This window comes from Variovorax sp. dw_308, from assembly GCF_019207085.1.
GTDB lineage: Bacteria > Pseudomonadota > Gammaproteobacteria > Burkholderiales > Burkholderiaceae_C > Variovorax.
In genome coordinates this window covers 342,308-398,900 of record NZ_JAATOM010000002.1, presented here as the reverse complement: position 1 = coordinate 398,900, position 56,593 = coordinate 342,308, and the positions used below count along the sequence as shown (strand labels likewise).

General features: G+C 66.7%; 50 protein-coding genes (2 of these 50 cut by a window edge). 22 read left to right on the top strand and 28 right to left on the bottom strand.

The genetic code is table 11. The features are described from left to right. The 10 genes from mch to HCU76_RS37155 all read left to right on the top strand — a co-directional run. Window positions 1–788 carry the 3' portion of a methenyltetrahydromethanopterin cyclohydrolase gene (gene mch, locus HCU76_RS05075; protein ID WP_218508611.1) on the top strand. The gene continues 214 nt to the left of window position 1, outside the view, so 788 of the gene's 1,002 nt are visible here — the last part of the coding sequence; its start codon lies beyond the left edge, outside the window; it ends in the stop codon at window positions 786–788. After that, the gene (locus HCU76_RS05070) at window positions 788–1,756 is read left to right on the top strand and encodes a RimK family alpha-L-glutamate ligase (protein ID WP_218508610.1); all 969 of its coding nucleotides are present in this window, start codon (window positions 788–790) and stop codon (window positions 1,754–1,756) included. The genes mch and HCU76_RS05070 overlap by 1 nt, the downstream gene beginning before the upstream one ends. Then, a complete protein-coding gene (locus HCU76_RS05065; protein WP_218508609.1) occupies window positions 1,753–2,652 on the top strand; it encodes a triphosphoribosyl-dephospho-CoA synthase in 900 nt (299 codons plus the stop codon). The genes HCU76_RS05070 and HCU76_RS05065 overlap by 4 nt, the downstream gene beginning before the upstream one ends. Before the next feature lie 150 nt (window positions 2,653–2,802). Further along, window positions 2,803–3,312, top strand: coding sequence for a formaldehyde-activating enzyme (fae, locus tag HCU76_RS05060; RefSeq protein ID WP_213954799.1), 510 nt, complete (start codon window positions 2,803–2,805; stop codon window positions 3,310–3,312). A 90-nt stretch (window positions 3,313–3,402) separates the two neighbouring features. Beyond that, the gene (locus HCU76_RS05055) at window positions 3,403–4,017 is read left to right on the top strand and encodes a flavoprotein (RefSeq protein WP_371319769.1); all 615 of its coding nucleotides are present in this window, start codon (window positions 3,403–3,405) and stop codon (window positions 4,015–4,017) included. Further along, the gene (locus tag HCU76_RS05050; protein WP_218508608.1) at window positions 3,996–5,471 is read left to right on the top strand and encodes a DUF6513 domain-containing protein; all 1,476 of its coding nucleotides are present in this window, start codon (window positions 3,996–3,998) and stop codon (window positions 5,469–5,471) included. Before HCU76_RS05055 ends, HCU76_RS05050 begins: the two co-directional genes overlap by 22 nt. Beyond that, window positions 5,468–6,085 carry a DUF447 domain-containing protein gene (locus tag HCU76_RS05045; protein WP_218508607.1) on the top strand — a complete coding sequence of 206 codons (618 nt, stop codon included), beginning with the start codon at window positions 5,468–5,470 and terminating at the stop codon, window positions 6,083–6,085. The genes HCU76_RS05050 and HCU76_RS05045 overlap by 4 nt, the downstream gene beginning before the upstream one ends. After that, window positions 6,082–6,783 carry a (5-formylfuran-3-yl)methyl phosphate synthase gene (locus HCU76_RS05040; protein ID WP_218508606.1) on the top strand — a complete coding sequence of 234 codons (702 nt, stop codon included), beginning with the start codon at window positions 6,082–6,084 and terminating at the stop codon, window positions 6,781–6,783. Before HCU76_RS05045 ends, HCU76_RS05040 begins: the two co-directional genes overlap by 4 nt. 77 nt (window positions 6,784–6,860) lie before the next feature. Beyond that, window positions 6,861–7,346 (top strand): DUF4188 domain-containing protein, encoded by a 486-nt coding sequence (locus HCU76_RS05035; RefSeq protein WP_218508605.1) that lies wholly within the window; start codon window positions 6,861–6,863, stop codon window positions 7,344–7,346. 339 nt (window positions 7,347–7,685) lie between these two features. Then, entirely contained in the window at window positions 7,686–7,802 is a 117-nt protein-coding gene (locus HCU76_RS37155; protein ID WP_256734909.1) for a DinB family protein, read from the top strand. Between the two features lie 50 nt (window positions 7,803–7,852). Here HCU76_RS37155 and HCU76_RS05025 read toward each other — a convergent pair whose 3' ends face one another. The 5 genes from HCU76_RS05025 to HCU76_RS05005 all read right to left on the bottom strand — a co-directional run bounded on the left by HCU76_RS05025 (window position 7,853) and on the right by HCU76_RS05005 (window position 16,651). Further along, the gene (locus tag HCU76_RS05025; RefSeq protein WP_218508604.1) at window positions 7,853–9,373 is read right to left on the bottom strand and encodes a wax ester/triacylglycerol synthase domain-containing protein; all 1,521 of its coding nucleotides are present in this window, start codon (window positions 9,371–9,373) and stop codon (window positions 7,853–7,855) included. Window positions 9,374–9,417: 44 nt separating this feature from the next. Then, the gene (locus tag HCU76_RS05020; RefSeq protein WP_213954805.1) at window positions 9,418–11,055 is read right to left on the bottom strand and encodes an AMP-binding protein; all 1,638 of its coding nucleotides are present in this window, start codon (window positions 11,053–11,055) and stop codon (window positions 9,418–9,420) included. A gap of 42 nt (window positions 11,056–11,097) precedes the next feature. Further along, the gene (locus tag HCU76_RS05015) at window positions 11,098–13,056 is read right to left on the bottom strand and encodes an alkyl/aryl-sulfatase (RefSeq protein ID WP_213954806.1); all 1,959 of its coding nucleotides are present in this window, start codon (window positions 13,054–13,056) and stop codon (window positions 11,098–11,100) included. Between the two features lie 57 nt (window positions 13,057–13,113). Next, on the bottom strand, window positions 13,114–14,727 hold the full coding sequence (locus HCU76_RS05010; RefSeq protein ID WP_213954807.1) for a GMC family oxidoreductase: 1,614 nt from the start codon (window positions 14,725–14,727) through the stop codon (window positions 13,114–13,116). A gap of 412 nt (window positions 14,728–15,139) precedes the next feature. Next, window positions 15,140–16,651, bottom strand: a complete 1,512-nt coding sequence (locus HCU76_RS05005; protein ID WP_213954808.1) for a coniferyl aldehyde dehydrogenase — start codon at window positions 16,649–16,651, stop codon at window positions 15,140–15,142. A gap of 137 nt (window positions 16,652–16,788) precedes the next feature. Between HCU76_RS05005 and HCU76_RS05000 the strand changes: the two genes are divergently transcribed. Further along, window positions 16,789–17,862 (top strand): AraC family transcriptional regulator, encoded by a 1,074-nt coding sequence (locus HCU76_RS05000; RefSeq protein WP_213954809.1) that lies wholly within the window; start codon window positions 16,789–16,791, stop codon window positions 17,860–17,862. Between the two features lie 17 nt (window positions 17,863–17,879). On the opposite strand, the gene HCU76_RS04995 is transcribed toward HCU76_RS05000, so the two are convergent. The 3 genes from HCU76_RS04995 to HCU76_RS04985 are packed head-to-tail and all read right to left on the bottom strand — an operon-like array spanning window position 17,880 to window position 20,582. After that, window positions 17,880–18,479, bottom strand: coding sequence for an aspartate kinase (locus tag HCU76_RS04995; protein ID WP_213954810.1), 600 nt, complete (start codon window positions 18,477–18,479; stop codon window positions 17,880–17,882). A gap of 2 nt (window positions 18,480–18,481) precedes the next feature. After that, on the bottom strand, window positions 18,482–19,600 hold the full coding sequence (locus HCU76_RS04990) for a hydantoinase/oxoprolinase family protein (RefSeq protein WP_213954811.1): 1,119 nt from the start codon (window positions 19,598–19,600) through the stop codon (window positions 18,482–18,484). Next, window positions 19,593–20,582 (bottom strand): ATP-grasp domain-containing protein, encoded by a 990-nt coding sequence (locus HCU76_RS04985; RefSeq protein WP_213954812.1) that lies wholly within the window; start codon window positions 20,580–20,582, stop codon window positions 19,593–19,595. The genes HCU76_RS04990 and HCU76_RS04985 overlap by 8 nt, the downstream gene beginning before the upstream one ends. 36 nt (window positions 20,583–20,618) lie before the next feature. Between HCU76_RS04985 and HCU76_RS04980 the strand changes: the two genes are divergently transcribed. The 7 genes from HCU76_RS04980 to HCU76_RS04950 all read left to right on the top strand — a co-directional run bounded on the left by HCU76_RS04980 (window position 20,619) and on the right by HCU76_RS04950 (window position 28,877). Beyond that, entirely contained in the window at window positions 20,619–21,329 is a 711-nt protein-coding gene (locus tag HCU76_RS04980) for a HisA/HisF-related TIM barrel protein (RefSeq protein ID WP_213954813.1), read from the top strand. Between the two features lie 300 nt (window positions 21,330–21,629). Further along, window positions 21,630–22,868: a formylmethanofuran dehydrogenase gene (locus tag HCU76_RS04975; RefSeq protein ID WP_256353995.1), complete on the top strand. Its 1,239-nt coding sequence runs from the start codon at window positions 21,630–21,632 to the stop codon at window positions 22,866–22,868. Beyond that, window positions 22,865–24,556: a formylmethanofuran dehydrogenase subunit A gene (locus tag HCU76_RS04970; protein WP_213954815.1), complete on the top strand. Its 1,692-nt coding sequence runs from the start codon at window positions 22,865–22,867 to the stop codon at window positions 24,554–24,556. Before HCU76_RS04975 ends, HCU76_RS04970 begins: the two co-directional genes overlap by 4 nt. Window positions 24,557–24,638: 82 nt before the next feature. Beyond that, window positions 24,639–25,571 carry a formylmethanofuran--tetrahydromethanopterin N-formyltransferase gene (gene fhcD, locus HCU76_RS04965; RefSeq protein ID WP_213954816.1) on the top strand — a complete coding sequence of 311 codons (933 nt, stop codon included), beginning with the start codon at window positions 24,639–24,641 and terminating at the stop codon, window positions 25,569–25,571. Then, the gene (locus HCU76_RS04960; RefSeq protein ID WP_213954817.1) at window positions 25,568–26,386 is read left to right on the top strand and encodes a formylmethanofuran dehydrogenase subunit C; all 819 of its coding nucleotides are present in this window, start codon (window positions 25,568–25,570) and stop codon (window positions 26,384–26,386) included. The genes fhcD and HCU76_RS04960 overlap by 4 nt, the downstream gene beginning before the upstream one ends. A gap of 5 nt (window positions 26,387–26,391) precedes the next feature. After that, on the top strand, window positions 26,392–28,317 hold the full coding sequence (locus tag HCU76_RS04955; protein WP_213954818.1) for a chorismate-binding protein: 1,926 nt from the start codon (window positions 26,392–26,394) through the stop codon (window positions 28,315–28,317). Further along, a complete protein-coding gene (locus HCU76_RS04950) occupies window positions 28,314–28,877 on the top strand; it encodes an NADPH-dependent FMN reductase (RefSeq protein ID WP_256353994.1) in 564 nt (187 codons plus the stop codon). The genes HCU76_RS04955 and HCU76_RS04950 overlap by 4 nt, the downstream gene beginning before the upstream one ends. A 105-nt stretch (window positions 28,878–28,982) precedes the next feature. On the opposite strand, the gene HCU76_RS04945 is transcribed toward HCU76_RS04950, so the two are convergent. Genes HCU76_RS04945 through HCU76_RS04915 form a run of 7 tightly spaced genes read right to left on the bottom strand, consistent with a single transcriptional unit; the run spans window position 28,983 to window position 35,361 of the window. Beyond that, window positions 28,983–29,672, bottom strand: coding sequence for an HAD-IA family hydrolase (locus tag HCU76_RS04945; RefSeq protein ID WP_213954819.1), 690 nt, complete (start codon window positions 29,670–29,672; stop codon window positions 28,983–28,985). Then, the gene (locus HCU76_RS04940; protein WP_213954820.1) at window positions 29,672–30,556 is read right to left on the bottom strand and encodes a phosphoribulokinase; all 885 of its coding nucleotides are present in this window, start codon (window positions 30,554–30,556) and stop codon (window positions 29,672–29,674) included. Before HCU76_RS04940 ends, HCU76_RS04945 begins: the two co-directional genes overlap by 1 nt. A gap of 22 nt (window positions 30,557–30,578) precedes the next feature. Then, a complete protein-coding gene (locus tag HCU76_RS04935) occupies window positions 30,579–31,652 on the bottom strand; it encodes a class 1 fructose-bisphosphatase (protein WP_213954821.1) in 1,074 nt (357 codons plus the stop codon). 18 nt (window positions 31,653–31,670) lie between these two features. Next, window positions 31,671–32,402: an HAD-IA family hydrolase gene (locus HCU76_RS04930; protein WP_213954822.1), complete on the bottom strand. Its 732-nt coding sequence runs from the start codon at window positions 32,400–32,402 to the stop codon at window positions 31,671–31,673. Beyond that, entirely contained in the window at window positions 32,399–33,403 is a 1,005-nt protein-coding gene (gene cbbX / locus HCU76_RS04925; RefSeq protein ID WP_213954823.1) for a CbbX protein, read from the bottom strand. The genes HCU76_RS04930 and cbbX overlap by 4 nt, the downstream gene beginning before the upstream one ends. Before the next feature lie 19 nt (window positions 33,404–33,422). Next, a complete protein-coding gene (locus HCU76_RS04920; protein WP_213954824.1) occupies window positions 33,423–33,863 on the bottom strand; it encodes a ribulose bisphosphate carboxylase small subunit in 441 nt (146 codons plus the stop codon). 13 nt (window positions 33,864–33,876) lie between these two features. Continuing rightward, on the bottom strand, window positions 33,877–35,361 hold the full coding sequence (locus tag HCU76_RS04915) for a ribulose-bisphosphate carboxylase large subunit (protein ID WP_213954825.1): 1,485 nt from the start codon (window positions 35,359–35,361) through the stop codon (window positions 33,877–33,879). Window positions 35,362–35,467: 106 nt separating this feature from the next. Between HCU76_RS04915 and HCU76_RS04910 the strand changes: the two genes are divergently transcribed. Then, window positions 35,468–36,397 (top strand): LysR substrate-binding domain-containing protein, encoded by a 930-nt coding sequence (locus tag HCU76_RS04910; protein WP_213954826.1) that lies wholly within the window; start codon window positions 35,468–35,470, stop codon window positions 36,395–36,397. Between the two features lie 15 nt (window positions 36,398–36,412). On the opposite strand, the gene HCU76_RS04905 is transcribed toward HCU76_RS04910, so the two are convergent. After that, window positions 36,413–37,918: a DASS family sodium-coupled anion symporter gene (locus HCU76_RS04905; RefSeq protein WP_213954827.1), complete on the bottom strand. Its 1,506-nt coding sequence runs from the start codon at window positions 37,916–37,918 to the stop codon at window positions 36,413–36,415. A 209-nt stretch (window positions 37,919–38,127) separates the two neighbouring features. Between HCU76_RS04905 and HCU76_RS04900 the strand changes: the two genes are divergently transcribed. Continuing rightward, window positions 38,128–40,668, top strand: coding sequence for a TonB-dependent receptor (locus HCU76_RS04900; protein ID WP_213954828.1), 2,541 nt, complete (start codon window positions 38,128–38,130; stop codon window positions 40,666–40,668). Between the two features lie 115 nt (window positions 40,669–40,783). On the opposite strand, the gene HCU76_RS04895 is transcribed toward HCU76_RS04900, so the two are convergent. From HCU76_RS04895 to HCU76_RS04885, 3 genes are all read right to left on the bottom strand, one after another. Continuing rightward, window positions 40,784–42,460 (bottom strand): wax ester/triacylglycerol synthase domain-containing protein, encoded by a 1,677-nt coding sequence (locus HCU76_RS04895; RefSeq protein ID WP_213954829.1) that lies wholly within the window; start codon window positions 42,458–42,460, stop codon window positions 40,784–40,786. A 306-nt stretch (window positions 42,461–42,766) separates the two neighbouring features. Further along, window positions 42,767–43,867: a Zn-dependent alcohol dehydrogenase gene (locus tag HCU76_RS04890; RefSeq protein WP_256353993.1), complete on the bottom strand. Its 1,101-nt coding sequence runs from the start codon at window positions 43,865–43,867 to the stop codon at window positions 42,767–42,769. Window positions 43,868–43,906: 39 nt separating this feature from the next. Further along, complete coding sequence (locus tag HCU76_RS04885; RefSeq protein ID WP_213954831.1) at window positions 43,907–45,343, bottom strand: aldehyde dehydrogenase family protein; 1,437 nt, start codon at window positions 45,341–45,343, stop codon at window positions 43,907–43,909. 169 nt (window positions 45,344–45,512) lie between these two features. On the opposite strand from HCU76_RS04885, the gene HCU76_RS04880 reads away from it, so the two are divergent. After that, a complete protein-coding gene (locus HCU76_RS04880) occupies window positions 45,513–45,821 on the top strand; it encodes a peptidoglycan-binding protein (protein ID WP_213954832.1) in 309 nt (102 codons plus the stop codon). A gap of 14 nt (window positions 45,822–45,835) precedes the next feature. Beyond that, window positions 45,836–46,342 (top strand): hypothetical protein, encoded by a 507-nt coding sequence (locus HCU76_RS04875; protein WP_213954833.1) that lies wholly within the window; start codon window positions 45,836–45,838, stop codon window positions 46,340–46,342. Between the two features lie 139 nt (window positions 46,343–46,481). Here the strand turns inward: HCU76_RS04875 and HCU76_RS04870 are convergent, their stop codons facing one another. The 9 genes from HCU76_RS04870 to prmB form a co-directional block, all read right to left on the bottom strand. After that, window positions 46,482–46,727 carry a hypothetical protein gene (locus HCU76_RS04870; protein WP_213954834.1) on the bottom strand — a complete coding sequence of 82 codons (246 nt, stop codon included), beginning with the start codon at window positions 46,725–46,727 and terminating at the stop codon, window positions 46,482–46,484. Window positions 46,728–46,915: 188 nt separating this feature from the next. Next, entirely contained in the window at window positions 46,916–47,422 is a 507-nt protein-coding gene (locus HCU76_RS04865; protein WP_213954835.1) for a hypothetical protein, read from the bottom strand. A gap of 15 nt (window positions 47,423–47,437) precedes the next feature. Further along, window positions 47,438–49,450 (bottom strand): ABC-F family ATP-binding cassette domain-containing protein, encoded by a 2,013-nt coding sequence (locus HCU76_RS04860; protein WP_213954836.1) that lies wholly within the window; start codon window positions 49,448–49,450, stop codon window positions 47,438–47,440. Beyond that, window positions 49,447–51,198, bottom strand: coding sequence for a M14 family zinc carboxypeptidase (locus HCU76_RS04855; RefSeq protein WP_213954837.1), 1,752 nt, complete (start codon window positions 51,196–51,198; stop codon window positions 49,447–49,449). Before HCU76_RS04855 ends, HCU76_RS04860 begins: the two co-directional genes overlap by 4 nt. 60 nt (window positions 51,199–51,258) lie before the next feature. Next, complete coding sequence (locus HCU76_RS04850) at window positions 51,259–52,131, bottom strand: ABC transporter permease (RefSeq protein WP_213954838.1); 873 nt, start codon at window positions 52,129–52,131, stop codon at window positions 51,259–51,261. Window positions 52,132–52,138: 7 nt separating this feature from the next. Further along, complete coding sequence (locus tag HCU76_RS04845) at window positions 52,139–53,062, bottom strand: ABC transporter permease (RefSeq protein ID WP_213954839.1); 924 nt, start codon at window positions 53,060–53,062, stop codon at window positions 52,139–52,141. Between the two features lie 46 nt (window positions 53,063–53,108). Further along, entirely contained in the window at window positions 53,109–54,638 is a 1,530-nt protein-coding gene (locus tag HCU76_RS04840) for an ABC transporter substrate-binding protein (RefSeq protein WP_213954840.1), read from the bottom strand. 31 nt (window positions 54,639–54,669) lie between these two features. Further along, complete coding sequence (locus HCU76_RS04835; protein WP_213954841.1) at window positions 54,670–56,538, bottom strand: ABC transporter ATP-binding protein; 1,869 nt, start codon at window positions 56,536–56,538, stop codon at window positions 54,670–54,672. Window positions 56,539–56,554: 16 nt separating this feature from the next. Further along, on the bottom strand, window positions 56,555–56,593 hold the 3' end of the coding sequence (prmB, locus tag HCU76_RS04830) for a 50S ribosomal protein L3 N(5)-glutamine methyltransferase (protein WP_218508603.1). It continues 828 nt past the right edge of the window; only the last 39 of its 867 coding nucleotides appear in the window; its start codon lies beyond the right edge, outside the window; the stop codon is at window positions 56,555–56,557.

Genomic DNA, 56,593 nt, shown 5'->3' with positions numbered 1-56,593 from the left:
AGGCGCACCTGGCCACGGGCGGGCTGGAAGGCTGGCCGACCTGGATCGAGGTGCGAAGCGCGCAGCCGGTGCTGGCCTGCATGGGCAGCCAGTACGCGGGCTGGAGCCTGGCGGCGAGCAAGGAGGAGACGGGCGGCAAGAAGTTCTTCGCGCTCGGTTCCGGCCCGGCGCGCGCGCTTGCGGCCAAGGAGACGCTGTTCGAGGAGATCGGCTACCGGGACGGCGCGGACACAGGCGTGCTGGTCATGGAAGTCGACCGTGCGCCGCCCCGCGTGATCATCGACAAGCTGCTGCGCGACTGCCGCCTGAGTGCGGATGCGTTGACGCTGATCCTCACGCCGACCAGCAGCCTAGCCGGCACCACGCAGGTGGTGGCGCGGGTGCTGGAGACGGCGCTGCACAAGGCGCACCAGCTGGGCTTCGCGGCCGGCGACATCGTGGGCGGCTCGGGCGCCGCGCCGTTGCCCGCGCCCAGCCCCGACGGCGTGGAAGCCATGGGCCGGACCAACGACGCGATCCTGTATGGCGGGCGCGTGCACCTCACCGTGCGCGGCGACGACGGGGCGGCGCGCGCGCTCGCCCGGAACCTGCCCTCGCGCAACTCCGCCGATCACGGCCGTTCCTTCGCCGACATCTTCAAGGCCGCCGACTACGACTTCTACAAGATCGACGGCGCGCTGTTCGCGCCGGCCGAGGTCTGGGTCAGCAACCTCGACAGCGGCAACACCTGGCATGCAGGCGGGCTGGACATGCAACTGTTGCTCGGCTTGTGGGGCAAGGAAGCCTGATGGGCCTGGCGGTCGCCATCATGACCGACGAGATCGGCTGGCACACCCGCCAGCTGCAGGCGGCGCTGCGTGCGCGAGGCTGCGTCGGACGGTGCATCGACCTGGCGGACTGCAGGATCGACACGACGGCTGCCTGGCACGGGCTGGTCATCCCCGGCTTCGGGCGGGAACTGCCCGACGCGGTGCTGGTGCGCGGCATCGCGGGCGGCAGCTTCGAACAGGTCACCAAGCGGCTCGGCGTGCTGCATGCGCTGCGTGAACTCGGCGTGCCCGTCTACAACGACGCGCGGGCCATCGAACGCAGCGTCGACAAGTCGATGACCAGCCTGCTGCTGCATGCCGCGCGCATCCCCACGCCGCCGACCTGGGCCACCGAATCGCTGGCGCAGGCGCAGCGCATCGCGATCCGCGAGGGCGCGGCCGGCCATGCACTGGTGCTCAAGCCGCTGTTCGGTTCGCAGGGCAAGGGGCTGCGCCTGGTGGGCGAAGTGGCGGGGGTTCACCATGCCTTGCCCGATATCGGCGCGGCCTATGGCGGGCTGGCCTACCTGCAGCGCTTCCTGCCGGCACAGACGAGCCCGGGCTTCGACTGGCGGGTGCTGGTGATCGGCGGGCGCGCCGTCACCGCGATGCGGCGGGTCAGCGCGCACTGGATCCACAACGTCGCGCAAGGCGCACGCTGCGAGCCGGCGGACTTGACGGCCGAACTCGCGCAGCTGGCCGAAGGCGCCGCACAGGCCCTGGGCATGGACTACGCCGGTGTCGACCTGATGCCGTCGCCGCCGCGCACGGGTGCGAAGGCCAGGGGCGGCATCCAGGTGATCGAAGTCAATGGCGTCGCCGCCTGGCAGGGTTTGCAGCGCGTGACCGGCTTCAACATCGCCGCCGCGCTGGTCGACGACCTGCTGGGGCGCAGGCTCGCGCCCGCAGACGGTGTCGTTCGCTCGCAAGTGCCGCGTCGGGCATGAATGGCATCGCTGCCCTCGCGCGCGAAACGCAGCATGCCAGGGACTGCTTCCTGAGGGCCTGCGAACTCGACGTGGCCGTGCGCAAGCCGGGCAATGTGAGCTTCGCATCGCCGGGCCACCGCATGACGGCCGAACTCTTCATTGCCAGCGCGCAGGCCGCGGCCAGGCCGCTGTTCAAGCCCGGTGCCACGGTGGGCGAGCGGATCGAGGGCGCGGTCGAGGCCACCTGGGCAGTGGCCGGCTGCAACACCAACCTGGGCATCCTGCTGCTGTGCGCGCCAATCGCCCGCGCGGTCGAACTGGCGCCCGATGCCATCGGGTCCGCCGCCCGCCTGCAGGCCGCCGTCGAGGAGGTGCTGCAGGCGCTCGACCTGTGCGATGCGCAAGCCGCCTATCGCGCCATTGCGCGCGCCCATCCCGGCGGCCTGGGTTCGGCGCCAGAGCAGGATGTGCGGCAGCCGCCGAGCATCGGCCTGCGCGAGGCGATGGCGCTGGCGGCCGACCGGGACACCATCGCGCGCCTGTACCGGGACGGCTATGGCGCGCTCCTTGACCTGGCAACGGACTCGCTTGGCGCAGCGTTCTCGCTCTTGCCGATGGCGCAGGGGGATGCGGCCGGCGCCCGCACGACCGCTGCGGTGCAGCGCCTCTACCTCGCGCTGCTCGGCGGCATTCCGGATTCACACATTGTTCGGATTCATGGCGAGGCCGTGGCACACAGTGTCATGGCTGCGGCGCAGGGCTGGCAGGCCAGCGCGGGCGGCGCAGCCAGCCTGGATGCCGATCCCGATTTCGCGGCTTGGGACGATGCGCTCAAGGCCCGCCGCATCAACCCCGGCACCACGGCCGACCTGACGGTGGCGGCGCTCCTCCTGGCCGGGCTGGTACGACCCTGAAGCGAGGCCCGCGACGCCGCGCCGCGGAAGCGCGCGACCGCGGTGACGCCCTCGCGGCGCGGGTGGCACGGAAAGTGATATCCGATGTCTCGCACGGGCCAATGGGGCCGGTGTATTTCTGGCCAAAACGCATCCTGGAGACAAACAGCCATGGCAAAAATCGATCGCATGATGGTGGGTGAATCGCTCGTCGGCGAGGGCAACGAAGTGGCCCACATCGACCTGATCATCGGACCGCGCGGCAGCCCCGCGGAAACCGCGTTCGCAAACGCGCTGACCAACCAGAAAGACGGCTTCACCACGCTGCTGGCAGTAGTCGCACCCAACCTGCTGGCCAAGCCTGCCACCGTGATGTTCAACAAGGTCACGATCAAGGGCGCCAAGCAGGCCGTCCAGATGTTCGGCCCGGCGCAGCGCGCGGTGGCCATGGCCGTGGCCGACTGCGTCGAAGACGGCACCATCCCCGCGGACGAGGCCGACAACCTGTTCGTCTGCGTCGGCGTGTTCATCCACTGGCAGGCCGACGACGACAAGAAGATCCAGCAGTTCAACTACGAAGCCACCAAGGAATCGATCAAGCGCGCGGTCGCCGGCTCGCCGACGGCAGCGGAAGTGGTTGCCAAGAAGGGCACCGTGAGCCATCCTTTCGCGGCGAACTAGTCCTCCGTCACAGCTCGCTCCGGCCCGGGACTTCGGCGCCATTCGACACCGAGGTCTCCCATCCAGAGCAGCCACCGCGAAACCACAGAGATCAGCGACGTTGCCGGGCCCGCGCCCGGCGATGGTTCGCTGGGCGAGCATTCGAAGCCGCGTTCGCGCTTCGCCTGGTGCATCACCGGCTCCGGGCATTTCCTGGACGAGTCGATGGCCCTGGCCGCGCGCCTGCCCAATGTCGACCTGTTCCTCTCCGCAGCCGGTGAGGAAGTGCTGGAGATCTACAAGCTGCACGTCGACGAACTGAAGCCGCGCTTCCGCGTCTTCCGCGACAAGACCGCCAGCGGCGTGCCGGTCGGCATGCTGTACGACGACGTCTATCACACGGTCGTCGTCGCGCCGGCCACCAGCAATACGGTCGCCAAGTGCGCCTTCGGCATCAGCGACACGCTGCCGAGCAACATGTTCGCGCAGGCCGGCAAGCTCGGCATCCCGGGCATCGTGTTCGCATGCGATACCGAGCCGGTGGTCGTCACCAAGTCGCCGCACAAATGGGTCACGCTGCGACCGAGGCGCATCGAACTGGACAACGTGGACAGATTGCGGCAGATCGACTTCTGCCAGGTCGTCGCCTCGCCCGCAGAACTGGAGGCGGCGCTCGACGCCCGGCTGCAGGAACTCGCGCTCGCATGGAACACATCCTCTTCCTGACCGGGCACCTCGCGCGGCCGAGCCTGGAGCGGGTGCTGGCGCAGATTGCGCTTGCGCCCTTCACCTGGGAAGCACGCGACCTGGGCTTGCAGGTTGCGGGGCTCATGACTGCAGACATGGTCCGCCGCCGGGTGCCGCTGCCTATTGCTGGCATCGATCGCATCGTCGTGCCGGGTCGCTGCCGCGGCGACATGGACGCGCTGTCGCAGCACTTCGGCGTCCCGGTGCAGCGCGGCCCCGAGGAACTGAAGGACCTGCCGCTGTTCTTCAACCGCGTCGCCCATCCGATCGCGCTGGACGAATTCGAGGTCGCGATCTTTGCCGAGATCGTCGATGCGCCGCGAGTTGGCGTGGCCGACATCCTTGCGCGCGCGGCCAGCCTGCGCGCCGATGGCGCCGATGTCATCGACCTGGGTTGCCTGCCGGAGACGCGCTTCGGCCACCTCGCAGAAAGCATCCAGGCCTTGAAGGCGGAGGGCTTTCGGGTGAGCGTCGATTCGGTCGATGCGGACGAGTTGCTGCGCGGCGGTCGTGCCGGCGCCGACTACCTGCTGAGCCTGAACCTGGACACGCTCTGGGTGGCCGACGAGGTGGCCTCCGTGCCCGTGCTGATCCCTCGCACACCGGCCGATGAAGCTTCGTTGCATGAAGCCATCGAACGCATGCAGCGGCAGGGCCGTGAGTTCCTGGCCGACCCGATCCTGGAGCCGATCCCCTTCGGCTTTGCGACCTCCATCGTGCGCTACCACCGGCTGCGCGAGCGTTTTCCCGAGGCGCCGATCATGATGGGCGTGGGCAACCTGACCGAGCTGACAGAGGCGGACACGAGCGGCATCAACGCATTGCTGTTCGGCATCTGCGCAGAACTCGACGTGGCCGCCGTGCTCACCACGCAGGTCAGCAACCATGCCCGGCGCGCCGTGAAGGAAGCCGATTGGGCGCGGCGCATCATGCATGCCGCGCGCCGCCACCAGACCCTGCCCAAGGGCATGAGCGATGCGCTGATGACCGTGCATGCCAAGCGCCCGTTCCTGGACACGCCCGAAGAGATCGAAGCGACTGCCGCGCAGGTGCGCGACCCCAATTTCCGCGTGCAGGTGTCCGCCCGCGGCCTGCATGTCTACAACCGCGACGGCCTGCGGACGGGGCAGGGCGCCTTCGAGTTGTGGCCGCGGCTCGGGCTCGAGGACGATGCGGCCCATGCCTTCTACATGGGGGTGGAGCTGGCGCATGCCGAGATCGCGCATAAGCTCGGCAAGCGTTATGTGCAGGACCAGCCGCTGGACTGGGGCTGCGCCGTCGAACACGCCCCCGAGGATGCGAGTGCCTGGTGCGCCCCGGGCACGACCCTGGCGACGCGACGCAAGACCACCGAGGCGCCCATGAATCCACAGACCGCAACGGAAGGCTCGGAGCCTTCCTCCGACAGGTCGCATGGAGATTGCAAGAAATGAACGACGTGATCTTCGAAACCGTGGTGACGACGCTCGCGCCTGACGGCCGCAAGCACGTTGCGCCGATGGGTGTGCGCTACCGCGGCGAGCATGTCGTGCTGATGCCGTTCCGACCCTCGACCACCTTCGACAACATCATCGCGACGCGCTGCGCGGTGCTCAACATCGTGACCGATACGCGCGTCTTCGCTGGCTGCGTGACAGGCCGCCGCGATTGGTCGACCCGGCCGGCCGAGCGGATCGCAGGGGTGCGCCTCGACTGCGCCCTGAGCCATGTGGAACTGCAACTGTACGATATGCGCGACGATGCACAACGCCCTGTGCTGAACATGGCACGCGTCCACGAGGCTGTGCATGCCAGCTTCATCGGCTTCAACCGTGCGCAGGCCGCCGTGCTCGAAGGCGCGGTGCTCATCAGCCGGCTGCACATGCTGCCGCCGCAGAAGATCGATAGCGAGATGGCCTACCTGCAGATTGCCATCGACAAGGCCGCGGGCCCGAAGGAGCACGAGGCTTGGGGCTGGCTCGTCGAGGCGGTGCGTCTGCACCGCGAGAAAGCTGCTGCCACCACCGCCGCTGCTGCCGCCGAAATCACCGGGAGACCGTCGTCATGAAAATGCTCGTCAGTGTTCGAAGCGTCGAGGAAGCCTTGCTGGCCGCGGACGGCGGCGCCGACTTCATCGACCTGAAGGAGCCCGGCGCGGGTGCGCTGGGCGGCCTGCCGGTGAACACCATCCGCGAGATCGTCGTCGCGCTGCGACGCCATCGCAGCGGCTTGCTCGTGAGCGCCACCATCGGTGATGTGCCGATGCACGAGGCGCAACGCATCGCGGCGCGCGTCGATGCTGTGGGTGGCTGCGGCGTTGACTACGTGAAGGTCGGCATCGAGCGCGACTCGCATGCGCCGGCGGTGCTGGATGCGCTGGCGGCGAGCGGCTGGCCCATCGTTCCGGTGTTCATTGCAGACCGCGGGTTGGACATGGCGCACGTGGCCCACGCCTGCGCGCTGCGCTTCCCCGGCGTGATGGCCGACACCTTCGACAAGCGGGCCGGGAGCTTGTTCGATGTGCTGCCGATGCAGGTGCTGCGGGAGTTCGTCGACGCGGTGCGCGGGGAGGGAGCGATGGTCGGGCTGGCAGGTGCGTTGCGCGCCACGCACGCGCCCTTGCTGCAAGAACTGGCGCCCGACTTCGCTGGTTTCAGGACGGCAGTCTGCGTGGGGGACCGGAGCACCGCACTCGACCCGCAACGGTTGCGGGCGCTGGGCGTGTTGATGCGCGGGCGTGCCGCGGAAGCTGTTGTGGATTCGTGAGGCTCGATGCGGCGCGTGGCGGTGCAGCCGAGATTTTTTAGGTTTGCCTCTAAAGAACGCACGAGGGAGTTCATTCCATGATCACGCGCAATGAACGACTTGCCGCATCCCTCGACGAACCGTTCGTTGTGTTCATGATCGGCATGCGCATAAACAGCCTCGTCATGGTTCACAAGTGGTTGCCGGTCGCGACGGCGATGCCGCGCATGATCAAGGAACTCTACGAGAAACCCGAATCGGGATTTCTCCACGCCGAATCCTGGTTTGGTCGTACCACGATCATGGTTCAATACTGGCGCACCCTTGACCAGTTGCTGGCCTATGCACGAAACAAGGAAGCTGTGCACCTGCCCGCGTGGCGCGCGTTCAACAAGGCCGTCGGAACCAACGGCTCCGTAGGCATCTGGCATGAAACCTATGTCGCGTCGCCTGGGACCTACGAGAACATCTATGTCAACATGCCTCCGTTCGGCTTGGGTAAGGTGGGCTCGGTTTACCCCGCAATGGCCGGCAAGCAAACGGCAGCCTCTCGCATGGGTGTGCGCGGCGGCAGTGCGCTGTAACCCTTTCTTCAAGCTGACCTGCCGACTGCGGTCCGCTCAAGTCAAACGTTAGCAGGCATGTCATGGCGATTGCTCAGAAGATCCAGATGCTGGCGCGGTATAACGCCTGGGGAAAATCAGAGGCTGTTCGCTTTCCTCGACACGCTGCCGAGCGACGTACCAACTCGAACGCTTCCAACGGGATTTCGCAGCATCATTGGAACGCGTGAATCACGCCAACATCGTTGATCAGATCTGGAAAGCTCATCTCGAAGGCGTTCCACATGGATTCACATCGCGGACGAGCGATTCGGTGCCAGCGCTTAGCAGTCTTTGCGAGTCTCAGTTGGCGATAGATCAATGGTCAACCACAAGACTTATCACCGCGGGTATGTTGCGGACCTGCTGTATCAGGTTGGATTGAAGCTGCCTGTGATGGACCTTCCAGTCTATTTGCGCGATGGAGTGCAGAGATAGGCTCAGTCAGTCGCGGCCACCCCCGCAGCCGTGCGAGGGTGGTCGGTCCGTCAGCTCGTGGCCGGCTGCTTGGCGGGTCGACGCGCCCGCGGACGTGCCGCCTTCTTCGCCGCCACGACACGGCCTTCGGGCGCCTTGCGCGGCGCCCTCGGGCGCTTGGGCGCTGCTTCTGCGGCTGGCGCTTCTTGTGCCTGTTCTTTGACTGCGGGCTTCGCAATGTCTCTGACCAGATCGTCGAACGCTTCCGAGGTGTAGCGCGCCAGCTTTTCAATGTCCGGAACAGCCTCCGGCATCGCGAGAAAGCCGATCTGCAGGCGTTCGCCCAGGGACACGGCGGTGACGTTCAGCAACTGCCCTGCAGGCACCACCGAAATCGGCAGCACCATCTCGACCGGTGCTCCCATGAGGTAGCGCTTCTCCGGGAAGCCAAAGGGGTTCGACACCATCAGGTTGCTGACCGACAAGCCACGTTTCAGGCCTGCTTTTTCGACCAGCGCCGGCAGGCCGTGCACGAGCGTCGTGTAGAGCATCACCGTGTCGTTCGTCGACTTGTTGATGACGCTCTTGATGGTTTCGGTCTCCGCATGGATCGCGTCGAGCCGCTCCCGGGCGCTCAGCTCAGGCGCGCCCAGCGGGAACTGCAGGACCGCGATCTGATTGCCCCCATCCGCATTGGCGAGGGCAATGGGCATCGCCGTCACCAGTGCCTTGCCAGGCTTTTGACCCTGATCGCGCAGGTAGCGCGCGAGGGCAATATCCAGGCACACGAGCAAGAGGTCATTCAGTGTTGCGCCGTGGGCCTTGCCGAATGCCTTCATGTCGCGAATGGGCAGCGTCGTAAACGCGAACGAGCGTTTGGACGAAGCCCGACCACGGAGCGCTCGGGGAATGCCCGTGAAAGGCAAGGACATTCCCTTCGCGCCCAGTCCGAGCGCCTTCAGCCATTGCTGTCCGAGCATGCCGTACACCCCGACGGCCGACGATGCCGTGCCTTTCACCCCGCCCAGCAGCTTGGTCAAGCGCTGGCCGACGGAGGCTCGAACACCGTCTTCCCTGGCTCGCGTCGGTAGGGCCTCCCACATCGCACGCACCGACCGATCCGTGTCCGACAGCGCCAGCCAGTTCGAGATCGCCTGCACAAAGCCGCGGCCATCGATGATGCCGTGGTGGGTCTTGCCGTACAGCGCGACCTTGCCCCCTTCGAGGCCATCGATCACGTACAGGTCCCACAGCAGCCGCGAGCGGTCAAGGCGCATCTCGTGCAACTCGCATACCTTTGCGGACAGCTGGTCGAAATTGCCCGGCGCCGCAAGCGTGATGCGGTGCACGTGCGATGCGATGTCGGGATCCGCGTCGATCTCAAGCGACGGCATGCCAAGCATCGGCACGCGAAGCTTGTAGTTGAACGGGACGCCAGGCGGTCGCTTGAGCATCCCGGCCACCAGGCGATCGGCAAAGGTTGCGCGTCCGCGCGCTGGCGGATCGAGCAGGATCAACGGACCGATGTTGAAGGGACGTTCGGGCGTTTCGAGCACGAACATCGCAAGGTCGATGATGGACAGGGCGGGCACGGCTTGTCTCCTATGCACTTTTGTGGTTGTTGCCGGCGCGACCTTCAGGCTACGCCGCGCAACTCGCGCCGGAGGATCTTGCCGACCGTCGACTTGGGCAGCGCCTCGATGATGCGAACCACCTTGGGCACCTTGTAGCCCGTCAGCGCGGTGCGGCAATGCGCGATCACATCTGCTTCCGTGAGGGTCGCGCCGGGGCTCGCCACCACGAAGAGCTGGATCGCTTCGCCCGTCTTCGCGTCAGGCGCGCCGATGCATGCGCACTCGGCCACGCCGGGGCATGAGGTGGCGACGGCCTCGATCTCGTTCGGGTACACGTTGAAGCCCGACACGATGATCATGTCCTTGATGCGGTCCACGATCTTCAGGTTGCCGCGCTCGTCGAACACGCCGACGTCGCCGGTGCGGAAGTAGCCGTCCTCCGTGAAGGCCGCGGCGTTGACTTCAGGCTTTTCCCAGTACCCGCTCATGACCTGCGGACCCTTGGCGCAGATCTCGCCGGATTCGCCCAGCGCCGCTTCGTTGCCGTCGGCGTTGATCAGCTTGATGTGCGTCGAGGGGAAGGGCAGGCCCGTGGTGCCGGAGAACTCCTTGATGAAAGGCACGTTCAGCGACAGCACCGGGCTGGTCTCCGACAGGCCATAGCCTTCCAGGATCAGCTTGCCCGTGACTTCCTGCCAGCGCTTGGAAGTGGCCGGGATCACGGCGGAGCCGCCGCCCACCGACAGGCGCAGGTGCGACCAGTCGACTTCCTTGAGCTTGGGATGTGCAGCCAGGCCCGCATACAGCGTGTTCACGCCGGCGAAGACCGAAATCTTCGAATCCTTGAAGGTCTGGATCAGGCCGTCGATGTCGCGCGGGTTGGCCACCAGCCAGTTCTCCGCACCGAGCGAGAAGTAGGTGATCAGGTTCACCATCAGCGCGAAGATGTGATACAGCGGCAGCGCCGTGACGATGACGTCTTCACCGGGGCGCAGCGTCTCCTGCATGAAGGCCTTGTACTGCTCGGTGTTGGCGACCAGGTTGCGGTGCGAGAGGCATGCGCCCTTCGACAGGCCCGTGGTGCCGCCGGTGTACTGCAGGAACAGCAGGTCGTCGCCGGTGAGTGTGGGTGCGACGTAGTCGGTCGGCTTGCCTTCGCTCAGGATGGTGCCCAGCGCGACAGTACCGGTGAGGCGCGCATCGATGGCAGGCGCCGGCAGCGCGCTGTTCGGCAGGCCGTCGCCAGGGCCGGCGGTGATGATGGTCGTGACCGGCGTGTCCTTGACGATCTCGGCCAGCGTGGCCGTCGAGCCGTTGAAGATGACGACGGTCTTGACGCCCGCATCGTTGAGCTGGTGACCCAGTTCGCGCGGCGTGTAGAGCGGGTTCACGTTCACCTGCACGGCGCCGGCGCGCACGATGCCGAAGAACACGATGGGGAAGGCGGCCAGGTTGGGCATCATGACCGCGATGCGGTCACCCTTCTTCACGCCAAGTTCCCGCTGCAGGTAGCTCGCGAACTGAGCCGACAAGCGGTCCACATCGGCAAAGCTCAGTCGCTGGCCGAAGGAAACGAAGGCCGTTTTGTCGGCGTACTGCTTCATCGCCTGCTCGAGCATCTGGACGACCGAGCTGTAGGCGTCGGGGTTGATGTCGTGGGGAACCTTGCCGTAGGAAGCGAGCCAGTGTCGTTGTGCCATTTTTGTTGTCTCCGAATAGTCTTGAGTCTTGAAGCGCGTGAATCAGGGCGTCACGATGTTGAAGAACTTGTCGAAGGTCTCGACGTTCGCGAACACGTTGGCCAGCACTTGCGGGTTGCCTTCGACGGTGACCATCTTGGCTTCCACCAGTTCAGGCAGCTTCTTGCCCTGCAGCAGCATGGCGAGGAATGCAGGGCGGGTCAGCGTGAGCTTGACGTCCGGATTCTTCAGCACGCGACCCTTGGTGTTGTTCAGCACCGAGTTCGACAGTTCGAGCGCCCAGTTTTCCTTCAGGTCGGTGAACTCCATCTGGATGTTGGCCTTCATGCCGTCTGTCTTCTCATGGTTCAGGCGCAGTGCGACGAAGTCGAACAGCAGCTCGTTGTCCATGCCACGAACGACGTCAGGGCTTTGGGTGTTCGTCGGCGGCTTGATGACGCCTTCGCGCAGTTCGCGCGCACCCACAAGGTAGGCATTGCGCCAGGTACCGCCTTCGGACTGGTAGCCCAGTTGCTCGAGCGTGTCGGCGCCGAGTGCCTTGGCCGCGGCATTGTTCGGATTGGCAAAGATGACGCGGTTCGTGACTTCGGCGGCCCAGCGATAGTCCCCGTCGTTGAAGGCCTTCTGCGCGACCTTCAAGGCAGCCTTCTCGCCACCCATGGCGGCGACATAGCGCTTGGACAGGTCGACCGGCGGCAGGCGGTTCAGCGTCGATGGGTTGCCGTCGTAGAAGCCGAGGTAGGACTGGACCACGCCGCGCAGGTTGTGGCTGAGGGTGCCGTAGTAGCCATGCGTGCTCGAATCCGCCGCCAGGCCCTTGGGGAAGAACTTGGCATCGCCGACCTCATCCAACGTCTCGCCCTTGTTGGCGAGGTTGATGGCGTAGTCGTGCATGAAGCGATAGGTGTCGCGCTGGTCGATGATGAACTTGCGGATGTTGTCCTTGCCGAAGGTCGGCCAGTGGTGGCTGGCGAAGACGACTTCCGCGTCAGGATACAGGTCGAGCGCCGAGTTGATGTACTTGCTCCACGCCAGCGAGTCGCGGATCTTGGCGCCGCGGATGGTGTAGAGGTTGTGCATCGTCTTGGTGATCACTTCAGACGCGCACAGAGCCTTCTTGTCGGGGAAATAGAACATCATTTCCGACGGTGCCTCGGAGTTCTGCGCCATCTGGAAGACGATGCGAACGCCGTCCACGGTCATTTCCTGGCCGGTCTTGGTGATGGTGTCGGTCGGCGGGATCAGGCCCGTCGTGCCGTAGCTCAGCGCCTTGCCCAGGCCGCCGCCCACGGCCTGGCGTTCGTTGGCGTCGAGGCCGACGCCGAATTGGTAGGTGGCGCGGCGCGTCATCGCGTTCCCGGCCAGCACGTTCTCGGCAATGGAGTTGTCCATGAAGCCATCGGGTGCGATGACCTTGACCTTGCCGGCCCTGATGTCGTCCTCGCTGACCACGCCGCGCACGCCGCCGAAGTGGTCCGCATGGCTGTGGGTGTAGATCACGGCCACGACCGGCTTCTTGCTGCCCAGCTTTTCCATGGCGAACTGCAAGGTCGCCTTGGACATTTCGGCGGTGAAGATCGGGTCGATGATGATCCAGCCGGTGTTGCCCTCGACCAGCGTCATGTTGGCGAGGTCAAGGCCACGGATCTGGTAGATGCCGTCGGTGACCTTGAACAGGCCGCTCGCGTTGTTGAGCTTTTCCTGGCGCCACAGGCTCGGGTTGACGGTGGCGGGTGCATCGCCCTTCATGAAGGCGAAGCGGTTGACGTCCCAGACGGTCTGGCCCTTGCCGTCCTTGACGAGCGGGTCGGGCAGGTTCGCGATGAAGCCGCGATTGGCTTCTTCGTTGTCGGTCTTGTCGTCCATGGTCATGCTTTGGGCAATGGCCTGGTTGGCGCGGATCGTGGCTTGCGTGGCGGGCTTTTGCGCTTGCGCGAATGCCTGTCCCGCGAAGGCCACTGCAACGAGTGCGGCGACCAGTGTGGGCTTGAAGTTCTTCATGACTATCGTCTCCTTGATTGAAATAGTTGGTAGTCAGCGGTTGATAAAAAACAAATGTCAGGCGCGTGCATCGGCGCGAATCATGTCCGCGCCCTTCTCGCCGATCATCATGGTCGGGGCGTTGGTGTTGCCGGCGCAGACGACCGGCATGATCGACGCGTCGACCACGCGCAGGCCTTCGACGCCGCGCACGCGAAGGCGCGCATCGACGACCGCCATCGGGTCGCTGTCAGGGCCCATCTTGCAGGTGCAGGCCGGGTGATACTGGGTGTCGGCGCGACTGCGGATGTCTTGTGCGATGCCCTTGACGTCGTTGCGGTCGACCGCATAGTTCATCTTGCCGCGGTACGGGTTGAACGGGCTGGCTTCGAGAATGGCCATCTGCTTCTGCACGCCCTTGACCATCACGTCGAGGTCATGCTCGTCATCGAGGAAGTTCGGATTGATGAGCGGTGCCGCGTGCACGTCGCGGCTCGCCAGCTTTACTGTGCCGCGGCTGCGCGGGTTCAGCAGCTCGATGTGGCAGGAATACCCGTGGCCCATGTGCATCTTGCGGCCGTGGTCGTCCACCACCGCCACGACGAAAACCATTTGCAGGTCGGGCCGATCGAGCTCGGGCGAGGACTTCAGGAACGCGCCGGCCTCGGCGTAGTTGGAGGTGATGACGCCTTGCCGGTTGAACCGCCAGTCGGCCATCGCGCCGGTCAGGCGGACCGAGCCGCCGAGCGACAGTCCGAAGGTGTCCTTGCTGCTGCTGGTCTTGTAGCTCTGGATATGGTCGATGTGGTCTTGCAGGTTCTGCCCGACGCCAGGGAGGTCGTGCAGCACCGGGATGCCCAGGCGCTGCAGGTCGGCGCCAGGGCCGATGCCCGACAGCATGAGCAGTTGCGGCGAGCCGAATGCACCTGAGGCGAGGATGACCTCGCGGCGCGCGCGCACTTCCTTCTCGGCGCCGTCGACTGTGTAGGCGACGCCGCGTGCGCGCTTGCCTTCGAAGACGATGCGCGAAGTCGTCGCGTTGCAGCGGATCGCGAGATTGGGCCGCGACAGGTGCGGCGTGATGTAGGCCTTGGCCGCGCTGCAGCGCTCGCCGTTGACCTGCGTGACCTGGTACATGAAGGACCCGAACTGGTCCTCCCCGTTGTAGTCGGGGTTGTGGGGCACGCCGTTCATCGCGCAGGCCGCCAGGAATGCCTTGTTGATCGCGCTGGGAGCACGCAGCTCCGCCACGTTCAGGGGACCACCGGTGCCGTGATAGGCACTGTTGCGGTGGGTCTCGTTGTTCTCGGAACGCTTGAAGTACGGCAGCACCTCGTCGTAAGACCAGCCGGCGTTGCCGAGCGCAGCCCAGTTGTCGTAGTCCCAGCGGTTGCCGCGCACGTACAGCATCGCATTGGTCGAACTGGAGCCGCCCAATACCTTGCCTCGCGGCTGGTAGCCCTGGCGACCGTTGAGTCCCTTCTGGGGGACGGTCTTGAAAGCCCAGTTCTTGTACTTGGTCGGCATCATGGCGATCAGCCCGGCCGGCGCATGGATGAAGACACTGTTGTCGGCCGTGCCAGCTTCGAGCACGCAAACCGAGACGTTGGGGTCTTCCGTCAGGCGCGATGCGACAGCGCATCCGCCAGAGCCGCCTCCCACGACGACATAGTCGAACTCTTCGATGCTCATGATGGCCTCCTCGTGGCGCGCGGTGCGAAGCTTGCGCCAACCGATGTGGTATCCCGGTGTCTCATTGAGTGTCCTCCCTGTATGAATAGTTATTCGCGGCGGTCACCGGCCGTACTCTCAACGTGCGCGCCTGGGTGCTGTCCACTCGTTTCCCGACAGACATCACGGTCGAAGCGTTCCTGTCGCCGCCGCAGAACGTCGGCATCATAAGGGCTTCGACTGCCCGCAGGCGTTGAACTTTTGCACGCGAGATTTCGATTCGAAACAGGGCGCGCACCGATCGGTTCGGGCGCGACAGCCTGGAAGCGATGCAGCCCTTTGCCCATGCTGTGGCGCGTTCTGTTTTCTGCGTCATATGCGACATGGAAGCTGCTAAATGCCCGGTGCCGTTGGATTCCGGCTCATCAAGGTCTCAATGTTGCTTTTGGAGATGCGATGCACCTCCAGTGGCGGCGCTGCCGTGGCTCGACGCGCCCAGGCCAGTGTCGGGGTTGCCCAGGAAGAACTTCATCGTCAGGCGCTGTACGAAGGTCCCGTACGGCGGATAGAACAAGTCGACGGGGAAGAACCGATGGCGCTTGAACACCGTCTTCGCATGCGACAACTCGCGGAAGCCTTCTTCGCCGTGGTAGTTGCCCATGCCTGAATTGCCGATGCCACCGAAGGGGGCGTCATGGTTGACCACGTGCCAACCCCAGTCGTTAACCGAGACACCGCCCGAGTGCGTTCGCGTGAGGAGCTTGTCGCGCTCCGCACTGTCGTGGCTGAAGCAGTACAGCGCCAACGGCCGCTCGCGCTCGTTGATGTAGCGGATCGCATCGTCCATCGTGTCGTAGGGCACGACCGGCAGCAGCGGACCAAACAGTTCTTCGGTCATCACCAGCATGTCGGGGCTGAGGTTGGTGACGATCTGCAGCGGCAGTGCGCGACTCTTGCCGACCGGCGCCGGTCCGCAGGATTCGATGTGCGCGCCCTTCGCGCGCGCATCGTCAAGCAGCCGCTGGATGCGCTGGAACTGGCGGTCGTCGACGATCTCGGTGAAGTCCGCGTTGCCTGCGGTCTTGCCCTTGAAGAATCCCTGGAAGGTCTTGCGCACGCCGCCGATGAATTCGTCCACGCGCTCGCGCGGCACGAGCGCGTAGTCGGGCGAGACGCAAATCTGTCCGGCATTGGTCGCCTTGCCATGCGTGATGCGCTTGGCGGCATCGGCGACAGGGTAGTTGCGACTCACGAGCGCGGGCGATTTGCCGCCCAACTCCAGTGTGACCGGCGTCAGGTTGGCAGCGGCGGTGCGCATCACGATCTTGCCGACCCCGGGCGATCCGGTGAAGACGATGTGGTTGAAGGGTTGCGACGTGAAGACGTTGGGGTCGAGCAACTCTTCACCGACCATTGCCACCACGTCCTCGGTGAACACTTCGGCCAACAACTTCTTGAGCACTGCATTGGTGGCCGGCGTGGCCTCGGGCATCTTGATCATGACCCGGTTGCCGGCGGCGATCGCGGCGATTGCCGGGCCGATCGACAGGTAGATCGGGAAGTTCCATGGCGTGATCACGCCGACGACACCCTTGGGTTGGTACATCACCTTGACGCTGTTGCTCAGGAAGAGCAATTCCGTCGAGCGGCGGCTGGGTTTCATCCAGCGCTTGAGGTGCGAGATGGCATGGTTCACTTCCATCATCGAGCCCAGGAGGTCCAGCATCTTTGACTCGGCGTGCGCGCGGTGTCCGAAGTCGCGGCTCATGGCTTCTGCCAGCACGTCCTGGTAGCGCGTGAGCTGCTTCTTGATCGCCTTCAGGCGCGTCAACCGTTCTCCGAGGCTCGGCGAGGGCTCCGCCAGGAAGGCGGCTTGCTGCATGGCGAACAGGCGCGCGACGCGTTCGTTCGCGGCCACTGGTGTGGCCAATGGGCTGCTTTGCATGAATGTCTCCGGGATGGTGAGGACGCCCGGGCGGACGCCACTTTGAGCACGAATTCTCGAAGCTCGTGGGGTAGACGCCTAGGTTCAACACCGACAGTTTTGGGTGAAAATCCGCCAACTTGTCGCGGAGGGATGGAGTGCTGCAGAAAGAGACTATTCGCCAAAAGCTGTCGGCGGTGCCGACGGTGGCGCGCTATGGCAGCGAGATGGAAACGCCGTTGCACAGCATGCTGGGCTTGCGGGCGCTGGTGGAAACGATGGCGGAACTGGGGGTGCCTGCACGGACATTGCTCGCAGGGACCGGCATCTCGCCCAACCTGCTGGGCGACAGCCAGGCGCGCATCTCGGTGCGCCAGAAGATCAAGTTGTTCAGCAATGTCCAGCGGTTCACGCCGGACCCGGCCATCGGGCTGATGGCTGGCCAGCGCCAGCGCATTTCAGACTTGGGAGTGTTCGGCTATGCAATCCTCAGCAGCGCAACCTTCGGCAAGGCGATCGACTTTGGCATTCGGCACGTTCGCCTCGCGGGGCCGGTGATCGAGAAGAGTTTCCGGGTCGAGGGGGATGTGGCCATATTCGAGGGGCACGACACCATCGACCTTGATGACCTGCTGCCCATCGCCAGCGAGTTCTGGTTCGGCTCGATGCAGAGCCTGATCTCCCACACCCTGGGTCGGACCTTCGATGCGCACCGCCTGTTGCTGCCGTATCCGGCGCCGGCGCATGCGCACCGGTACTCCGAATTCCTTGGCTACCCCGTCGAGTTCGATGCGCCCGTCATGCAATGGCATTTCGACGCGTCCATGCTCGACCTGCCGCTGCCCGCCGCCAATCCGATCATGGCCGAGGTCTCCACTGGCTTTTGCGCGCGAATGCTCGAAGACATTCGCGGAGAGCACGAGTTGATCAAGCAGATCAAGGAGGCATGCCTGAACAGCGTGGGCGGCATTCCCGGGCTGGAGGACATGGCGAGCCGGCTGAACCAATCGACCCGCACGCTGCAGCGGCGCCTGATGGAAGCAGGCTGCCGATACCAGGACGTCATTGATGACGTGCGGCGGCGCCTGGCGATCGAGTATCTGGAGCGCACGACGATGTCGGTGGAGCAGGTGGCCGAACGCAGCGGCTTTTCCGATGTCTCCAACTTCCGCAAGGCATTCAAGAAGTGGACCGGGCGGACGACGGCGTACTACCGGGCGCGCCGCCATTGATCGACGCCAGGACCCTTTCAGTTCTCGACGAACCGCACGCCCCCCAGCAGCAGCCCCCGAATGCGCTCCAGCTCATCGTGGCGAACGATGTCGATCGGAAACACCGCGCTCTCCGACAGCCCGCCGAAGCTGCGGTCGACGATGCCGGCCTCCGTCAATTGCGCCAGGCTCAGGCGTGGGTCGATGGCGCAGGACTTCACCACCACCAGGCGTTCCGCGTTCAGCCGTTGCGCGAGTTCCAGCGCGATGCTGTCGGAGGTGACGTTCCAGTTGGTCTGGGCGGTGCCGCGTTCGCGTTGCAGTTCGAAGGGTAGCCACAGGGCCGTCTGTCCCTTGTGCAGCACGCGGCGGATGTCGGTCTTGGTCCGCACGAGTTGCAGCGCGGGATTGAGGCCATGCATCAGGTAGGCGGTTTGCGCCATCGCCAGGATGGCCATGTTGTGCGCATTGAGATCGCTGAAGCGCCAGTGCGCCTGGGCCTGCCGGACTGCATCGCCGAAGGCGCCTCCGCCGCAGACCACGATGACGCGCCCGCCACCGCAATCGGCCAGCAGGCTGAGCCATGCAGGGAGGAGGGGGTTGGTGGTGAGGCTGCCGCCGAGCTTGACGATCCACATGCTCAGGGGTCCATGTCGAAGAGCGCGGCCACGGCCACGCTGGGGGCGCAGACCTGGGCCCAGTCCTGCATCACCTGGCGCTCCGTGCCGGCGGGCGCTGCGACGCGGGCGACGTCTCGGCCATAGGCGAGTTGGCGGTGGGTGGCGCGTGGCAGCGGTGCGTCGGCCGTGGCCTGCGCGACGAGATCGCCGACCAGGAATGCGCCGCAGCCGGCGCTGACGATGACCGCGTCGTCGTCCAGGCCGTGCGTCACGATCACGCGGCGCATCTCGTCGGCCAGCAGGGCGATCTGCGCGGCTCGCCACCTGCGCGCGAAGGCCAGCCATTCGTCATCGGTTGCATCGCGCCTGTCGAGGCCGATCATGCGGGCCAATCGTTGGCGGGTTGCGTCCAGGTCCTTGGGCGCGCTGTCGGCGCTGGGGTGCTGGTCGTGCGCCGGGTCGAGTTCGCCGGTGAGGCGGTAGACGTCGGCGGTGGTCGCGAAGAACTCGTTCATCACGTTGTGCGGCGTGCCGCGCCAGTCGATGCGATGGGCCAGCGCGCACAGCGGCGTGCGCACCACGCCGTGGTAGACCAGTTCACCGCTGGCCAGGCGCTGGGCATCGGTGCGGTCGGGCGCGAGCACGCGACCGTGGCGGAAGGCGATCAGGTCGGTGGTCGTGCTGCCGATGTCCACGAGCAAGCCGGTGTGGTAGCGCAACGCGGCATGGCGTGCGGTGGCGAGCCAGTTGGCCGACGCGATGGCGTCCCACAGGGCAGGCACGTCGGCGACGCGGCCCCATCCGGCGTCGCCCGCGAAGAAGTGCAAGGAGCCGGGGCCGCGGGCTGAAGCAGCGGGGGATTCGAGCGAGCGCGCCAGTTCGCCCGCGATCCTGCACACGCCGTCTTCACGATTCGCGAACAGGTCGACCATCTCGCCAGTCATCGTGACCGCATGCCGCGCCGCCGCCATTCCGTGCCAGCGTTGGCGCGCGGCATGCAGGACGGCATCGAGCCGGTCCATGCCCAGCCACAGCGGGCAGGCCCACTGCGCCACGTCGCGCACTTCGCCGCCCTGCAGCATGCAGGCCTTGACGTGAGCCCCGCCGATGTCCCAGCCGATGACGGTGCGCTCAGGCATGGACCACCCTTTGGGCGTCGGCCGGCGCGGTGCCGTGGCCATGCGCGGCGATGACCTCGCGCGCCAGGTTGCGGCCCAGCGAATGCGACAAGCCGGCATAGGCGCAGGTCACCCGCGGGTTGATCTCGATCACTACCGGACCGCGCTGCGCGTGCCACACCACATCGACGCCGACGAAGCCGCGCAGTCCGGATACGGTGCGGCCGATGCGTTCGGCCAGCGCGCGGAGGGTGGCGATGCGGTCGTCGGTCGCAGCCATGACGTTGACATCGACCCCGAGGAACGAGACCACACCCTGGGCATCGATGGTCAGGTGCTGGCGGTTGACGCTCAGCAGTTCCGTGCCGCCGCGGCTGCAGAGAAGCGACAGGCTGAGCGCCTCGCCCTCGACCCAGGGCTCGATCTCCATCGCTGCGCTGGCGGGTGCATGGCGGGACGCGTTCACCGCCGCGGCTCGGGTGTGGTGCAGGCTGGTGGCGACGGCACCGGCGCCGTCGTCCGGCTTGACCACCCAGCGGGTGATATCGGCCGCGCCCTCGAACGCCAGCGGGGTGGCGATGCCGGCATCGGCCAGCCGCAGCAGTGTGCTGCGCTTGCGGGTTGTCAGCGCGATCGCGGGGCCGTCGCATCCCAGCCAGCGCTCGCGGCCGACGCACTCGCAGAACTTCGACAGCAAGCCGTCCGTTTCCGGCGCGACCACCCATGCCAGGTCATGCGCAAGGCTGTGGCGGGCGACGAAATCTAGGGGTGTCTCGCCGTCACGCGCGAAGACCGCATGCGCCGCCGGGGGCACCGTCGAAGCGCGCTTGCATGTGGCGACCGTCACGTCATAATTTTCCAGGCCCAGCAGGTCGAGCACGATGGCATCGCGCATCTGCTGGCCCATGGCCAGCAGTTCGTCGGCGGCGTGCCGCGCTTGCGCGGTGTCGCCGGCCATCTCTCCACCGGCGCTCAGGTGTTCGTAGACGAAGATCCGCTTCATGACCCTGATGCTCCTCCAATCGTTCGTTCGTTCGACATGAACCTCATTCCGGTCATCGACCTCATGCAGGGCCAGGTGGTACGCGCCGTGCGCGGCAACCGCCAAGCCTATCAACCCGTGGTGTCACGGCTGTGCGGCAGCAGCGACCCGGTCACCGTGGCGAGCATCCTCTGCGAGCATTGCGCTACCCGGCAGTTGTACGTGGCCGACCTCGATGCCTTGCTGGGGCGGCCCGCGCAGTGGACGGTGCTGCGCGACTTGCTGCAAGCCTTGCCCTCGCTGGAGCTGTGGCTGGACGCCGGCTTCGCCGATGCGCATGCGGCCGATGCGCTGCGGCTGCAACTCGGCAGCGCGGGAAGCCGCATGGTTCCGGTGTTCGGCAGCGAATCGCTGGCATCGCGCGCGGCGCTTGCGCAGTGCTTCGGCGGTGCGCGATCCGGCGAGGACGGCGTGCTGTCGCTGGACCGGCGCGACGGCCAGCGGCTGGACGCGGCGGGTTGCTGGGATGAGCCAGTGTTGTGGCCGCGTCGCGTGATCGTGATGACGCTGGAGCGCGTGGGCGCCGGGGCCGGGCCTGACCTGCAGACGCTGGTCGAAGTGCAACGAAAGTCGCCATCGACCTTCATCGTGGGCGCTGGCGGGATTCGCGACGAAAGCGACCTGGCGCAAGCGCGCGATGCCGGCGCCGGGGCCTGGCTGGTGGCCAGCGCGTTGCATGACGGGGCGCTGCCCCGCGTGCGCGGCTGACGATACCGGGGATGGCTTCGCCTCATGGCGATGGCTGCATCACGATTCGTGCCAGCGCAAACGACAGTGGGCCCTGACCGCCAGTGACACGCGCGCCGCTAGAACTGCAACATGAGCGCGACACAGTGTCTCGGTTCTGGGGGATCCACTCGCGATGGCAAAGCCACGTCGCCTTGCGAAGGTTCGGCCAGTGCACGCCGCCGACGCTGCGCTTGCCGTGGCACGTCGCTTGCTGCCGGGATGGAAATGAACGAAGCCGTTCCCGCCACCCCAGGGGAGTCGACACGATGGACCTGTCCCATGTGCGTGCTGCTGTGCGACGACCTCGGCGCGCGGGTTGGCGCTTCGCTCGAGCTGGTCGAGGGTGATTGCCCGAGTGCGCGCGAGGGGCTCGCGCGATTCCCGGCCAGCCCTTCGACGGCCAGGCCGCAGGTCGGCGGCAAGGACTGCGAAGTGGCCGATGCCGTCGCAGAGGCATGCCGGATCCTGGCGGGCAGCGGACAGCCGCTCTTCGGCGGGCTGGGCACCGATGTGGCAGGAGCGCGTGCGCTGTATCGGCTGGCTTGCGCGACGGGCGCGATCTGCGATGCAGCCAACGGCGACGCGTTGATGCTGGGTGTGCGCGCGCTGCAGGATCGTGGCGGCTTCTCGACCACGCTGGCCGAGGTGCGCAACCGCGCCGACCTGATCGTCTGCGTGGGCGGTCTTCCGGCTGGCGATGCGGCGGGGTTCTTCGATCGGTGCGGCGTGGGCGAGGCGGTGGTGCCGCAGCGGCATGTGGTGCTGCTGGGCGGCGATGCCGGTGAGGTCGACGCGCTCGCGGCATGGGGCGCGCGCCCGGGGGTCACGACGGAATCGGTGCCGCTGCTGGGCGACTTGTTCGGAACGCTGGCGCTGCTGGCGGCGCGTGTCGCCGGGCGGGCGGCGCGCGAGGCGCCGCCTGCGCTTGAAGCCTTGGCCAAGCGCCTGCTCGCGGCCCGCTACGCGGTGATCGTCGGGCAGACCGATCGACTGCCGACACAGGGAGACCTGGTCATCGAAACGGTCGGTCGCATCGTCGCCAAGCTGAACGCCGGCACGCGGGCGGCCGCGATGTGGCTCGGTGGAGGCAATGGCGCGCGGACCGTCAACGAGGTGTTCACCTGGCTGTCGGGCCTGCCCTTGCGTTCGCGCGCCGGGCCGGGCGGCCTGGAGCATGAGCCCCTGTGCTTCGACACGCAGCGCCTGCTGGACGAAGGCGCGGTGGACAGCCTGCTGTGGGTGTCGAGCTTCGATGCCGGCTGTGTGCCGCCGCCGACCGCGCTGCCGCTGATCGTCCTGGGACACCCCGGGCTGGCGCCTGCAGCCGCACGCCCGGGCGGCGTCTTCATTCCGGTGTCGACGCCCGGCATCGGATCGCCCGGCCACCTCATTCGCACCGACGGCGGGGCGGTGCTGCCGCTCGCGGCGCTCTATCGCGACACGCTGCCGACGCTGGATCACGTGCTGGTCGAACTGACGCAGGCCGTGCGGTCCGAGCGTGCGAGGAGCGCCACGTGAGCAGCTTGCGATTGCGCGGCGCGCGGGTCATCGACCCCACGCAGCAGGTCGATGCGGTGCGCGACCTGTGCGTTCAGGATGGCCGGATCGAGGTGCTCGATGCACGCGATGCGGTCGACCTCGACATCGATGCGAGTGGCTGTGTCGTGATGGCCGGCGGCATCGACATGCACACCCACATCGGCGGCGGCAAGACCAACCTGGCGCGCCTGCTGATGCCGGAGTTCCAGCGTGCCGATGGCGATCCGTTCGCGTTGCCGGCCAACCCGCTGGAACTGGCCTCCTGCGGCGGCTGCACGCCCGGCACGCTGGCTACCGGCTATCGCTATGTGGAGATGGGCTACACGGCGGCTTTCGAGCCCGCGATGATCGCGAGCAACGCACGCCAGGCCCACATGGAGATGGGCGACACGCCGATCCTCGACCACGGCGCCTACGTGATGCTGGGGAACGACGAGCTGTTCCTCCAGTTGCTGGCCGAGGGCGGGGAGGGCGGCCGCAACTTCGAGACCATTCGCGACTACATGGCCTGGACGATCCATGCCACCAAGGCGATGGGTGTGAAGGTGGTCAATCCGGCGGGCATCTCGGCATTCAAGTTCAACCAGCGCAAGCTCGATGTGGACGAGCCGCATGTCCATTGGCAGGTGACGCCGCGCCAGGTGGTGCAGACCTTGACGCGCGCGCTGCGAGAACTCGGCGTGCCGCATCCGCTGCACATCCACGGCAGCAACCTGGGTGTGGCCGGCAACATCGAGTCGACGCTGGAAACCATCCGCGCCCTCGAAGGCCTGCCGGCGCACCTGACGCATGTGCAGTTCCACGCCTATGGCACGGAAGGGCCGAAGAAGTTCTCGTCGGCGGCGTTGCAGCTGGCCGAGGCGGTCAATGCGAATCCGAACGTCAGCATCGACGTGGGGCAGATCATGTTCGGCCAGACCGTCACGGCCTCGGGCGACACGATGCGCCAGCATGCGCAGTCCGGCTTTGCCAATCCGCGCAAGTGGGCGGGCAGCGACATCGAGTGCGAGGCCGGCTGCGGTGTCGTGCCGTTCAGGTACCGCGAGCAAAGCTACGTGAACGCATTGCAATGGGTCATCGGGCTGGAGATCTTTCTGCTGGTGACCGACCCGTGGCGTGTGGTGCTGACCACCGACCATCCGAACGGCGGGCCGTTCACCAGCTATCCGCACCTTATCCGCCTGCTGATGGACCGCAGCTTTCGCGAGGAGCAACTGGCGAAGCTGCATCCGGAGGTGGCGGCCCAGTGCGCGTTGAAATCGATCGCGCGGGAGCTGACGTTGAACGAGATCGCCATCATGACGCGCGCCGCGCCCGCGCGCTTGCTGGGACTGCTCGACCGGGGCCACCTGGGCGTGGGCGCAGCGGCGGACATCGCCGTGTACCGCGAGCAGGCCGATCGCGAGGCGATGTTCGCGACGCCGGAGTACGTCTTCAAGGATGGCGCGATGGTGGCGCGCGGCGGAAGGATCACCGCCGTGCGGGTCGGCGGCACGCACTTCGTCGAGCCCGACTTCGACCTATCCATCGAGAAGACCTTGCGCAGGCATCTCGCCGCGCACGGTTCGGTGAACTTCGATCACATCGCGATGGGCCGCGACGAGCTGTGCCGTTGCTGCAATGGCGGGCGGTTGTTGCCGGCTGCTTGTTTCAAGGGTGTGTCATGAGCGCAGCGCCGGGCCGCCCCAAGCAAGCTCGCGCCCCCTGGGGGGGCAGCGAGGACACGAAGTGCCGAGCGTGGGGGCAACGATGACCGCCGTTCCGACGAGGGTGCGCAACGGCGTGCAGGTCGACGACACCTTCGCCGAGGCGTTCCCGATGAAGGCCACGCGCATCCTCATCTCCGCGCACAACCTCACCTGGGCGCGCCATGCGGCCGCGTCGGCGACGGGCCTGGCCACGTCGGTCATCGGCTGCGGATGCGAGGCGGGCATCGAGCGCGAACTGGCCCCCTCCGAGACACCCGACGGACGGCCCGGCCTCAGCGTGCTGCTGTTCGCGATGTCCGGCAAGGAACTGGCCAAGCAGGTCGAGCGCCGCGTCGGCCAATGCGTGCTCACATGCCCGACGACCGCGGTCTACGCGGGCATCGCCGAGGGCGAGGCGATTGCGCTCGGCAAGAACCTGCGCTTCTTCGGCGATGGCTGGCAGATGTCGAAGGTGATCGACGGCGTGCGCTATTGGCGCGTGCCCGTGATGGATGGTGAGTTCGTGGCCCAGGAGACGACCGCGGTGGTCAAGGGCGTGGGTGGCGGCAACCTGCTGCTGCTGTGCACCGACACCGACAGTGCGCTGGCCGTCGCGGAGGCTGCGGTGCTGGCGATGAAGGCGCTGCCCAATGTGATCATGCCCTTCCCGGGCGGCGTGGTGCGATCGGGGTCGAAGGTGGGCAGCAAGTACGCCGCGCTGAGTGCATCGACCAACGACGCGTTCTGCCCGAGCCTCTACGGCCTGGTCAGCGGCAGTGAATTGACGCCGCACACCCGCTGCGTGATGGAGATCGTGATCGACGGCCTGACCGAAGCCGATGTCGGCGCAGCGATGCGCGTGGGCATGGAGGCCGGCATTGCGCTCGGCGCAGGCAAGGGTCTGTTGCGCATTTCAGCGGGCAACTACGGCGGCAAGCTGGGGCCGTTCCACTTTCATCTGCACAAGCTGCTCGATGCGGGGGCGCAGCCATGAGCGGCTGGCGATTCGCGCTCAAGTCCCAGCCTGCGCTGCGGGTGGACCTGCGCGGCGTGACGCCTGCGGCGCTGAGCGGGATGTCAGCCGGCGATCTCGAGCGAATCACCGTGGGCCATGGCAACGCCTTCGTCCCGCTGGCGGAGTTCTTCGGCATCACGCCAAATGACGGCGACGAGGCCCTGGTCTTCGACGGCGACCTGTCGCGCTTCGATCGCGTGGGCTGGAAGATGGCGGGCGGCAGCATCCGGGTGACGGGCCCGGTCGGCCACTACACCGGTGGCTGCATGAGCGCGGGCGAAATGCTGGTCGAAGGCCGCGCGGGCCTTCTTGCCGCATGCGAAATGGCAGGTGGCCGCTTGACCGTGCTGGGCGACGTGGGAGATTTCGCGGCCGGCACTCTGCCGGGCAGCCTGGACGGCATGCGCGGTGGTGCCTTCATCGTCAAGGGCAATGCGGGGGCGCGCTTCGGCGACCGCATGCGGCGCGGCAGCGCGATCGTGCATGGCCACGCCGGCGACTTCCTCGCTTCGCGCATGGCGGCCGGGACGATCGCCGTCGGCGGGAGTGTTGGCGCGCATGTCGGGTACGGGATGCGGCGCGGCAGCGTGGTGCTGGCCTCGGCGCCCGCGGGGTTTGAGCCTGCAGCTACGTTCGTTCCAGCCATCGCGGCGGTTGATGTCATCTGGCAACTGCTGGCGCGCGATCTCGCTCGACAGGGCGGGCCGTTCGCGACGCTGGCTTCGAGACGCATCGAGCGGCACCTCGGTGACCTCTCGGCCGACGGCAAGGGTGAACTGATCGCCGCAAAATAACGGCGATGACATTGCAAATCTCCCGTCCATGCTTCGCGCTGCTCGACGATCGCGACGCGACGCGCGAACGGCCGACGAGCCGGCTCTACCAGGGCCTGGTGCGCGAGCACTGCTGCACCGATCCAGCCGCGCTCGATGGGATGTGGGCTCAGGTGGATGCGGACCTGCGCAGCGGCTTGCATGCGGTGCTGCTGATGGACTACGAATGGGGCGCCAGGCTGCTGCGGGCGGGGCATGAGCGGCTGGCGCGTGACGATGCGTCCGCGCTGCGCGTGCTGGTGTTTCGCGATCTCGCGCGACTCTCGGCCGACGAGGCAAACGAGTGGCTCGAAGGCCTCGAGTGCGGAGGCACTTCGGCGACTGGCGTGATGAACCTGTCGCCCAGTGTCGATCGGCCGGCGTTCATGGAGGCCATCGCGCGGATTCAGGAGGCCATCGCCGCTGGCGAGACCTACCAGGTCAACTACACCTTCAGGCTGCATGGCGAAGCCTATGGTTCGCCGGTGGCGCTGTATCGCAGCCTGCGCCGGCGCCAGCCCGTTTCCTATGGCGCGCTGATCGCGTTGCCGGCGAGCGAACGAAGCGATGCGGTGACGCATGTGCTCTCCTGTTCGCCGGAACTCTTCCTGCGCCACGAAGAGGGCTTGCTCACGGCCCGGCCGATGAAGGGCACGGCCTCTCGCGTGTCCCGCGCGCAGGGCCCTGAAGGCGACAGCGAGGCGGCGCGCCACCTGGCCATCGACGTCAAGAACCGGGCCGAGAACGTGATGATCGTGGACCTGCTGCGCAACGACCTGGGCCGCATCGCGCAGGTCGGCAGCGTGGAGGTCAGGGACCTGTTCGCCATCGAGGACCACAGCACGCTGTTCCAGATGACATCCACGGTGCGGGCCCGCCTGAGGCCGCAGATCGGGTTTCCGGATGTGCTGCGCGCCGCCTTTCCGTGCGGCTCGATCACGGGCGCGCCCAAGCACCACACGATGCAATTGATCGCCGGCCTGGAGACGACGCCGCGCGGGCTCTATTGCGGCGCCATCGGCTGGATGGATGCGCCGCAGGGCGGTGCGAAGGTGGGTGGGTTCTGCCTGTCGGTCGCCATTCGCACGCTCACGCTGGGGCGTGAATCGCGAGGCCTGCGACCGGTGCGCCTGGGCATCGGCGCGGGCATCGTGGCGGACAGCCGGGCCGAGGACGAGTTCGAGGAATGTCATTTGAAGGCGCGCTTCCTGACGGGTCTGGACCCGGGCTTCGAGTTGTTCGAGACGATGCTGGCGGCCTCGGAGGAGGCGGGTGCGCGGCCCGTTGTTCACCACCTCGATCGGCATCTGGCACGCATGGCGCACAGCGCGCGTGTGCTGGGTTTCGGTTTCGATCCGGCTGAAGCGAAGGCAGCGTTGGCGGAGCGCACGCTGGCGTTGACACCGGGTACGCGTTGGCGGCTGCGTCTCGCGCTGCGCCACGATGGTCGGCTGCAACTCCAGCATGCACCGCTCGCGGCGCTGGCCAGCGAGACCGTCATGCTGCGGGTGACCGACGAGCGCCTGCCCCGCTTCAATCCATTGGCCGCACACAAGACCACGCTGCGCAGGATGTATGACGAAGGCGTGCGCGCGGCAGAAGCTTGCGGCGCATTCGACAGCCTGTTCTTTTCAGAAGACGGCCGCCTCGTCGAAGGCGGTCGCACCTCGGTGTTCCTGAAGATCGAAGGGCGGTGGTGCACACCGCCGGTCAGCGACGGCGCACTGCCCGGCGTGATGCGCGCCTGCCTGCTTGAAGATGGCGCGCTGTGGGGCGCCGTCGAACGCAGCATGACCATTGCAGACCTGCGACGGGCAGAGGCCGTCGTCGTCTGCAACGCGCTGCGCGGCGCGTTGCCCGCGCAACTGCTGCACCAAGCCGTCCCAGACTCCCCCGTCGAATGGAAACCATGAGCACGCTGGACATCGTCGGCCTCTGCGGCAGCCTGCGCGCCGCCTCTCTCAACAGGATGGTGTTGAAGCTGGCCGCGTCGTCGATGCCGCAGGGCATGGCGATGGAAGTCGTCGAGTGGCGCGACGTTCCGCCATTCGACGCCGACCTTCTTGCCGCGCAGGGAATGCCGCCGCAGGTTGCCGCGCTGCGAGAGCGCATCCGGCGCGCCGATGGGGTGGTCATCGCGACGCCCGAATACAACTTCTCGATCCCCGGCATGCTGAAGAACGCGATCGACTGGATCAGCCGCGGCGAGGACCAGCCGTTCTCGCAGATGCCGGTGGCCCTTCTCAGCGCGACGCCTGGTCCACGCGGCGGCGCCGGGGTCCAGTACGACTTGCGCAAGGTGCTGCTGTATGTCAACGCGATGACCTTGGTGAAGCCCGAGGTGTTCGTCGGCGATGCGGCTGCGAAGTTCGATGCAGCGGGTCTTTGCACGGACGAAAGTACGCGCAGGGTCGTCACTGGGCAGATGGAGGCCTTTGCCAAGTGGATTGCCGCAGTCCAGCGGATGAACTGAGGGAGACTGCCGGGTGTCCCGTGACGATGGCGCTCGGCATCACGTCATCGCCGGGGATGTTGTTGCAAGCGAGCCGGAGCATCGATCGATCCGGGTCTCGTGCGCTCAAGCCGCGCGGGCCAATGCCGAGAAATCCGCGATGACCCGATCAGGCCGGCACTGCTCGATCGGCGCCCCCATGTTGTAGCCGTGAGGCAGCAGCCACACCTCGACGCCAGCGTTACGCGCGGTGGCCGCGTCGATCGACGAATCGCCGACGAATAGCGCGCGCGTCCCCGGCACGCCGAACTCGTGCAGGCAGGCGTGCACGCAAGCCGGGTTGGGCTTCTTGGTCGGCAGGCTGTCGCCGCTGATCACGCGGTCGAAGCTGTCCTGCAGGCTGTGCACGTGAAGCACGGTCTCGGTGTAGCGGGCTTCCTTGTTGGTGATGACGGCGAGCTTCACGCCGCTGGAGCGCAAGTGGGCCAGCGCTTCGCGCACCCCCGCATACAGGCGACTGCGCGTGCCGCAGCGTCGCTGGTAGTGCCTGTCGAAGATGGCCGCCGTGGAGGCCAGGCTCTCGTTGCCCCGCACCGCCGTCGCATCCGTGCCAGTGGCGAAGGCCAGCGCTTCGATCAGCAGTTCATGCGTGCCGTGCCCGATCCAGCGCTCCGCCTGCGCCTGGCCCACGGCGGGCAGTCCGAGGTAGCGCAAGGTGTCGTTCACCGCATCGCAGATCTCCGGCGCGGTCTCGACCAGTGTGCCGTCCAGGTCGAACATCACCAGGTCGTATGGGAAGGCGATCGTTGATTGCATCAGATAGCACTCAACGCCCGCTGGCGCCGTTCCATCATCCGCCAGATGAAGGGCGTGAAGATCAACTGCATCGCCAACTCCATCTTTCCGCCGGGCACGACGATGGTGTTGGCGCGCGACATCCAGGAGTCATGGATCATGCTGAGCAGGTACTGGAAGTCGATGCCCTTGGGCTGGGCGAAGCGGATCACCACCATGCTTTCATCGGCCGTCGGGATGGTGCGGGTCGTGAAGGGGTTGGAGGTGTCGACGATCGGCACGCGCTGGAAGTTCACGTGCGTGTGGTTGAACTGCGGGCAGATGTAGTGCAGGTAGTCGGGCATGCGCCGCAGGATCGTGTCGGTCACCGCCTCGGTGCTGTAGCCGCGCTGCGTCTTGTCGCGGAAGAGCTTCTGGATCCATTCCAGGTTGATCACCGGCACCACGCCGATCAGCAGGTCCGGATGCTGCGCGACGTTGACCTCGGGCGTGACCACTGCCCCATGCAGGCCCTCGTAGAAGAGCAGGTCGGTGCCCTCGGGCAGCTCTTCCCAGGGCGTGAAGGTGCCGGGTTCCTGTTCGTAGGGTGCGGCCTCGTCGGCATCGTGCAGGTACTTGCGATGCCGGCCGACGCCTGTGGCCGCATAGTCGCGGAACAGCGCCTCCAGTTCGGGGAACAGGTTGTTCTCCGCGCCGAAGTGGCTGAAGTTCATGTTGCCGGCGCGCTCGGCCTCGGCCTGGCGCTGCTTCATTTCCTTGCGGTCGTAGCGGTGGAAGCTGTCGCCTTCGATGATGGCGGCGTTCACGTTCTCGCGCCGGAAGACATGCTGGAAGGTCCGCGTGACGGAGGTGGTGCCGGCGCCTGAGGAGCCGGTGATGGCGATGATGGGGTGGCGTTCGGACATGGGTTCCTTGCGTGGTCGGACGTCAGGCGCGGAACAGGCTGCGCTTGCCGAACAGGGGGCTTTCCAGTTCCGCCCCGGCCGGTTCGCGGTGGTAGCGCTCGATGCGCTCGACCTCGCTGCGCGAGCCGAACACCAGGCCGATGCGCTGCTGCATCGATGTCGGCACCACGCCCAGCAAGGGCTGGCGCCCGGTGCTCGCACGTCCGCCGGCCTGTTCCATGATGAAGCCGATGGGGTTGGCTTCATGCAGCAGGCGCAGCGGGCCGACCTTCATCGGGTCGCGGGTGTCGCGCGGGTACAGGAAGACACCGCCGCGCATGAGGATGCGGTGCGCCTCGGCCACCATCGAGGCGATCCATCGCATCGTGAAGTCCTTGCCGCGCGCACCGGTCTTGCCGGCTTGGCATTCGTCGACGTAGCGCTTGACCGGCGCTTCCCAGAAGCGGCTGTTGGAGGCGTTGATCGCGAACTCCTCGGTCTCTGGCGGGACCTGGATGTCCGGATGGGTCAGCATGAACTCGCCGAGGTTGGGGTCCAGCGTGAACCCCGCCACGCCGTTGCCCACGGACAGCACCAGCATCGTGGTCGGCCCGTACAGCGCATAGCCCGCCGCGACTTGGGCCGCGCCCGGCTGCAGGAAGTCGGCTGCCATGACGTCGCGCCCGCTCTCGATCACCTCCGGCGGCGCGCGCAACACGCTGAAGACGCTGCCCACCGACACGTTCACCTCGATGTTGCTCGAGCCGCCGTCGAGCGGATCGAACACCAGCAGGTAGCGCCCGCGCGGGTGCTGCGCGGGGATCTGGTGCGGCTCGCTCGCATCCTCCGACGCCATGCCGGCGCAGTGGCCGCCCCAGTCGTTCATGTGGGTGAAGACCTGGTTGCTGATGACGTTGAGCGGCTTGCGCGTTTCGAGCTCGCCGCTGAGCTGGCTCGTCGCATAGCCCAATTCGCCGAAAGCGACCGCGCGAGCGATGGCCTTGCATGCCAATGCAACGTCGAGGATCAGCGCATTGAAGTCGCCGCTCGCGTCCGGAAATCGGCGGCGTTGCTCGATGAGGTAGCGCGTGAGCGTGGCGCGTTGGGAGAGGGGCATGGCGGTCTTTCAAGGTTGCTATTGGGTTTGCGCCGCCGCGTGCCAGCTGCGGAGGTCCGCGATCGTCGTGCCTTGAAGGCTGGGCAGGATGCGCAGCGCGCCGGCGAAGTCGTGGTGGGCCGTGAAGGCGTTGGGCGTGACGACTGTCGCCAGCCGTGCCGCACGCGCAGCCTTGAGTCCGTTGGCGGAATCCTCGAAGGCCAGGCATTCGGCGGGCGGCAGGCGCAGGCGCTGCAAGGTCTGGAGGTAGACCTGTGGATGCGGCTTCTTGTGCGGCGCGGTCGACGCGTCCTCGATCACCTGGAAGTAAGAGGACCAGGCCGGCCCGATGGCCGAGCGCAGCAGCGCGACGATGTTGACGGGCGAGGTCGTGGTCGCGATGGCCAGGTGCAACCCTTCGTTGAACGCCGACTCGATCAGCTTGAGCACGCCCGGACGCAATTGGACGCTGCCCTCTTGGACCCTGCGCTCGTAGCCGGCCGTCTTGTGGTCATGGATGTGTTGCACGGTGTCGGCCAGCGCGCCGGCGTCGATGGCCCTGATGTCGCCGCGCGTCTCCCGCCAGTAATGGGTGATGCGCTCCTTGCCGCCGGAGACTTCCAGCAGCCGCGTGTAGAGCGGTACGTCCCAATGCCAGTCGAGGCCTGCTTCGGCAAAGGCCTCGTTGAATGCGGCGCGATGGGCGTGCTCGGTATTCGCCAGCGTGCCGTCGACGTCGAAGATCAGTGCGCGCAGGCGAGGGGAGGTCATGGGGAGGTTCCTTGGGGGGCGGGCCGGGCACAGCCCGGCCCCGGGGGCTCGTTGGTAAACACGCGGCTGGCCAGGATGTCGCTCGCGGCAAGGGTGCTGAGCGCCTCGGCCGTCAGCGGGCTGTCGCGGTCGGCGTACAGGCGGCTGGCCTGGCGCAGGCGTGCACGGTCGAGCGCATTGCGCACGCTGCGCGCATTGGCGAAGTGAGGCTGCGCGATGCGCCGCTGCAGGTAGGCGTCGAAGGCTTCACGCGCGCCGGCGCCGAAGCGGTAGTGCGCGGATTCGAGTTGCAGCCCGGCGATCTGCAGCAGCTCGGCGCCGTCGTAGTCCGGAAAATCGAGGTGGTGCGCGATGCGCGAGCTCATGCCGGGGTTGGACTGGAAGAAGGTATTCATCCGGTCCTTGTAGCCCGCGAGGATCACCACCAGGTCGTCGCGCTGGTTCTCCATCACCTGCAGCAGGATCTCGATGGCCTCCTGCCCGTAGTCGCGCTCGTTGTCCGGGCGGTAGAGGTAGTACGCCTCGTCGATGAACAGCACGCCGCCCATCGCCTTCTTCAGCACTTCCTTGGTCTTGGGTGCGGTATGGCCGATGTACTGGCCGACCAGGTCGTCGCGCGTCACACTGACGACGTGGCCCTTGCGAACGTAGCCCAGGCTGTGGAGGATCTTCGCCATCCGCATTGCCACCGTGGTCTTGCCGGTGCCGGGATTGCCGGTGAAGCACATGTGCAGCGATGGCGCCTGCGCGGCCAGGCCGTGCTGTGCGCGCAGCTTGTCGATCACCAGCAGCGCGGCGATGTCGCGGATGCGGGACTTGACCGGCACCAGGCCGATCAGGTCGCGCTCCAATTCGTCCAGCACCGACTCCACCTTGCTCTCTGCCAGCACGTCGGCGACCGAGCGCGGCCGTATCGGCGCCGTGGGCTCAACCGCCGCCTCGGCCGCCTCGGGCATGGCGGTGGCCTTGGCGCCGGGTATGGCGTAGAGCGGTGCGGTCATGCGAGTGTCCTGCTGTCGTTCAGTTGCCGTAGCGCTGCGACTCCGGCCGCTCGGTGGCGTAGCTGCGCACCGTGTAGCGCATGGTCCGGCCGTTGGACTCCTGCCGCACCAGGCCGAATCCGGGCTCCTCCGCGGGCCGGTTCACGATGAAGCTCATCGTGATGGTCTCCACGCCGCGCGTCGAGTCGAAGGCCATCATGCGGATGTAGTGGCTGGGGAAGGCCTTGCGGCAGGCCTGCAGTTCCATCATCACGCCCGCCGCGTCGTGCAGGTCGAACATCGGCGCGCCGTGCATCTCCCAGTAGGTGTTGCGGGGGTGCGGGTCGTCGGTGTACTCGACGCTCCAGGCGTAGCCCTTGTCGAGGCCGTACTGGATCTGCGCGGTGATCTCGTCGTCGCTGAGGTCGGGCAGGAAGCTGAACTGGCCTTGCGTGATGCGGCCGGTGGGGTTGGTCATCATGGTGTGGGTCTCCTCAGGCGACGGATGGCGTGGTGGCGAAATCGCTGGTATCGGTGGGCGTGTAGTTGAAGGAGATGTCGCCCCAGGTGTCGAGCGCCTGCTTCAGCGGCGTGCAGAAGCGCGCGGCGGCCTGCAGGATCTCCGGCCCTTCGTTCCGGATGTCGCGGCCTTCGTTGCGCGCCTTGACCATGCATTCGAGCGCCACCCGGTTGGCCACCGCGCCGGCCTGGATGCCGCCCGGGTGCCCGATGGTGCCGCCGCCGAACTGCAGCACCACGTCGTCGCCGAACAGGTCGATCAGCTGGTGCATCTGCCCGGCATGGATGCCGCCGGAGGCCACCGGCATCACCTTCTTCAGGTCGGCCCAGTCCTGGTCGTAGAACAGGCCGCGCGGCAGGTCCTTCTTCGTGTAGCTGTCGCGGCACACGTTGTAGTAGCCCTGCACCGTCATCGGATCGCCTTCCAGCTTGCCGACCGCCGTGCCGGTGTGCATGTGATCCACGCCGGCCAGCCGCAGCCACTTGGCGATGACGCGGAAGCTCACGCCGTGGTTCTTCTGCCGCGTGTAGGTGCCGTGACCGGCGCGGTGCAGGTGCAGGATCATGTCGTTGCGGCGCGCCCAGTTGCACATGCTCTGGATGGCCGACCAGCCGATCACCAGGTCGATCATGACGATGACCGAACCCAGGTCCTTGGCGAACTCGGCGCGTTCGTAGATGTCTTCCATCGTTGCGCCGGTCACGTTCAGGTAGCTGCCCTTGACCTCGCCGGTGGCGGCGCTCGCCTTGTTCACCGCGTCCATCACGTAGAGGAAGCGGTCGCGCCAGTGCATGAAGGGTTGCGAGTTGATGTTCTCGTCGTCCTTCATGAAGTCCAGCCCGCCCTTCAGCCCCTCGTACACCACGCGGCCGTAGTTGCGGCCGGAGAGGCCCAGCTTCGGCTTGGTGGTGGCGCCCAGCAAGGGACGGCCGAACTTGTCGAGCCGCTCGCGCTCCACGATGAGTCCGGTCGGCGGTCCCTTGAAGGTCTTCACGTAGGCCACCGGGATGCGGATGTCCTCCAGCCGCGCCGCCTTCAGCGGCTTGAAGGAGAACACGTTGCCGATCAGGCTGGCCGTCATGTTGGCGATCGAGCCTTCCTCGAACAGGATGATGTCGTAGGCCACCCAGGCGAAGTACTGGCCCGGCTGCCCCGGCACCGGGTCGACCCTGTAGGCCTTGGCGCGGTAGCTGTCGCAGGCGGTCAGCCTGTCCGTCCACACCACGGTCCAGGTGGCGGTGCTGGATTCGCCGGCCACCGCCGCGGCGGCCTCCACCGGGTCCACGCCGTCCTGCGGCGTGATGCGGAACAGGCAGAGCACGTCGGTGTCCTTCGGCTCGTAGTGCGGGTCCCAGTAGCCCATCTGGCGGTACTTCAGGACGCCCGCGCTGTAGCGCTTCCTCTCATTGGTGACCACGGTTGCGTCGGTGATCAGGCCTTCTTCGTAGGGTTTGTTCAAGTGGGCCTCCAAGCCGGGAAAGTGGGTAGGAAGGGCCACTGTATGAACCGGACGAGCTAAGGTAAATTCACGATTTGTTTGCGGGTCGTTAAGGAAATACTTAACCATGCACATCACCTTTCGCCAGTTGCGCGTCTTCGTGGAGGTTGCCCACCAGGGCAGCGTGCAGCGCGCGGCAGAGGCGCTGCACCTCACGCCGCCCGCGGTGTCGATGCAGATCAAGGAGGTGGAATTGCAGGTCGGCATGCCGCTGTTCGACCGCACCGGGCGGCGCCTGTCGCTGTCGACCACGGGCGAATACTTCCTCGTCTACGCGCGCCGACTGCTCGCCACCTTCAAGGAAGCGGAGGATGCGATGGCCCGCTTCAAGGGCGTCGAGTCGGGCAAGCTGACCATCGGCATGGTGAGTTCGGCCAAGTACTTCCTGCCGCAGTTGCTCGCGCAGTTCCATGCAGAGCATCCCGCCGTCGACGTACGCCTGCGCCTGGGCAATCGCGAGCAACTGGCCGCGCTGATGGAAGCCAATGAAGTCGATCTCTCGGTCATGGGTCGCGCGCCGCGGGAATGGCCCAACCGGGCCGAACCGTTTGCGATGCACCCGCATGTGCTGGTGACATCGCCCCACCACCCGTTCGCCAAGGCCGAGGCCATCCCGGCTGCCGCATTGGTGCGTGAAGGCTTCATCGTGCGCGAGCAGGGCTCGGGCACGCGCGCGGCGCTGGAGGAATTCCTGGCGGCGCATCGGCTGCAGCCGATGTTCATCATGGAGTTGCCGAGCGACGAGGCCATCAAGCAGGTGGTGATGGCGGGGCTCGGTGTCAGCCTGGTGTCGCTGCACACCATCGGTCTGGAATGGCGCAACGGCCTGATCGCGGCGCCGTCCGTGGAGGGCTTGCCCTTGATGCGGCGCTGGCACCTCGTGAATGCCGTGGCCAAGATGCTGTCGCCAGCCGCCGAGGCCTTTCGCTACTTCATGCTGGAACGGGCCGAGGCGCACATGGCTGCGATGTTCGGGACCGAGATGGAGCAGCCGTAGCCGAGGGCCGGTGCCTCACCAATACCCCAGCACCTTCCACCACACCCCGCCCAGCACCGCGAAGATCAGCAACTCGACCACGCACATCACGAAGCCCACGCGCCACCAGACGCCCAGCGTGACGAAGCCGCTGCCGAAGATGATGGGTGAGGTGCCCGTCGCATAGTGCGTCAGCGTCATCATGATCGACGACCCCGCGGCCATCATCAGCATGAAAGGCGCCGCGTATTCGGCCGGGATCAGTTGCGCCCCGACCGCCAGGAACGCGAGCAGCATCGCGCTGATGTGCGCCGTGGTGCTGGCGAACAGGTAGTGCGAGAAGACGAAGGCCAGCACCAGCGTCGCCGCGATGGCGAGCCAGCCCATGCCGCTGGCCACGATGGCGTCCTTCATCGCCTCCGAAAACCAGGTGATCACGCCCAGCTTGTTGAGTTGCTCGGCCATCATCACCAGCGCGCCGAACCACACCAGCGTGTCCCAGGCGCTCTTCTCCGACAGCACGTCGTCCCAGTCGATGGTGCCGGTGATGATGAGCACGAAGAGGCCGAGGAACGCGACCACCGTCGGGTCCAGCGTGAAGGCCGGGCCGAGCAGCATCGCCGGCACGTTGGCCCACAGCAGGAGCAGCAGGGCGAAGGTGCCGAGCATCACCTTTTCCTTCGGCGACAGCGGCCCCATGCGCGCGAGTTCGGTGCGTGCGAATTCCACCGCGTTGGGCGTCGCCTTCAGCTGCGGCGGCGAGAGCACATAGATCACCAACGGCATCACCAGCAGGCAGGCCAGGCCCGGCAGCAGCATGCACAGCGCCCACGTCGTCCAGGTCAGATGAAGGCTACCGCCGCTGGCTTTGGCGATGTAGTCCAGCACCAGCGGATTGGGCGCAGTGGCCGTGACGAACATCGCCGAGGTGAGCGGATTGGCGTGGTAGTTGACCAGCGCCAGGTAGGTGCCGACCTTGCCCTCGGTGCCCTTGGCCGGATCGGAGTCGAAGGCGTTGGCGATCGACTTCATGATCGGATGCACGATGCCGCCGCCGCGCGCCGTGTTGCTGGGCGTGAAGGGCGCCAGCACCAGTTCGCACACCGTCAGGCCGTAGCCGATGCCGATGGTGCGCTTGCCCAGCAACTCGACGAACAGCAGGCCGATGCGGCTGCCCAGGCCGGTCTTCTTCAGGCCGCGTGAAATCAGGATCGCCACCACGATGAGCCAGATCAGCGGATTGGCGAAGCTGCTCAGCGCGTCGGCGATCGCGCCCTTCGACGAGTCCGCCGTGACCTGCGACAGCGAGACGATCACGATCGCCATCATGGCCATGACGCCGATCGGCATGACCTTGAGGATGATCGCGACGATCGTCGTCAGGAAGATGGCCACCAGGTCCCAGGCCTTCGGCGTGAGGCCTTGGGGCGTGGGCATCAACAGCAGCGCGAACAACACGACCGTGGCGATCAGCGCAGGTCCGAGCCGGAAGGGCACCGCTTCGTTGAAATAGCGAAACGTCGCCTTGAGACGCGCGAGCATGGTGCGATCCTCAGCGTTGGGGGGCAGGCGGCGGTGCCGGCGGGGCGCCAGTGTCGTGCGGTTTCGGCTCCGGCGCAACGCAAGCGCCGGCAAGTCAACACGTCGGGAAGTTTTCCCTGTCGCCGCAGAAAGACACCGCATACCTTGGGCGATGGGCGCGCACGCGCGTCCGGTTCAGAAGAATTTCGTAGCCCGAGGAGACTCCACAGATGAAGCATCGCCGCGTTCGATTTCCCGTCTTTTCATTGGCGCCGCTGGCCGCGGCCAGCCTGCTGTTGTGCCACTCGATGCAAGCCGCCGCGCAGGATGCGGCAGCCCCGCCACCAATGCTGCCCACCATCACGGTCGTCACGCCGACACCGCTGCCCGGCATCGACGTGCCGCGCGACAACATCCCGTCCAATGTGCAGACGAGCACCGGTGCCGACATGGAGCGCATTCATGCGCCGGACCTGTCGAACTACCTCTCGCGCGCGATCGGCGGCGTCACCGTGAACGAGACCCAGGGCAACCCGTTCCAGCCCGACATCAACTACCGCGGCTTCACCGCATCCCCGCTGCTCGGCACGCCGCAGGGCCTGTCGGTGTACATGGACGGCGTGCGGCTGAACCAGCCCTTCGGCGACGTGGTGAGCTGGGACCTGATCCCGCGCTCGGCCATCTCGACGATGGCGCTGATGCCCGGCAGCAACCCGCTGTTCGGCCTCAACACGCTGGGCGGCGCAATTGCCATCCAGACCAAGGACGGCCTGCACAACCCCGGCACCTCGGTGCAGTTGTCGGGCGGCTCCTGGGGCCGCGCCGCGCTCGAGTTCGAGACCGGCGGCAGCGACAAGGAAAGCGGCTGGAACTGGTTCGTCACCGGCAACGGCCTGCACGAGAACGGCTGGCGCGTCGACTCGCCTTCCGACGTGCGGCAGCTCTTTGCCAAGGTCGGCCGCACCACGCGCGACGGCAGCGTCTACTTGTCGGCCTCGTTCGCCGACAACGACCTCACCGGCAACGGCACGCAGGAAATCGGCGCGCTGCAGCGCGACTGGTCCAGCGTGCGCACCATTCCCGACAACACCAGGAACAAGGCCGCCTCCGTCAACCTGGCGATCACCCAGGCCCTGAACGACACCTGGACCGCCTCGGGCAACATCTACTACCGCAACATCAAGACCAACACATTCAACGGCGACCTCAACGACGATTCGTTCGAGGAGTCGGTCTACCAGCCAAGCGCGGCCGAACGCGCGGCATTGGCCGCGGCCGGCTTCACCGGCTACCCGAGCAGCGGCGCCACCGCCGCCAACACGCCGTTCCCCAAGTGGCGCTGCATCGCCAACGCCCTGCTGAACACCGAGCCGAACGAGAAGTGCAACGGCCTCATCAACCGCACCGAGTCGAAGCAGGACAACTACGGCCTGGCGGCGCAACTGTCCGCCGACGCCAAGACCGGCGACATCGGGCACTTGTTCGTGGTGGGCGCGGCCTATGACGGCAACCGCACCACCTTCGGGCAGAGCACCCAGTTCGGCTATCTCAACCCCGACCGCACGGTCACGCCGGTGTTCGGCCCCGGCGCCTTCGCGGATGGCTCGCAGGATTCGGAGAACGCCTTCGATGCGCGTGTCGCCTTGTCGAGCCGCTCGAACACCAGCAGCCTGTATGCCACCGACACCATCGAATTCAACAAGCAGACGCACCTCACGTTGTCGGGTCGCTACAACTACACCAAGGTCGACAACACCGACGGCATCACGCCCGGCGGCGGCCCCGGCTCGCTGGATGGCAGCTACACCTTCAGCCGGTTCAACCCCGCGATCGGGCTGACCTTCGCGCCGAGCGAGGCCGTCACGGTGTACGCCGGCGTGAACCAGGGCAGCCGCGCGCCGACGGCGATCGAACTGGGTTGCGCCGATCCGGCCAGCCCGTGCAAGCTGCCCAACTCATTCGCCGGCGACCCGCCGCTCAAGCAGGTGGTGACGACGACCTTCGAGGCCGGCCTGCGCGGCATCGTGTCGCAGAAGATGGCCTGGAACTTCGGCGTGTTCCGCTCCGACAACAAGGATGACCTGCTCTTCGTGTCCGACAATTCGGCCGGCTTCGGCTACTTCAAGAATTTCGGCAAGACGCGCAGGCAGGGCATCGAGATGGGCTTGAGCGCCAAGCCCACGGGCGGCCTCACGCTGGGCGGCAACTTCATGCTGCTCGACGCCACCTATCGCAGCGCCGAGACGGTGGGTGGGTCGGGCAACAGCACCAACGACCAGGCGCTGGCCGGCTTCCCGGGCACCGATGGCACCATCCAGATCCGGCCGGGCGACCGCATCCCGTTGCTGCCGCGGCAAGTGCTCAAGCTGTACGCCGACTACGAGCCGACCGCGCAGTGGCGCATCGGCATGGACATGGTCGCGTCGAGCGGTTCCAACCTGCGCGGCAACGAGAACGGCCTGCACACGCCCGACGGCGTGTACTACACCGGGCCGGGGCGCAGCGCGGGCTACGCGGTGTTCAACCTTGGCGTGGACTACAAGCCGCGGCCGGGGTTGAAGTTCTTCGTGCAGGTGACCAACCTATTCAACACGAAGTACACGACCGGCGGCCAACTCGGCGCCAACGGCTTCACGAACACCGGTGCCTACATCGCACGCGGCCTGCCGCAGAACGCCAATGGCGACTTCCCTGTGAGCCAAAGCAGCCTGATGTCGCCGGGCGCGCCGCGCGCCGGCTGGGTGGGGGTGCGCTACACCTTCGGGACCTGAACCCAGCCGCGGGCGGGACTCCGGACGCAAAAAAACCGCGACTGCTGCAAGGGCAGCCGCGGTGTCCTGGAGACGGAGGACGGCGACTCGTCAAATGCGAGCCGCGCGCCCTCGCTCAGGCTGCGACCGATTCGGCTTCGCGATGCGGGGCCTGGCCGCCTTGGCTCTGCGCAGCCTGGAGGGCTTCGACAACTTCGACGGTCTGGGCGACCGCGGCAGATGCAACGGCCGCGACGGCTGCCGCAGCTGCCGCTGCGGTGGCTTCGCCCACTTCGACCAACGCGGTGCGCTTCGACCGCTTGGCCGGTGCACGCCCGCGTGGTGCGGCGGTCATCGCCTTCGCCGGCCGCGGGCGCGCTGCGCGCCTTGCCGGGGGCGGGGTCTGGGCGACAGCTGGCGCCTCGGCCACGACGGACGCCACCGTGTCCTTGCTCATCGAGCGCTTCAGTTCATCGAAGGCCTCTGTCGTGTAGCGCGCAACCTTCTCGATTTCAGGCACCGCCTCTGGCATGGCCAGGAATCCGATCTGGAAGCGATCGGCCAGCGAGACGGATGTGACGTTGAGCAACTGGCCGGCGGGTACCACCGAGACCGGCAGCACCATCTCGACCGCGGCGCCCATCAGGTAGCGCGGTTCGGCAAAGCCGAACGGGTTGGAAATCATCAGGTTGCTGATCGGCAGCCCGGTCTTCAGGCCGGCTTTCTCCACCATGGCCGGCACGCCGTGCACGAGCGTGGTGTAGAGCATCACCACCTCATTCGTCGACTTCTCGATGACGCTCTTGACGGTGGCGGTTTCGGCACGCACAGCGGCCAATCGCTTTTCCGGGCTCAAGCCTGGCGAACCGAGCGGAAACTGCAGCACGGCGATCTGGTTGCCGCCGCTGGCAGCCGCCAGCGCGACCGGCATCGCCGTGATCAGCGCGCCCTTGGGCCGCTTGCCCTGCTCTTCCAGGTAGCGAGCCAGGGCCATGTCGACGGTGGTGAGCAGCAGGTCGTTCAGCGTGCACCCATGGGCCTTGCCGAATGCCTTCATCTCGCGCACGGGCAAGGTGCAGTAGGCGAAGCTGCGCTTCGAGGAAGCCTTGCCACCGAGCGCGCGCGGCACGCGGGTGTAGGGCAACGAAAGGCTCTTGAAGCCGCCGACGCCGAGCGTCTTCAGGCTCTGCCTGGCAAGCATGGCGTAGAGGCCGACTGCCGACGCGGCAGTTCCCTTGACCAGGCCCAGGACGCTGCCCAGCCGCCCAGCGACGGATTTGCGCACCGGGCCCTCTTGCGCCGGCCGTGAGACGCCTTCCCACATCGCGCGCACGGTGGTGTCGGTCGCGGAAGTGGCGAGCCAGCCCGAGATCGCCTGCACGAAGCCGCGGCCGTCGATGATGCCGTGATGGGTCTTGCCGTAGAGGGCCACCTTGCCACCTTCGAGGCCGTCGATCACGTACAGCTCCCAGAGCAACTTGCTGCGGTCCAGGCGCTTTTCATGCAGTTCGCAGACAAGCTTGGAAAGCTGCTGGAAACTGCCCGGCGCAGCGAGGGTGATGCGGTGCACATGTGCGGCGACGTCCGCATTCGGATCGACCTCCAGCGTGGGCAACCCGAGCGGTTGCATGCGCAGCTTGTAGCTGAAGGGCACGCCCGGTGGACGCTTGAGCATCTGGGTGACGAGCCGGTCGGCGAAGGTTGCGCGGCCGCGTGCGGGCGGGTCGAGCATGATCAGCGGGCCGATGTTGAACGGACGCTCGGGCGTCTCGAGCACGAACATGGCCGCATCGATGATGGAAAGGGCTGGCATGGGGGTCTCCTCCTGAATCTGTTAGTTGGTTTTTTCACTCATCCTGTACTTTGCGTGCAGGACTGGGCGAGGTGACGGCCTCGCTGTAGCCTCATAGTATTACCCATCCTCCGTGGTGGTCCGTTGGGTGCCGGCGTGAAGAAATGGCGGTTCTCACGCTTCGACAAGCGCAAGCCGGCGTCAGGCACGCGCTGGCTTGCGGAGGCTGCCGTGCAGGCCGAGTTGTCCGGGCAGGCCCGACGCGCTTGCTCTGTTCGGCGTGGAGGCCGCCAACCTGAGGACCGCAGCAGAAAGGGGCTCGCGCCTTCAGAACACGATCACACCGCGCGCGTTGCGCCCTTGCGCCAGGTCCTCGAAGGCTTGTGGCGCTTCCTCGATGCGGTATCGCTTCGTGATCAGTTCGTCGAGCTTGAGCTTGCCGGCCTGGTAGAGCGACACCAGGCGCGGGAAGTCATGGCGCGGCCGGGTCGAGCCGTAGAAGCTGCCCTTGAGCGTCTTCTCCTCGAACGCGAAGCTGGCCGTGCGCAAGGTCGTCACGTTGTCCGGCGACGAAAGGCCCACCACCACGGCCGTGCCGCCGTTGCGCAGGCAGGCATAGGCCTGCGCCACGATCGAGCCGTGGCCCACGCATTCGAAGGCGTAGTCGGCGCCGCCGCCGGTGAGCTTGCGCAGTTCCTTCAAAAGGTTCCCGGACTTCGATGCGTCGATGACATGCGTGGCGCCGAAGGTCTTCGCCATGTCGAGCTTGTGGGCCAGCATGTCCACCGCGACGATCATCGTGGCGCCCGCGTTCTGGCAGCCCTGCATGGTGCTGAGCCCGACGCCGCCGGCGCCGAACACCACGCAGATCGACCCAGGCTCGACCTTGGCCGTGTTGCAGGCCGCGCCCCAGCCGGTCATCACGCCGCAGCCGATGAGGGCGCACCGGTCCAGCGGCACGCCGGGCGCGATCTTCACGACGCTGTTCTCGTGCAGCGTGGCGTACTCGGCCATCACGCCGCAGCCGCCCATCACGTTGAGTGGTTGGCCATTGCCATCGGTCGTGCGCCGGTGGCCGCCGAACAGCGTGCCGGGCGCCGATCTGCCGCCCTCGCAGAGATTGGCCCGACCGGTGACGCAGTAGCGGCATTTGCCGCAGGTGTGGACGAAGCTGCTGATGACGGGGTCGCCGACTTTCAGTTCGGTCACGCCCGCGCCGACCTGGGTGACGACGCCGGCGCCTTCATGGCCGAGGATCACCGGCGCAGGCAGCGGGAGGGTGCCGTTGGTCACGGAAAGATCGCTGTGGCAGACCCCGCAGGCGGCCATCTTGATCGTGACTTCGCCGGGGCCCGGCGGGTCGACGAGGATGTCTTCGACATGGACAGTCTGGTTCTCGCCGCGGAACACCACGGCCCTGGATCGCATTTGCATATTTGGGTTGAGTTTGGGGAGGCTCAGCGCTCCCTAGTTTGAAATCACCATCGTCTGGATGGCTGTGAACTCGAGCAGTCCTTCAGGGCCGTTCTCGATGCCCAGGCCCGATTGCTTGCGCCCCGCAAAGGGCGCGTGCGGATCCAGCAGGTGCACGCTGTTGATCCACACGGTGCCGACCTCCAGCCGCTCGCCGATGGATCGGGCCGCGGCGATGTCGGTCGACCACACCGAGGCGCCGAGGCCGAACTCGGTCGCGTTCGCGCGGCGCACGACTTCATCGATGCCCGAGAAGCGCAGCAGCGGAACGATGGGGCCGAAGGGTTCCTCGACCACCACCCGCGCGTCGTCCGGCGGGTTGTCGACCACCGTGGGCGCGATGAAATAGCCCGGGCCATCGGTCATCGAACCGCCCGTGAGAAAGCGCTGGCCCGCGTCGCGCGTCGCGGCGATGAGTTCCCGCACGCGTTCGTACTGCAGCCTGTTCTGCACCGGCCCCAGCATCACGGCCTCGTCGAGCCCGTTGCCGACGCGCGCCGCTTCCGCCGCGGCCACGAATGCCGTCGCGAACGCGTCGTAGATCGCCTCGTGCACATAGATGCGCTTGGCCGCGATGCAGACCTGGCCCGAGTTCAGGAAGGCGCCCATGAACAGGCGGCGCGCGACCTTCTTCACGTCCACATCAGGCATCACGATGGCCGCATCGTTGCCGCCGAGTTCGAGCGTCAGGTGCTTGAGCGTTGATGCCGCCGCTGCCATCACGCGCCGGCCGGTCGCCGTCGAACCGGTGAAGGCGACCTTGGCAATGCCGGGGTGCGAAGTGAGCCGGGGCCCCAGTTCGTCGCCGCCGGAAAGGACGTTGACCACCCCCGCGGGGAACAGCGGCGCCATCCATTCGCCCAGGCGCAGCGCCGTGAGCGGCGTGAAGGGCGAGGGCTTGAGGATGACCGTGTTGCCGCAGAGCAGTGCCGGCGCCAGCTTCCACACGGCAAGCGTGAGCGGGAAGTTCCACGGCGCGATGGCGGCGACCACGCCGAGCGGCACGCGGCGCGTGGTCCACGCGATGCCGGCCTTGTCGGTGCGCAGGGTGGTGGGCAGGTCCATCTTCGCGACGCTGCGGATCCAGTGCGCGCAGCCCAGCACCTCGATCCGTGCCAGTGCCAGCGGCCGGCCCTGCTCCGCAGTGAGCAGCAGCGCGAGGGCCTCGGCATTGTCCTGGAGGCATTGGGCCAGCGCTTCGAGCCTTTGCCGGCGCTCGTCCACGGGCGTGTCGCGCCAGGCCGGGAAGGCGGCCTGCGCGGCCTCGACCGTGGCGTCGAGCAGGGCGAGAGTGCAGTCGGGCGCGTGGGCGATCACCGCCTCCGTGGCGGGGTCGATGACCGGGAAAGAGGTGGGCGCATCGAGCAGTCGGCCGTTCGACAGCAGTCGGAACGGCCGCGCGTCTTGCAGGGCAGGGTGGTCCGGAATCATGAAGTCCTTTTTGCGTAAGCGCCCATGATTCCGTCCGCCGTCCGGTTGCGTCGCCACCCGAAGCGGGGGGAGGGCAGCCGCGCGTCCTCCCGCAAGGGGATGTGTGCATCGGCGCGCGGGGCAATAGTCCCCCTATCGCCAACCGTCACCGTGACGATCAGGAGGACAAATGGATTTTGTTGCCAAGGCCGTGCCGATGACCCGCCAGGACGGACCGTCATTTGCGCAAAACCAATATGACGTGAAACTGAACATCCAATACGGGCGTTTCTCGTCCGGGTCCACGCCGAATATCGAGATGCGCGCCGCGCAGGCGGCCTTGTTCCTGCTCGGCTATTCCACCGGAAAAATAGACGGCATGCTGGGCAACAGGACCCGGGACGCACTCAAGGGTTTCCAGGTCGCAATGGGCCTGCCGGTCACCGGCGACCTGACGGGCGACACCTCTACCGCCCTCTGCCAAAAGGCATTTGCCTGACCCGAAGCGCTGCGATGCCCTCCATCAATTTCGTTCCCAGCGCCGACGCATCCGTGGTCAGTGAGCATTCGAGGCAGGTTTTGCGCGATGTGCTGGCCGATGCGGGCCTCAACTCATGCGTCATCACCAGCACGGTGCGTTCGCCGGCGCGCCAGGCGAGTGCGATGTACGCCAACCTCGAGTCGACCAGCGTGGCAAGGCAACTGGCCCTGTACGGGCCGGCCGGCGACGAAGTCATCGGCGAATACCAGCGGCTGAAGCCCAATGGTCATGGCCGGCAACTCATCGTGGCTGCCATGGCGGACAAGATCAATTTGCTCGGCCCCGGCAATGTGAGCCGCCATTGCGCCGACCCGACGGCATTGAATGTCATCGATATTGCGCCGTCGTCCATTGCGAATAGCCAGCAATTCCTGGCGGCTCTGCAAAAAGCCAGGACCGCCAGCCTGATTTCCAGGTTCTTCTCGCCGGCCAATGGCGATCCGGCATTTCACATCGAGATTCCGCAGCCGACGGCGTAGCGAATTGGCGGGCACGCAAAAATCGGGCCGCAATGGGCCCGGGCAAACGTAAACCCCTAGCCAGTTCGAGGGCCGGGAATTCCAGTTGTATTGATTGGGCGCGCGCGTCTTTTGCGCGGCACCGCCGCAGCGCAGAGCCTCAGGCCGGATGCCGGCTGGCGCCGAAGAACCGATGGATATTGGGCAGCGTCGGCGCCTGCGTCAACGTGGTGACCAGGCCCACTGCGCTTGCTCGCAGCAGTTCGGCGCGCAGCGCGGCTTCGAGCTGCCGGCGTGCCGCTTCGGGGCGATCATGCTCGTACTCCTCATCGAGCTCGCAATGAAGATAGTAGTCCACGCGTCCCATCACACGTTCAATTGCGCCCGAAATGTCCGTCTCGCTCATCCCTCATCCTTGTGTCGCATGCGCACGTTCAACTACGTATCTTTAATTCGCCATCCCTATTTAAGAAAAAGGTACTCAACCCGTTGTTCGAGCGATATATGTACCTTCTGGTGGGGACTATACCGAGCCTGCGCGCGAAATTGAGGGCTCGCCAGTAACGTTCGAATTTAGTTGTGGTAATTTGTCAACTATGTTTCAGTATCGGATGGGGGCGGGAGCAGATGGCGCGCCGCGATGGCGACCCGAACGCAGTCCTTGATGTGTTGTTCGCCCAGGGTGCTCAGGACAGCGTAGCCCAGCAGGGCCGACACGGCCTGGCCCGCCAGGGGCACGTACTTGGTGGCCTGCCTGGCGGTCATCCGCACGCCGACACGCTTGGCAAGGGCCAGTAACAACTCTCGCGTGATCAGTTTGCCAACCAGCAGCGCCCCGACCGCGGCGGCGGCCTTCTGCACGCCCTCGCGGCGCTGGGGACCGAGTTTCTCGAGTTGGGTCAGCGAAAGCCCGAATTCGGCGCTGATCTGGGGCACCACGCGGGACAGCAACGCCGCATCGGTCGCCCAGTCCAGGCCCGGAAGTGGTACGGCGCTGGCGGCGGCGCCGAGCAGGGCCTTGCGCCGCAACACGCTCCGGCTGCGACGGATGGCGGCGATCAGCTTCGGATCGCCCTGGGCAAGTTCGATGGCGCTGGGCATGATGCCCGCAGCGTATCAGCCTGCCACCGACTCCAGTTGGTCGGACAGCGTCAGCCAGCGCTCCTCGAGGGTGGCGATCTCGTCGTTGAGCGCCTTCAGGCGCTTGCCGGCATCGGCAATCTCCGCGGGCGGCAAGGGCTCGGCGAGGCGCGCTTCGAGCGTGGCCTTGTCGGCGCTGGCGGCGGCGAGGCGGGCGTCGATCTGCGCGATCTCGCGCTTGAGCGGCTTTTGCTGCTCGCTGAGTTGCTGGCGCGATTGCGCGTCCTGCTGGCGCTGGTCCTTGCCGCTGGCCGCGGGACGTGCGGCGGCGGGCGCAGGCGCCGGGGCGGGGGGCGCGGCCGCTGCGGAACGTATGGCGTCCTTGGCCTCCTCGCGCAGGCGCTTGGCCTCGTCGAGCAGGTAGCGCTGGTAGTCGTCCAGGTCGCCATCGAAATCGGTCACGCCCCCGCGGCCGACCAGCCAGAACTCGTCGCACACCGAGCGCAGCAGCGCGCGGTCGTGGCTCACCAGCATCAGCGTGCCTTCGAATTCGTTCAGCGCCACGGCCAATGCCTCACGGGTGGCCAGGTCCAGGTGGTTGGTGGGTTCGTCGAGCAGCAGCAGGTTGGGGCGCTGCCAGACCATCATCGCCAGCACCAGGCGCGCCTTCTCGCCGCCGCTCATGGTGCCCACGGGTTGCTTGACCATGTCTCCGCTGAAATTGAAGCTGCCGAGGAAGCCGCGCAGCGCCTGTTCGCCGGTGGCTTCCTTGACGGACGAGCCGAGCTCGCGGGCCATGCGCACCATGTGCTCGAGCGGCGTGTCTTGCGGGCGGAGCACGTCGAGTTCCTGCTGCGCGAAATAGCCGATGTTCAGGCCCTTGCCTTCGGTGATCTCGCCGGCGAGGGCGCCCATCTCGCGCGCAATCGTTTTCACCAGCGTCGACTTGCCCTGGCCGTTGGCGCCCAGGATGCCGATGCGCTGGCCTGCGAGCACCGAGCGGCTCACACCCTTCAGGATGGTCTTGGGCTCCGCGTCCTCGCCCCCGTCGACATTCCTGTAGCCGAAGTTGGCGTGGGTGATCGACAGCATCGGATTCGGGATGTTGCCGGGTTCCTTGAACTCGAAGGTGAAGTCGGCCTCGGCCAGCAGCGGCGCGACCTTCACCATGCGGTCCAGCGCCTTGACGCGGCTCTGCGCCTGCTTGGCCTTGCTGGCCTTGGCCTTGAAGCGATCGATGAACTTCTGCAGGTGGGCGATCTTGTCCTGCTGCTTGGAGAAGGCGACCTGCTGCTGTTCCATCTGCAGCGCGCGCATTTCTTCGAACTTGCTGTAGTTGCCGCCGTAGCGCGTGAGCTTGGCATGTTCGATGTGCAGCGTGACGTCGGTGACCGCGTCGAGGAACTCGCGGTCGTGGCTGATGACGATCATCGTGCCTTGGTACTTCTGCAACCAGGCTTCGAGCCAGACCAACGCGTCGAGGTCCAAATGGTTTGTCGGTTCGTCGAGCAGCAGCAGGTCGCTCGGGCACATCAGCGCGCGGGCGAGTTGCAGGCGCATGCGCCAGCCGCCGGAGAAGCTGTTGACCGGCCCGTCGAGCTCGTGGCTCTTGAAGCCGAGGCCGAGGATCAGCGCCTGCGCGCGCGGCACGGCGTCGTGCTCGCCGGCGTCGGCCAGGTCGGTGTAGGCGTGGGCCAGGGCCATGCCGGCGTCATGGTCGTCGGGGTCGGCTTCGTGTGCACGCTCGGCGGCCGTGAGCGCTTCGCGAAGCTCCACCAGCCGGGTGTCGCCACCGACGACGAAGTCGGTGGCCGATTCCTCGGTCTCGGGCATGTCCTGGGCGACCTGCGCCATGCGCCATTGCTTCGGGATCGAGAAGTCGCCGCCGTCTTCATGCAGCGTGCCGTTGAACAGCGCGAACAGGGTCGACTTGCCGGCGCCGTTGCGCCCGACAAGGCCCACCTTCTCCGACGGGTTGAGGGTGACGGTCGCGCCGTCGAGCAGCACTTTGGCGCTGCGGCGCAGGACGACGTTCTTAAGGGTGATCATGGCAATGTCAGGGCGCCCAGGGCATCGACCGCTGCGAGCACGGTCGCGGTCTGGGTGTCGTGGGCAAGGATGAAGGGTTCGCCGTAGATCGTTTCGTCTGGAAACTCGGTGATCAAGGTCAGGGCGGGGCCCGGACGATTGACCTCGCTGATCATGCAGGCCGTGCCGTGGATGACTTCGAACGGAAGCTCGCCGGCGTGGGCATTGTAGCTGGCACGCTGCGCGGCGTTGAAGGCCATGAGGTCGCGGCGCTCGGCCAGTTGGCGGCACACGTGCTCGGTCAGCGCGCGGGCCTGCGGGGCCCAGCCGGCGTGGTGGCGCACGATGAGGAAAAAACCCTTGGGAACGGTCCACATCTCGAAGCCGCGCGGGATGTAGCCGCAGAACGGGCGCGTCCATTCGTGGGCCGGATAGCCGTGCAGGTTGACGTGCAGTTGCGCGCCCGACAAGGCAAATGCCTGGTGCCGCGCTTCGCGCTCGAAGTAGGGCGCTTCATCGCGGTATTCGAGGTCGTCGCCGAGGGCGGTGTAGCGCGCGGCGTGGTGCATGTGGCGCGGCGCATGGGCGCACAGTTCGCGGTGCAGTGCGTAGCCGTCGGGGTTCTCGAGCGGTATCAGGGCGAAGTGCGCGTCGGGGCGGCGGGCGAGTTCGTGCGCCGCACGCAGCGCGCCGACCACGCCGGAGGTTTCGTTGGCATGTTGCGCGCCGCTGATGACGAGCGCGGGCCCGGCGCCGGGGTGATAGACGCCGGCCACGGAGCGGCCCTGCACGCTGCGGGCTTCGAAACGCCGGCCTTCGATGTGTGCGAGTTCTGACATCGCACGGTCCGGCGCCAGCGGCGCGCTCACCCTGGCCAGCGGCGTGTTGTCGCCTGTGGGCGTCTCGTCGCCTGGCGGCGTCCACGGCCCCACGCTGATGCGCAGCCGCACGGCGCCGTCGCTGGCCCGGATGTCCGGCACGATCTGGCCCGGCTGCAGCCGACGATCGCCGGCCGGCCTGCCGCTGCGCCGCTGGAACACTTCGAGCAGCGAGAAGTACAGGTCTTCGTGCAGCGCCTCGAGGGTGTCGATCCAGCCGGTTTCCCGGGCTGGCGCCGATGCGATGCCGGGCAGGTCGACGCGGATGTCGAGTCGTTCGAAATAGGGCTCGGCTTCGGGCCAGTGGTGCTTGCGCAGGCAGTCCATGGCGTGGCGGAAAACGGCTTCGTGCTCGGACTCGCGCGGGCCGTCGGCGACGACCGTCCCGCCGCGCCGTTCGCGTAGCCAGGCGGTGGGCGACAGCAAGGTTTCGCCGAGGTGGTCGACGTGAACGCGGTTGGGTGCCAGCACGGTGTCGGTGCGGCGGCGACCGTCCCGCCATGCCAGCTCGACCTCGTAGACCGGCAAGGCATCGGACTCGGGCTTGGGCACGAGTTGCAGTTCGGCAGCGCCCAGCATGTCGACCAGCGGATAGGCCTCGAGGGCAAAGCGGCGTGGCGGCGCGTTCGGATGCACCGGATAGTGAACGGTCACGCGCGCGAGGTCTTCATGCGCCAGGCGCTCCAGGAAGTGATGCACCAGCGGCTTGTAGGCGCTGTGGAGGTGCGCCTCCACGCCGGCCGCGCGAAGGCGTTGTTCCGCCGCGCGCCGGACTTGCGGGCCCTCGAACAACCAACCCTCGACAGTCATGCCGGGCCGCGGTTCTTTTGTCAGCAGCTTCTGCCACTCGTCCAGGGTGCGGGGCAACTCGATGTCGAGCAGAACTTTCATGGGAGGGTCTCCGAAGCGCGCACGGCGCGTGCAGGATTGTCCAGGGCGCCGGACGCGTCCTCAAGCCTTGCCGAGTGGATCGAGCCGGTCGCGCAGCCAATCGCCCAGCAGGTTCAGCCCGAGCACGGTCAGCATGATGGCCAGGCCCGGAATCACGCTCACCCACCATGCGGTCTGCAGGTAGTTGCGGCCGTCGGCCAGCATGCCGCCCCAGGTCGGGATTTGCGGGTCGACGCCCAGGCCGAGGAAGGTCAGGCTGCTTTCGAGCAGGATGTTCTCGGCCACGTTGACCGTGACCAGGATCACCACCGGCCCCAGCACGTTCGGCACGATGTGGTGCCGCACCATCGGCAGGTCGCGCACCCCGAAGGCGCGCGCCGCCTGCACGAACTCGCGCTCGCGCAGCGACAGCACCAGCCCGCGTACCACGCGCGCGTACTGCACCCACTGCGACAGGATCATGAACAGGATGATGTTGTCGATGCCGCCGCCCAGGATCGAGATGAAGGTCAGCGCGATCAGGATGAAGGGCAGGGCGAGCTGCACGTCCACGCAGCGCATCAGGAACATGTCCCATACGCCGCGGTAGTAGCCCGCCACGAGGCCGACGATGACGCCGACCGTCACCGAGCCGAGCACCGACACGAAGCCCACGAACAGCGAGATGCGCCCGCCCAGCAGCACGCGCTCCAGCACGTCGCGCCCGAGCGGGTCGGTGCCCAGCGGATGCATCCACTGCGTGAGCGGCGGCACCAGGCGAGCGGCCAGGTCCATGCGCGCGCCGAGGTCCGGATACAGCAACGGCGACAGCACGGCGAGCAGGATCATCGTGCCTGTCAGCAGCACGCCGGCGACGAACTCGAGCGAGCGCAGGTGCCGCCAGCGCACACGCGCCGGCACGTCGCCAGCCGCGGCGGAGGAGGCTTGGGTCATGCCTGCTTCAGCCATTGCGAATGCGCGGATCGATCAACCCGTAGGCCAGGTCCACCAGCAGGTTGGCGCCCACCACCATCAAGGCGAGCACCGTGACCGTGCCCTGCAGCACCGGATAGTCGCGCGCCGCGATCGCATCGAAGGCCAGCGTGCCCATGCCGGGCCAGTTGAAGACCTTCTCCACCACCACCAGGCCGCCGATCATCTTGCCGAACTGCAGGCCGACGTAGGTGATGAGCGGAATCGCGCAGTTGCGCAGCGCATGCTTGTAGAGCACCACGCGGTCCTTCAGCCCCTTGGCCCGCGCGACCATGATGTATTGCGCCGACAGTGTTTCCAGCATCGAGGTGCGCACCAGCCGCACGTTGGTGGCCGAGAAGATGATCGCCATCGTCAGCGTCGGCATGACCAGGCTCGCTGGCCCGTCCCAGCCCGAAGGCGGCAGCAGCGGGAAGGTGATCGACAGCAGCAGCACCAGCATGATCGCGAGCCAGAAGTTGGGGAACGACAGCCCCACCAGCGAGCCGATGCGTATGGCCTGGTCGATGCCCTTGCCCTTGTGCACCGCGGCCTGGATGCCGAGCGGGATCGAGACCAGCAAGGACAGCAGCAGCGACGCCCCCGCCAGCGCCAGCGTGGCCGGCAAGGCGTCGCCGATGAGGCGCGACACCGGCGTGCCGCCGAGGAAGCTGCGCCCGAAGTCGCCCACCAGCAAGCCCTTGAGAAAGGCCGCGTACTGCACCGGAAAGGGCCGGTCGAGGCCGAGCCCGATGCGGATGTTCTTCAGGTCTTCTTCCGTCACGCTGCCCGCGCCCTGGGCCAGCATGATCGCCGGGTCGCCCGACAGCCGCACCGCATACGAGACGAACAGCGTCACCACCAGCACCACGAAGATGGCCTGGAGGATGCGCTTGACGAGGAAGCCGGTCATGTCGCGGCTATCGCTCCTGCATTCGGCTGTCCGCTCCCGAATTCGGTCATTCCACCGTCGCCTCGACGAAGCGGAAGCGGCCGTCCGCCGGCAGCGCGAGGTTCTTCGCGCGCTTGTTGATGCCGTAGACGGTGTTCAGGCTGTAGAGCGGCATCTCCAGCGCCTGGTCGGCCACGTAGCGGCCGATCTCCTGCAGCGTCTGCTTGCGCGCGGCCTGGTCCCAGGTGTTGCGCTGGGTGTGCAGCAGCGCGTTGAGCTTGACGTCGTCGTCGTACGGGTTCCAGCGCTGCTTTGTGTAGTACATCGCGTAGGCCGTGTTGTCGTAGTCGAAGGTCCAGCCGCCCCACTGGTTCTGCCACATCTCACCGGTCTTGCCGTTGGGAATGATGTCGTTGAGCAGCACGTTGGTTTCATAGGGCTTGAGCGCCGCCTGCACGCCCACCGCCTGCAGGTAGGCCGCGACCGCCTGCGAAACCTCGCGGAAGTTGCTGTCCGGGCCGCGGAAGTCGAGTTGCACCTGTGCACCGGGCTTTACGCCGGCCTTGGCCAGCATCGCCTTGGCTTGCGTCGGGTTGAAGGGCAGGGGCTTGAGGCCCGCGTCGTAGCCGAAGGACAGTTCGCCCTGGAAGCTCGCGATCGGCTTGGCCTGGCCGAGCAGGATGGTCTTGATGATGGCGTCGCGGTCCACCGCCATGATCAGCGCGCGGCGCACCTCGCGGTCCTTCATGATGCCGCGCTGGGTGTTGTAGCGCAGGGCCAGCGCCACCGGGCCGTCCATGCTCACGACCGCCAGCTTCGGGTCCTTCCTGAGCGTCTCCAGCATCGCGAGCGGCACCTGGTTGGCGACGTCGACGCGGCCGGCCTGCAACTCGGCGGCCTGCGTGGCCGGCTCGGCGATGAAGCGGTAGACCAGCGAATCGACCTTCGGCGCGCCGCCCCAGTAGTCGGCATTGCGCGCGAAGGAAAGGCTGACCTTCGGCTTGTATTCGGTGAACTTGAACGGGCCGGTGCCGACCGGGTTGTTGCCGAAGAACTCGTTGCCCTTTTCCTTGACGTACTTCGGCGGGACGATCATCGCCCCATAGCCGGCCAGCTTGGTCAGCAGCACCGGGTCAGGCGACTTGAGGTACATGTCGACCGTCATCGGGTTGACCACCACGACCTTGTCGATCGAGGTGTAGTTCGATTGCTGCGGACCCTTCTTGCCGTCCTCGCCGAGCAGGCGGTCGAAGGTGAACTTGACGGCCTCTGCATCGAAGGGCTCGCCGTTGTGGAACTTGACGTTGGGCCGCAGCGTGAAGCGGATCTTCGTGTTCTTGTCCATGAACTCCCACTTGGTGGCCAGGCCGGGGACCAGCTTCATGTCGGGCGTGCGCATGATGAGCCCGTCGAACACCTGGCCGCCGACCGCGCCCCATGCGACCAGGAAGGTCGCGATCGGGTCCCAGTTGCCCGGATCCTGGTGCAAGGCCACGGTCAGCGTGCCGGCGGCCTGCGCGTTGGTCACGGCCAGCGGGCTGCAGAGCGCGGCAAGCGCGAGGCTGGCGGCGAGAAGGGATTTCCTGAAAGTGCGCACGAGGTATCTCCAAGGGGGAAAGAAGGAAGGCTCAGGTAACAGGCAATGCGGTCTCGGCGGCCTGGTGGCCCGCCGCGACCTGGATGAGGCGAAGAATGGCGGGCTCGTCGCCGACCTTGCGCATCGGGCTCGGAATCTCGCCTTCGATGAGCGCGGTGTTCTTGTGGCGGCCGGGCTCGGCCACCGGCACCGCCGACAGCAGCTTGCGCGTGTACGGATGGTGCGGCGTCTCGAACACGGCTTGCCGTGTGCCCATCTCGACGATCTGCCCGAGGTACATCACGGCCACGCGATGCGCGATCTTCTCGACCACCGCCATGTCGTGCGTGATGAACAGGTACGACAGCCCACGCTCGGCCTGCAGCGACATCAACAGGTCGATGATCTGCGCCTGGATCGACACGTCCAGCGCCGAAACGGATTCATCCGCAATGATCAACCTGGGGTTGCAGGACAAGGCCCGTGCGATGCACACGCGCTGGCGCTGCCCGCCCGAGAACTCGTGCGGAAAGCGCCTTGCGTGCTCGGGCTTGAGGCCCACGCTTTCGAGCAACTCGGCCACGCGCCTGTCGATAGCCTTGTCGTCGGCCTGCAGGTGGTGGGTGCGGATCGGCTCGGCAATGCTGAAGCCCACGCGCTTGCGTGGATCAAGCGAGGCGTACGGGTCCTGGAAGATGTACTGGATGTCCTGCCGCAGCTTGCGTCGTCCGGCCGCGTCGAGGCTGGCGACGTCCCGGCCATCGAAGCGGATCGTGCCGCTCGTGGGCTCGACCATCTGCTGCAGCGTCTTGCCGATGGTCGACTTGCCGCTGCCCGACTCGCCGACCAGCGCCAGCGTCTCGCCGGGGTAGATGTCGAGGCTCACGCTTTCGACGGCATGCACCCGATGCGTGACGCGGCCCAGCAGGTTCTTCTTCACGTCGAAGCGCGTGGTGAGGCTGTCGACCTGCAGCAGCGGCGACGCGTAGCGGGCGGTGTCCTGCACCGTGGTCTGTCCGATGGTGCGGCGCGTGTCGCCATCGAGGATTTCGAGCGGCGTGCGCAGCGGCAGCGGCTGTCCGGTGAGGCTGCCGAGCCGGGGCACCGCGGCGAGCAGGGTCTGCGTGTAGGGATGGGCCGGCGCGTTGAAGACTTGCTCGACCGTGCCTTGCTCCACCTTGCGGCCGCGCCACATCACCACCACGTCGTCGGCCATCTCGGCCACCACGCCCATGTCATGCGTGATGAAGATGACCGCGGTGCCGAAGTCGCGCTGCAGCCCGCGGATGGTGTTGAGGATCTGCGCCTGGATCGTGACGTCGAGCGCGGTGGTGGGCTCATCGGCGATCAGCAGCGCGGGCTTGCACGACAGCGCCATCGCGATCATCACGCGCTGGCGCATGCCGCCGGAGAGCTGGTGCGGGTAGGCGTCCAGCAGCCGTTCGGCGTCGGCCAGCCGTACCTTCTTCAGCAATGCCAGCGCCTGCCGGCGCGCCTCGCCGGCGCTCATCGACTGGTGCAGGACGAGCGCCTCGGCGATCTGGTTTCCGACCGTGAACACCGGGTTCAGCGAGGTCATCGGCTCCTGGAAGATCATCGCGATCTCGTTGCCGCGGATGTCCAGCAAGGTGGGCGCCGAAGCCTTCGACAGGTCGATCATTTCTCCCTTGCGCGGCCGGAACAGCACCTGGCCCCGGGCGATGCGGCCCTGCGTGTAGTCGGTGAGTCGCATGATCGCCATCGAGGTCACGGACTTGCCCGACCCCGATTCGCCGACGATGGCCAGCGTGCGGCCCGGCGCCACGTCGAAGCTCAGGCCGTCCACCGCCCTGAACACGCCCTGCGGGGTGTCGAACTCGACCGCGAGGTCGCGCACGGACAGGAGCGGCGACGCAGCGGTGGCGACGGAGGCGGAGGTCACTGGACGCTCAGGGTGTTCAGGCGGCCAGCGCTTCGCGGGTGAGCAGCAGGACCTG

Excerpts from the sequence above, each read along its gene's own strand:
- HCU76_RS05070 (WP_218508610.1), top strand. The coding sequence starts at position 788 with ATGGGCCTGGCGGTCGCCATCATGACCGACGAGATCGGCTGGCACACC.
- HCU76_RS05065 (WP_218508609.1), top strand. The coding sequence starts at position 1,753 with ATGAATGGCATCGCTGCCCTCGCGCGCGAAACGCAGCATGCCAGGGAC.
- fae (WP_213954799.1), top strand. The coding sequence starts at position 2,803 with ATGGCAAAAATCGATCGCATGATGGTGGGTGAATCGCTCGTCGGCGAG.
- HCU76_RS05050 (WP_218508608.1), top strand. The coding sequence starts at position 3,996 with ATGGAACACATCCTCTTCCTGACCGGGCACCTCGCGCGGCCGAGCCTG.
- HCU76_RS05045 (WP_218508607.1), top strand. The coding sequence starts at position 5,468 with ATGAACGACGTGATCTTCGAAACCGTGGTGACGACGCTCGCGCCTGAC.
- HCU76_RS05040 (WP_218508606.1), top strand. The coding sequence starts at position 6,082 with ATGAAAATGCTCGTCAGTGTTCGAAGCGTCGAGGAAGCCTTGCTGGCC.
- HCU76_RS05035 (WP_218508605.1), top strand. The coding sequence starts at position 6,861 with ATGATCACGCGCAATGAACGACTTGCCGCATCCCTCGACGAACCGTTC.
- HCU76_RS37155 (WP_256734909.1), top strand. The coding sequence starts at position 7,686 with ATGGTCAACCACAAGACTTATCACCGCGGGTATGTTGCGGACCTGCTG.
- HCU76_RS05020 (WP_213954805.1), bottom strand. The coding sequence starts at position 11,055 with ATGGCACAACGACACTGGCTCGCTTCCTACGGCAAGGTTCCCCACGAC.
- HCU76_RS05015 (WP_213954806.1), bottom strand. The coding sequence starts at position 13,056 with ATGAAGAACTTCAAGCCCACACTGGTCGCCGCACTCGTTGCAGTGGCC.
- HCU76_RS05010 (WP_213954807.1), bottom strand. The coding sequence starts at position 14,727 with ATGAGCATCGAAGAGTTCGACTATGTCGTCGTGGGAGGCGGCTCTGGC.
- HCU76_RS05005 (WP_213954808.1), bottom strand. The coding sequence starts at position 16,651 with ATGCAAAGCAGCCCATTGGCCACACCAGTGGCCGCGAACGAACGCGTC.
- HCU76_RS04995 (WP_213954810.1), bottom strand. The coding sequence starts at position 18,479 with ATGTGGATCGTCAAGCTCGGCGGCAGCCTCACCACCAACCCCCTCCTC.
- HCU76_RS04990 (WP_213954811.1), bottom strand. The coding sequence starts at position 19,600 with ATGCCTGAGCGCACCGTCATCGGCTGGGACATCGGCGGGGCTCACGTC.
- HCU76_RS04985 (WP_213954812.1), bottom strand. The coding sequence starts at position 20,582 with ATGAAGCGGATCTTCGTCTACGAACACCTGAGCGCCGGTGGAGAGATG.
- HCU76_RS04980 (WP_213954813.1), top strand. The coding sequence starts at position 20,619 with ATGAACCTCATTCCGGTCATCGACCTCATGCAGGGCCAGGTGGTACGC.
- HCU76_RS04975 (WP_256353995.1), top strand. The coding sequence starts at position 21,630 with ATGTGCGTGCTGCTGTGCGACGACCTCGGCGCGCGGGTTGGCGCTTCG.
- fhcD (WP_213954816.1), top strand. The coding sequence starts at position 24,639 with ATGACCGCCGTTCCGACGAGGGTGCGCAACGGCGTGCAGGTCGACGAC.
- HCU76_RS04960 (WP_213954817.1), top strand. The coding sequence starts at position 25,568 with ATGAGCGGCTGGCGATTCGCGCTCAAGTCCCAGCCTGCGCTGCGGGTG.
- HCU76_RS04955 (WP_213954818.1), top strand. The coding sequence starts at position 26,392 with ATGACATTGCAAATCTCCCGTCCATGCTTCGCGCTGCTCGACGATCGC.
- HCU76_RS04950 (WP_256353994.1), top strand. The coding sequence starts at position 28,314 with ATGAGCACGCTGGACATCGTCGGCCTCTGCGGCAGCCTGCGCGCCGCC.
- HCU76_RS04945 (WP_213954819.1), bottom strand. The coding sequence starts at position 29,672 with ATGCAATCAACGATCGCCTTCCCATACGACCTGGTGATGTTCGACCTG.
- HCU76_RS04940 (WP_213954820.1), bottom strand. The coding sequence starts at position 30,556 with ATGTCCGAACGCCACCCCATCATCGCCATCACCGGCTCCTCAGGCGCC.
- HCU76_RS04935 (WP_213954821.1), bottom strand. The coding sequence starts at position 31,652 with ATGCCCCTCTCCCAACGCGCCACGCTCACGCGCTACCTCATCGAGCAA.
- HCU76_RS04930 (WP_213954822.1), bottom strand. The coding sequence starts at position 32,402 with ATGACCTCCCCTCGCCTGCGCGCACTGATCTTCGACGTCGACGGCACG.
- cbbX (WP_213954823.1), bottom strand. The coding sequence starts at position 33,403 with ATGACCGCACCGCTCTACGCCATACCCGGCGCCAAGGCCACCGCCATG.
- HCU76_RS04920 (WP_213954824.1), bottom strand. The coding sequence starts at position 33,863 with ATGATGACCAACCCCACCGGCCGCATCACGCAAGGCCAGTTCAGCTTC.
- HCU76_RS04910 (WP_213954826.1), top strand. The coding sequence starts at position 35,468 with ATGCACATCACCTTTCGCCAGTTGCGCGTCTTCGTGGAGGTTGCCCAC.
- HCU76_RS04905 (WP_213954827.1), bottom strand. The coding sequence starts at position 37,918 with ATGCTCGCGCGTCTCAAGGCGACGTTTCGCTATTTCAACGAAGCGGTG.
- HCU76_RS04900 (WP_213954828.1), top strand. The coding sequence starts at position 38,128 with ATGAAGCATCGCCGCGTTCGATTTCCCGTCTTTTCATTGGCGCCGCTG.
- HCU76_RS04895 (WP_213954829.1), bottom strand. The coding sequence starts at position 42,460 with ATGCCAGCCCTTTCCATCATCGATGCGGCCATGTTCGTGCTCGAGACG.
- HCU76_RS04890 (WP_256353993.1), bottom strand. The coding sequence starts at position 43,867 with ATGCGATCCAGGGCCGTGGTGTTCCGCGGCGAGAACCAGACTGTCCAT.
- HCU76_RS04885 (WP_213954831.1), bottom strand. The coding sequence starts at position 45,343 with ATGATTCCGGACCACCCTGCCCTGCAAGACGCGCGGCCGTTCCGACTG.
- HCU76_RS04880 (WP_213954832.1), top strand. The coding sequence starts at position 45,513 with ATGGATTTTGTTGCCAAGGCCGTGCCGATGACCCGCCAGGACGGACCG.
- HCU76_RS04875 (WP_213954833.1), top strand. The coding sequence starts at position 45,836 with ATGCCCTCCATCAATTTCGTTCCCAGCGCCGACGCATCCGTGGTCAGT.
- HCU76_RS04870 (WP_213954834.1), bottom strand. The coding sequence starts at position 46,727 with ATGAGCGAGACGGACATTTCGGGCGCAATTGAACGTGTGATGGGACGC.
- HCU76_RS04865 (WP_213954835.1), bottom strand. The coding sequence starts at position 47,422 with ATGCCCAGCGCCATCGAACTTGCCCAGGGCGATCCGAAGCTGATCGCC.
- HCU76_RS04860 (WP_213954836.1), bottom strand. The coding sequence starts at position 49,450 with ATGATCACCCTTAAGAACGTCGTCCTGCGCCGCAGCGCCAAAGTGCTG.
- HCU76_RS04855 (WP_213954837.1), bottom strand. The coding sequence starts at position 51,198 with ATGAAAGTTCTGCTCGACATCGAGTTGCCCCGCACCCTGGACGAGTGG.
- HCU76_RS04850 (WP_213954838.1), bottom strand. The coding sequence starts at position 52,131 with ATGACCCAAGCCTCCTCCGCCGCGGCTGGCGACGTGCCGGCGCGTGTG.
- HCU76_RS04845 (WP_213954839.1), bottom strand. The coding sequence starts at position 53,062 with ATGACCGGCTTCCTCGTCAAGCGCATCCTCCAGGCCATCTTCGTGGTG.